General features: G+C 62.0%; 54 protein-coding genes (2 of these 54 running past the window's edge). 21 read left to right on the top strand and 33 right to left on the bottom strand.

Annotation, left to right across the window (positions count from 1 at the left end; translation table 11 throughout):
* A protein-coding gene (locus AC2444_RS02755; RefSeq protein WP_017993099.1) for a glycosyltransferase family 2 protein crosses the window boundary here: on the bottom strand, positions 1-480 show its 5' portion. Its footprint begins 39 nt before the window's first position; only the first 480 of its 519 coding nucleotides appear in the window; it begins with the start codon at positions 478-480; its stop codon lies off the left edge, out of view.
* Between the two features lie 139 nt (positions 481-619).
* On the opposite strand from AC2444_RS02755, the gene AC2444_RS02750 reads away from it, so the two are divergent.
* Positions 620-1,777 (top strand): PA0069 family radical SAM protein, encoded by a 1,158-nt coding sequence (locus tag AC2444_RS02750; protein WP_012756245.1) that lies wholly within the window; start codon positions 620-622, stop codon positions 1,775-1,777.
* 162 nt (positions 1,778-1,939) lie between these two features.
* Positions 1,940-2,629 carry a ribonuclease HII gene (gene rnhB / locus AC2444_RS02745; protein ID WP_012756244.1) on the top strand — a complete coding sequence of 230 codons (690 nt, stop codon included), beginning with the start codon at positions 1,940-1,942 and terminating at the stop codon, positions 2,627-2,629.
* Between the two features lie 353 nt (positions 2,630-2,982).
* Here the strand turns inward: rnhB and AC2444_RS02740 are convergent, their stop codons facing one another.
* The 9 genes from AC2444_RS02740 to AC2444_RS02700 form a co-directional block, all read right to left on the bottom strand.
* Positions 2,983-3,474 (bottom strand): F0F1 ATP synthase subunit B, encoded by a 492-nt coding sequence (locus tag AC2444_RS02740; RefSeq protein WP_012756242.1) that lies wholly within the window; start codon positions 3,472-3,474, stop codon positions 2,983-2,985.
* 3 nt (positions 3,475-3,477) lie between these two features.
* Positions 3,478-4,101, bottom strand: coding sequence for a F0F1 ATP synthase subunit B (locus AC2444_RS02735; protein ID WP_012756241.1), 624 nt, complete (start codon positions 4,099-4,101; stop codon positions 3,478-3,480).
* Positions 4,102-4,178: 77 nt separating this feature from the next.
* Positions 4,179-4,406, bottom strand: coding sequence for a F0F1 ATP synthase subunit C (locus tag AC2444_RS02730; protein ID WP_003545854.1), 228 nt, complete (start codon positions 4,404-4,406; stop codon positions 4,179-4,181).
* A gap of 67 nt (positions 4,407-4,473) precedes the next feature.
* Entirely contained in the window at positions 4,474-5,226 is a 753-nt protein-coding gene (locus AC2444_RS02725; protein ID WP_012756240.1) for a F0F1 ATP synthase subunit A, read from the bottom strand.
* A 62-nt stretch (positions 5,227-5,288) separates the two neighbouring features.
* The gene (locus AC2444_RS02720; RefSeq protein ID WP_012756239.1) at positions 5,289-5,627 is read right to left on the bottom strand and encodes an AtpZ/AtpI family protein; all 339 of its coding nucleotides are present in this window, start codon (positions 5,625-5,627) and stop codon (positions 5,289-5,291) included.
* Between the two features lie 271 nt (positions 5,628-5,898).
* On the bottom strand, positions 5,899-7,128 hold the full coding sequence (locus tag AC2444_RS02715; RefSeq protein ID WP_012756238.1) for a cell wall hydrolase: 1,230 nt from the start codon (positions 7,126-7,128) through the stop codon (positions 5,899-5,901).
* Positions 7,129-7,392: 264 nt separating this feature from the next.
* Entirely contained in the window at positions 7,393-9,291 is a 1,899-nt protein-coding gene (locus AC2444_RS02710; RefSeq protein ID WP_012756237.1) for a potassium transporter Kup, read from the bottom strand.
* 18 nt (positions 9,292-9,309) lie between these two features.
* Positions 9,310-10,287, bottom strand: coding sequence for a magnesium transporter CorA family protein (locus AC2444_RS02705; protein WP_012756236.1), 978 nt, complete (start codon positions 10,285-10,287; stop codon positions 9,310-9,312).
* 444 nt (positions 10,288-10,731) lie between these two features.
* Complete coding sequence (locus AC2444_RS02700; protein WP_012756235.1) at positions 10,732-11,898, bottom strand: Mrp/NBP35 family ATP-binding protein; 1,167 nt, start codon at positions 11,896-11,898, stop codon at positions 10,732-10,734.
* 229 nt (positions 11,899-12,127) lie between these two features.
* Here AC2444_RS02700 and AC2444_RS02695 point away from each other — a divergent pair, with 229 nt between their 5' ends.
* The gene (locus tag AC2444_RS02695) at positions 12,128-12,439 is read left to right on the top strand and encodes a hypothetical protein (protein WP_128449650.1); all 312 of its coding nucleotides are present in this window, start codon (positions 12,128-12,130) and stop codon (positions 12,437-12,439) included.
* Here AC2444_RS02695 and AC2444_RS02690 read toward each other — a convergent pair.
* On the bottom strand, positions 12,432-13,166 hold the full coding sequence (locus tag AC2444_RS02690) for a helix-turn-helix transcriptional regulator (protein WP_012756234.1): 735 nt from the start codon (positions 13,164-13,166) through the stop codon (positions 12,432-12,434). The genes AC2444_RS02695 and AC2444_RS02690 overlap by 8 nt on opposite strands.
* A gap of 257 nt (positions 13,167-13,423) precedes the next feature.
* Complete coding sequence (locus AC2444_RS02685) at positions 13,424-14,221, bottom strand: IclR family transcriptional regulator (RefSeq protein ID WP_012756233.1); 798 nt, start codon at positions 14,219-14,221, stop codon at positions 13,424-13,426.
* Positions 14,222-14,329: 108 nt separating this feature from the next.
* Between AC2444_RS02685 and AC2444_RS02680 the strand changes: the two genes are divergently transcribed.
* The 5 genes from AC2444_RS02680 (at position 14,330) to AC2444_RS02660 (ending at position 18,392) form a co-directional block, all read left to right on the top strand.
* Entirely contained in the window at positions 14,330-15,097 is a 768-nt protein-coding gene (locus AC2444_RS02680) for an SDR family NAD(P)-dependent oxidoreductase (protein WP_171815711.1), read from the top strand.
* Complete coding sequence (locus tag AC2444_RS02675; protein ID WP_012756231.1) at positions 15,097-16,014, top strand: 2-dehydro-3-deoxygalactonokinase; 918 nt, start codon at positions 15,097-15,099, stop codon at positions 16,012-16,014. The genes AC2444_RS02680 and AC2444_RS02675 overlap by 1 nt, the downstream gene beginning before the upstream one ends.
* A gap of 13 nt (positions 16,015-16,027) precedes the next feature.
* On the top strand, positions 16,028-16,669 hold the full coding sequence (locus AC2444_RS02670; RefSeq protein WP_012756230.1) for a 2-dehydro-3-deoxy-6-phosphogalactonate aldolase: 642 nt from the start codon (positions 16,028-16,030) through the stop codon (positions 16,667-16,669).
* Positions 16,666-17,553 carry an SMP-30/gluconolactonase/LRE family protein gene (locus AC2444_RS02665; RefSeq protein WP_012756229.1) on the top strand — a complete coding sequence of 296 codons (888 nt, stop codon included), beginning with the start codon at positions 16,666-16,668 and terminating at the stop codon, positions 17,551-17,553. The genes AC2444_RS02670 and AC2444_RS02665 overlap by 4 nt, the downstream gene beginning before the upstream one ends.
* A gap of 233 nt (positions 17,554-17,786) precedes the next feature.
* Positions 17,787-18,392 carry a PRC-barrel domain-containing protein gene (locus AC2444_RS02660; protein WP_012756228.1) on the top strand — a complete coding sequence of 202 codons (606 nt, stop codon included), beginning with the start codon at positions 17,787-17,789 and terminating at the stop codon, positions 18,390-18,392.
* 71 nt (positions 18,393-18,463) lie between these two features.
* Here the strand turns inward: AC2444_RS02660 and AC2444_RS02655 are convergent, their stop codons facing one another.
* Together AC2444_RS02655 and AC2444_RS02650 are read right to left on the bottom strand one after the other, a co-directional pair.
* Positions 18,464-19,828 (bottom strand): putative bifunctional diguanylate cyclase/phosphodiesterase, encoded by a 1,365-nt coding sequence (locus tag AC2444_RS02655; protein WP_012756227.1) that lies wholly within the window; start codon positions 19,826-19,828, stop codon positions 18,464-18,466.
* A gap of 153 nt (positions 19,829-19,981) precedes the next feature.
* Complete coding sequence (locus AC2444_RS02650) at positions 19,982-21,703, bottom strand: response regulator (RefSeq protein WP_012756226.1); 1,722 nt, start codon at positions 21,701-21,703, stop codon at positions 19,982-19,984.
* Between the two features lie 183 nt (positions 21,704-21,886).
* Here AC2444_RS02650 and mutL point away from each other — a divergent pair, with 183 nt between their 5' ends.
* Positions 21,887-23,689, top strand: a complete 1,803-nt coding sequence (mutL, locus tag AC2444_RS02645; protein ID WP_012756225.1) for a DNA mismatch repair endonuclease MutL — start codon at positions 21,887-21,889, stop codon at positions 23,687-23,689.
* A 118-nt stretch (positions 23,690-23,807) separates the two neighbouring features.
* On the top strand, positions 23,808-24,038 hold the full coding sequence (locus AC2444_RS02640) for a DUF2093 domain-containing protein (protein ID WP_003545832.1): 231 nt from the start codon (positions 23,808-23,810) through the stop codon (positions 24,036-24,038).
* A 211-nt stretch (positions 24,039-24,249) separates the two neighbouring features.
* Here AC2444_RS02640 and AC2444_RS02635 read toward each other — a convergent pair whose 3' ends face one another.
* Positions 24,250-25,104 (bottom strand): D-amino-acid transaminase, encoded by an 855-nt coding sequence (locus tag AC2444_RS02635; RefSeq protein ID WP_012756224.1) that lies wholly within the window; start codon positions 25,102-25,104, stop codon positions 24,250-24,252.
* A gap of 194 nt (positions 25,105-25,298) precedes the next feature.
* On the opposite strand from AC2444_RS02635, the gene AC2444_RS02630 reads away from it, so the two are divergent.
* Positions 25,299-26,048 (top strand): LysR family transcriptional regulator, encoded by a 750-nt coding sequence (locus AC2444_RS02630; protein ID WP_164902781.1) that lies wholly within the window; start codon positions 25,299-25,301, stop codon positions 26,046-26,048.
* A 211-nt stretch (positions 26,049-26,259) separates the two neighbouring features.
* Here the strand turns inward: AC2444_RS02630 and lpxK are convergent, their stop codons facing one another.
* From lpxK to AC2444_RS02600, 6 genes are all read right to left on the bottom strand, one after another.
* Entirely contained in the window at positions 26,260-27,303 is a 1,044-nt protein-coding gene (gene lpxK, locus AC2444_RS02625) for a tetraacyldisaccharide 4'-kinase (RefSeq protein WP_012756222.1), read from the bottom strand.
* Positions 27,304-27,486: 183 nt separating this feature from the next.
* Positions 27,487-28,209 carry an HAD family hydrolase gene (locus AC2444_RS02620; RefSeq protein ID WP_012756221.1) on the bottom strand — a complete coding sequence of 241 codons (723 nt, stop codon included), beginning with the start codon at positions 28,207-28,209 and terminating at the stop codon, positions 27,487-27,489.
* A 9-nt stretch (positions 28,210-28,218) separates the two neighbouring features.
* Complete coding sequence (gene waaA / locus AC2444_RS02615) at positions 28,219-29,538, bottom strand: lipid IV(A) 3-deoxy-D-manno-octulosonic acid transferase (protein ID WP_012756220.1); 1,320 nt, start codon at positions 29,536-29,538, stop codon at positions 28,219-28,221.
* A gap of 173 nt (positions 29,539-29,711) precedes the next feature.
* On the bottom strand, positions 29,712-29,957 hold the full coding sequence (locus AC2444_RS02610; RefSeq protein WP_003545820.1) for a DUF4170 domain-containing protein: 246 nt from the start codon (positions 29,955-29,957) through the stop codon (positions 29,712-29,714).
* A 61-nt stretch (positions 29,958-30,018) separates the two neighbouring features.
* Positions 30,019-30,828 carry a 3'(2'),5'-bisphosphate nucleotidase CysQ gene (locus AC2444_RS02605; RefSeq protein WP_012756219.1) on the bottom strand — a complete coding sequence of 270 codons (810 nt, stop codon included), beginning with the start codon at positions 30,826-30,828 and terminating at the stop codon, positions 30,019-30,021.
* A 182-nt stretch (positions 30,829-31,010) separates the two neighbouring features.
* Entirely contained in the window at positions 31,011-32,357 is a 1,347-nt protein-coding gene (locus AC2444_RS02600) for a TldD/PmbA family protein (RefSeq protein WP_012756218.1), read from the bottom strand.
* A 119-nt stretch (positions 32,358-32,476) separates the two neighbouring features.
* Between AC2444_RS02600 and AC2444_RS02595 the strand changes: the two genes are divergently transcribed.
* The 4 genes from AC2444_RS02595 (at position 32,477) to AC2444_RS02580 (ending at position 36,719) form a co-directional block, all read left to right on the top strand.
* Complete coding sequence (locus AC2444_RS02595; RefSeq protein ID WP_012756217.1) at positions 32,477-34,291, top strand: monovalent cation:proton antiporter-2 (CPA2) family protein; 1,815 nt, start codon at positions 32,477-32,479, stop codon at positions 34,289-34,291.
* 91 nt (positions 34,292-34,382) lie between these two features.
* Positions 34,383-34,790 (top strand): hypothetical protein, encoded by a 408-nt coding sequence (locus AC2444_RS02590; protein WP_012756216.1) that lies wholly within the window; start codon positions 34,383-34,385, stop codon positions 34,788-34,790.
* 89 nt (positions 34,791-34,879) lie between these two features.
* Positions 34,880-36,253: a PepSY-associated TM helix domain-containing protein gene (locus tag AC2444_RS02585; protein ID WP_012756215.1), complete on the top strand. Its 1,374-nt coding sequence runs from the start codon at positions 34,880-34,882 to the stop codon at positions 36,251-36,253.
* A gap of 13 nt (positions 36,254-36,266) precedes the next feature.
* Complete coding sequence (locus tag AC2444_RS02580; RefSeq protein ID WP_012756214.1) at positions 36,267-36,719, top strand: copper uptake system-associated protein; 453 nt, start codon at positions 36,267-36,269, stop codon at positions 36,717-36,719.
* Between the two features lie 12 nt (positions 36,720-36,731).
* Here the strand turns inward: AC2444_RS02580 and AC2444_RS02575 are convergent, their stop codons facing one another.
* Genes AC2444_RS02575 through AC2444_RS02565 form a run of 3 tightly spaced genes read right to left on the bottom strand, consistent with a single transcriptional unit; the run spans position 36,732 to position 40,263 of the window.
* Complete coding sequence (locus AC2444_RS02575) at positions 36,732-37,613, bottom strand: patatin-like phospholipase family protein (RefSeq protein WP_003556842.1); 882 nt, start codon at positions 37,611-37,613, stop codon at positions 36,732-36,734.
* A 12-nt stretch (positions 37,614-37,625) separates the two neighbouring features.
* The gene (rsmD, locus tag AC2444_RS02570; protein WP_012756213.1) at positions 37,626-38,186 is read right to left on the bottom strand and encodes a 16S rRNA (guanine(966)-N(2))-methyltransferase RsmD; all 561 of its coding nucleotides are present in this window, start codon (positions 38,184-38,186) and stop codon (positions 37,626-37,628) included.
* Complete coding sequence (locus AC2444_RS02565; protein ID WP_012756212.1) at positions 38,167-40,263, bottom strand: pseudouridine synthase; 2,097 nt, start codon at positions 40,261-40,263, stop codon at positions 38,167-38,169. The genes rsmD and AC2444_RS02565 overlap by 20 nt, the downstream gene beginning before the upstream one ends.
* Positions 40,264-40,353: 90 nt before the next feature.
* Between AC2444_RS02565 and AC2444_RS02560 the strand changes: the two genes are divergently transcribed.
* Entirely contained in the window at positions 40,354-40,791 is a 438-nt protein-coding gene (locus AC2444_RS02560) for a nucleoside deaminase (protein WP_012756211.1), read from the top strand.
* A 53-nt stretch (positions 40,792-40,844) separates the two neighbouring features.
* On the opposite strand, the gene AC2444_RS02555 is transcribed toward AC2444_RS02560, so the two are convergent.
* From AC2444_RS02555 to AC2444_RS02540, 4 genes are all read right to left on the bottom strand, one after another.
* A complete protein-coding gene (locus AC2444_RS02555) occupies positions 40,845-41,474 on the bottom strand; it encodes a hypothetical protein (protein ID WP_012756210.1) in 630 nt (209 codons plus the stop codon).
* Between the two features lie 133 nt (positions 41,475-41,607).
* Positions 41,608-44,499: an isoleucine--tRNA ligase gene (gene ileS / locus AC2444_RS02550; RefSeq protein ID WP_012756209.1), complete on the bottom strand. Its 2,892-nt coding sequence runs from the start codon at positions 44,497-44,499 to the stop codon at positions 41,608-41,610.
* A gap of 287 nt (positions 44,500-44,786) precedes the next feature.
* Complete coding sequence (locus AC2444_RS02545) at positions 44,787-45,770, bottom strand: bifunctional riboflavin kinase/FAD synthetase (protein ID WP_012756208.1); 984 nt, start codon at positions 45,768-45,770, stop codon at positions 44,787-44,789.
* Positions 45,771-45,801: 31 nt separating this feature from the next.
* On the bottom strand, positions 45,802-46,650 hold the full coding sequence (locus AC2444_RS02540) for a TIGR01459 family HAD-type hydrolase (RefSeq protein ID WP_012756207.1): 849 nt from the start codon (positions 46,648-46,650) through the stop codon (positions 45,802-45,804).
* A 394-nt stretch (positions 46,651-47,044) separates the two neighbouring features.
* On the opposite strand from AC2444_RS02540, the gene groES reads away from it, so the two are divergent.
* Positions 47,045-47,341: a co-chaperone GroES gene (gene groES / locus AC2444_RS02535; protein ID WP_003545797.1), complete on the top strand. Its 297-nt coding sequence runs from the start codon at positions 47,045-47,047 to the stop codon at positions 47,339-47,341.
* 72 nt (positions 47,342-47,413) lie between these two features.
* On the top strand, positions 47,414-49,057 hold the full coding sequence (gene groL / locus AC2444_RS02530; RefSeq protein ID WP_012756206.1) for a chaperonin GroEL: 1,644 nt from the start codon (positions 47,414-47,416) through the stop codon (positions 49,055-49,057).
* A gap of 243 nt (positions 49,058-49,300) precedes the next feature.
* Here the strand turns inward: groL and AC2444_RS02525 are convergent, their stop codons facing one another.
* Positions 49,301-49,633 carry a hypothetical protein gene (locus AC2444_RS02525; RefSeq protein ID WP_162770438.1) on the bottom strand — a complete coding sequence of 111 codons (333 nt, stop codon included), beginning with the start codon at positions 49,631-49,633 and terminating at the stop codon, positions 49,301-49,303.
* Positions 49,634-49,789: 156 nt separating this feature from the next.
* Here AC2444_RS02525 and AC2444_RS02520 point away from each other — a divergent pair, with 156 nt between their 5' ends.
* Positions 49,790-50,236 (top strand): hypothetical protein, encoded by a 447-nt coding sequence (locus AC2444_RS02520; RefSeq protein WP_012756205.1) that lies wholly within the window; start codon positions 49,790-49,792, stop codon positions 50,234-50,236.
* A gap of 63 nt (positions 50,237-50,299) precedes the next feature.
* Here the strand turns inward: AC2444_RS02520 and AC2444_RS02515 are convergent, their stop codons facing one another.
* The gene (locus AC2444_RS02515; RefSeq protein WP_012756204.1) at positions 50,300-51,010 is read right to left on the bottom strand and encodes a glutathione binding-like protein; all 711 of its coding nucleotides are present in this window, start codon (positions 51,008-51,010) and stop codon (positions 50,300-50,302) included.
* 314 nt (positions 51,011-51,324) lie between these two features.
* Here AC2444_RS02515 and AC2444_RS02510 point away from each other — a divergent pair, with 314 nt between their 5' ends.
* Positions 51,325-51,741 carry a DoxX family protein gene (locus AC2444_RS02510; protein ID WP_012756203.1) on the top strand — a complete coding sequence of 139 codons (417 nt, stop codon included), beginning with the start codon at positions 51,325-51,327 and terminating at the stop codon, positions 51,739-51,741.
* A 78-nt stretch (positions 51,742-51,819) separates the two neighbouring features.
* Here the strand turns inward: AC2444_RS02510 and hisG are convergent, their stop codons facing one another.
* Genes hisG through hisS form a run of 3 tightly spaced genes read right to left on the bottom strand, consistent with a single transcriptional unit; the run spans position 51,820 to position 55,196 of the window.
* On the bottom strand, positions 51,820-52,515 hold the full coding sequence (gene hisG, locus AC2444_RS02505) for an ATP phosphoribosyltransferase (RefSeq protein WP_012756202.1): 696 nt from the start codon (positions 52,513-52,515) through the stop codon (positions 51,820-51,822).
* Entirely contained in the window at positions 52,512-53,633 is a 1,122-nt protein-coding gene (locus tag AC2444_RS02500) for an ATP phosphoribosyltransferase regulatory subunit (protein WP_012756201.1), read from the bottom strand. The genes hisG and AC2444_RS02500 overlap by 4 nt, the downstream gene beginning before the upstream one ends.
* A gap of 42 nt (positions 53,634-53,675) precedes the next feature.
* On the bottom strand, positions 53,676-55,196 hold the full coding sequence (gene hisS / locus AC2444_RS02495; protein WP_012756200.1) for a histidine--tRNA ligase: 1,521 nt from the start codon (positions 55,194-55,196) through the stop codon (positions 53,676-53,678).
* A gap of 130 nt (positions 55,197-55,326) precedes the next feature.
* Here hisS and AC2444_RS02490 point away from each other — a divergent pair, with 130 nt between their 5' ends.
* Positions 55,327-55,646, top strand: partial view of a hypothetical protein gene (locus AC2444_RS02490; RefSeq protein WP_171815672.1) — the start only. The gene runs 442 nt beyond the window's last position; the window shows 320 of its 762 coding nt (coding positions 1-320); the start codon lies at positions 55,327-55,329; the stop codon falls past the right edge of the window.

Below are 55,646 nucleotides of genomic sequence, written 5' to 3'. Positions count from 1 at the left end.
GCTCGCGAGCTTGCGCGGCTTCTGGCCCTTGACGAATTCGGTAAGCCGCATCCCGCTTTTGGCGATAGCGAGCGCCTGCTTCTTCGGCAGGAGAAAGCCGAGTTCCAGCGGCGGCACGGCCCGGCCGACACGCTGGAAGAAAGGGCGCCTATAGGCACGCGATGCGGTGAAGCGCGCCGGCAATTTGTTCAGCGCGACATATTCAGCGATCTCATCGATCCAGCCGGCCTGGGGTCTGGCGCCCGGCTCGACGAAGAGCAGCCATTCGCCGCGCGCCGAGCGGACGATGTCCTTGATATCCCACTGCGAATGGAAGCGGCAGCCGGCGGCGTCGGCCACCCGCGAGGTGCCGTCGCGTGAGCCGTGATCGAGCACGACCACATCGCTCACCAGCCCCTCCACCGCGCCTGCCACCAATACCGATAAAGTCTGTGCCAGCTCAGATTCCTGATCCTGACATTCGAGAACAACCGTCAACATTGACCATTTATAATGCGCCGCACAAATTTTTGCCAGCACCGTTTTCCTCATTTTGTTCTTGCATTGTTCTCGTTTTGCGGATAGGAATTTAATCAGCAAAACGGGCGAAGGTGATGGCTTTTCGCCGCGGGAGAATCCGATGAGAGAGCAGTCCCTGGCAGGGCAGGCCGCATTCGCGCCTGCCAATACGGCAGATATTGCCGATGCGATGATCGTTTCCTCCGGTCTGAGAGTCGAGGTCGATCGGCGGCGTGGACGTGGAGCGGGACTGAACCCGACAGGTCGGTTCGAGGCGCAGCAACGCGAAACCGTCGACGATGGCTGGCAGACGTGGGAAGAGCTGCCGCCATTCAAGACCGAAGTGCAGGTCGAGAAGCCGCGCACGGCCATCACCCGCAACGAATCGCCGGACATTCCCTTCGACCGCTCGATCAATCCCTATCGCGGCTGCGAGCACGGCTGCATCTATTGTTTCGCCCGACCGACACACGCCTATATGGGGCTTTCTGCAGGGCTCGATTTCGAGACGAAGCTGTTTGCCAAGCCCGATGCGGCAAAACTCCTGGAGCGGGAACTCGCCAAGCCCGGCTACAAGGTGCGGGTGATCGCGATCGGCACCAATACCGATCCCTATCAGCCGATCGAGAAGGAATGGCGCATCATGCGTGGCATTCTCGAGGTGTTGAACAAGGCGAACCATCCGGTATCGATCGTCACCAAGTCGGCGATGATCCTGCGTGATCTCGACATTCTGCAGGAGATGGCAGCTAAGAACCTGGTGCGCGTCGGCATCTCGGTGACCACGCTGGATCGCAAGCTTGCCCGGACGATGGAGCCGCGAGCCGCCACGCCGCCGCGGCGGCTGGAGACGATCCACACGCTTGCCGAAGCAGGCATCCAGACGGCTGTGCTGGCCGCCCCGCTCATCCCGGCGTTGAACGACCACGAACTGGAGCGCATCCTCGAATCGGCTAAGGCTGCCGGAGCCGCCGAGGCGAGCTACGTCATCCTCAGGCTACCACTCGAGGTCAGCCCGCTGTTTCGCGACTGGCTGCTGCAGCATTACCCCGATCGTTACCGGCATGTGATGTCGCTGGTGCGCTCGATGCGCGGCGGTAAGGATTACGATGCCGAATTCGGCAAGCGCATGAAGGGCGCCGGCCCCTATGCCTGGCAGATTGCCCGGCGCTTTGAAATGGCCGCCCGACGTTTCCAGCTGACGCGCCGCAGCATGCCGCTGCGCGACGATCTGTTCGTGCCGCCCGATGGCAGCGGCGTGCAGCTGTCGCTTCTTTGATTTTTGAGCTTGCGCATCGGCTCTCGAGAAACCGCCTGTTTTCGAGCCCGAGCGCAATTCCCGCGGATGGCCCTGACCGCCACCATCCGCCGGAGCGTCCCCGGCCGCCGCCCTGATCCGGGGACTTGCGGGCAATCGGGTTGGCGTGCGAGGTTCAGCCGCATGAAACCTCGCACGTCACCCGATTCTCCCCTGCTTTTCGACACGGCTCCGCTCGTGCCGGATTTCCGACTGGAACTCAAAGCCCGCAAGGCTGGCCACTGGCCGGTCGCCGGCGCCGACGAGGCAGGCCGCGGGCCGCTGGCGGGACCCGTCGTGGCGGCCGCCGTTATTCTCGATCCGAGGCGCATCCCTGAGGGTCTCAACGATTCCAAGCAGCTTTCGGCGCAACGGCGCGAGGAACTGTTCGTGCAGATTCTGGCGACTGCGACCGTCTCCATCGCCTCCTCCAGCTCGACGCGCATCGACGAGACGGATATCCGCAAGGCAAGCCTCGACGCCATGCGCCGGGCCATCTGCAGCCTCGCCATTCCGGCAAGTTACGTGCTGACCGACGGGCTCGACGTGCCGCCCGGCCTCGATTGCCCCGGACAGGCGGTGGTCAAGGGCGATGCCCGCTCGGTCTCGATCGCCGCCGCCTCGATCGTCGCCAAGGTGACGCGTGACCGAATGATGGCGCGGGCCCACAGCGTGTTTCCGGATTACGGCTTTGCCGCGCATGTGGGCTACGGCACGGCGCAACACCGCGCCGGCATCGAGAGACACGGCCCCTGCTCGCTGCACCGGATGAGCTTCAGGCCATTGCGTAAGACCGAGGGCGCTCCTGAGACGGACGAGCTGCTTTCCGAGTAGGTTATTCAAAAGACCGGGATATGCCCGAGCTTGTCCCAATGCTGTCCGGTTCACGCCGAAGGCTGCCCCTCACCCTAACCCTCTCCCCGTAAACGGGGCGAGGGGACGTGCCCTGCGAGAGATAGGCGGGGGACGGAGAAGGCCGCGGCATATCCCTTCTCCCCGCCTGCGGGGAGAAGGTGGCGGCAGCCGGATGAGGGGCTGGCGCCGGGTGAGAGCAGCGGACCGCAGCGGGTTTGCCCGAACGTCTGCAGTCGGTTTATCTGCGGCAGATACCCGGCACGAGACCGAGTAATCGACAAGAGAAAAGGCCGGGACATGCCCGGCCTCCTCTCAAATCTTTTCGAAACCGCTCAGTTCAGCCGGGTCTTGACCTGGCCGACGGCATTGCCGAAGAGTTCGGACTGGATTTTGGTATCGGCCCGCTTGGCAAGCACGGTTTCAGCGGCCGCGATTGCGAGATCGACAGCAGCGGAACGCACCGCCTTCATCGCCTCAACCTCGGCCTGCTTGATCTTCTGCTCGGACAGCGCCGTGCGGTTGGCGACGAATTCTTCCGTCTTCTTCTTCGCTTCGGCGGTCAGCATTTCGGCTTCGCGCTCAGCGGCGGCAACGATGTGGGCCGCTTCGGCTTCCGCTTCCTTGCGCTTGCGCTGATATTCGGCAAGCAGGTGCTGGGCCTCTTCGCGCAGACGCTTGGCTTCGGCCAATTCGTTGCGGATCTGATCGGCGCGGTCATCGAGCGACCGTGCCATCATTCCCGGAACCTTCAGATAAACGACCAGCGCCAGGAAGAGGACGAGGCCGACAAAGGCGAAGAAAGTCGCGTCAAAGGCAAATTCCATCGATCAAGCCTCCTTCTTGGCAGCCGCGACGGCGGCGGCGACATCGGCCTTGGCGACGGTGCCGCCGATCAGCTGATCGACCACGGCAGCCGCCGTTTCCTCGGCAATGGTGCCGACGTCGGCGAAAGCCTTGGCCTTGATCTCGCCGATACGCAGCTCGGCAGCCTTGATCTTTTCCGAAAGGCTCGCCTCGACAGCGCGGCGTTCCTCTTCGGCCTTGGCCTTGGCGGCGTCGCGTGCGGCGGAGCCGATCGCGTTGGATTTAGCGCGGGCAGCGGCCAGTTCACCTTCATAGGTCCGGACGGCGGCGTCGGCTTCGGCCTTCAGGCGGCCTGCTTCTTCCAGATCCTGGGAAATGCGCGTGTGACGCTGATCGAGGATGGTCCCGATGCGCGGCGCGATGACCTTTTGCATGAGCAAATAGAAGACGCCGAACGTGATCACCAGCCAGAGCAGCTGGGACGCGAAGGTCGTCGAATCGAAAGGCGGGAAAGGGCCGCGGGCGTGTTCGCCTTCGGCGACACCAGTCTCGGTATGGACCTCGCCTGCGGCCGGAGCGGCGTGCGCATCCGTACCCGTCGCTGCCGCCGGTGCTTCCTCAGCGTAAGCCGGGGTCACAAAAAACATGCTCACCTCCAGGTGGACTGCAAATGCAAAGGATCACGGCTTGCGGTCGCAGGCCGTGATCCATCTATTCGCCGATATCAGACGGCGAAGAGGAGGAGGAGAGCGACGAGCAGCGAGAAGATGCCCAGAGCTTCCGTAACGGCGAAGCCGAATACCAGACGGCCGAACTGGCTGTCAGCGGCAGACGGATTGCGCAGTGCGCCGGAGAGGTAGCTGCCGAAAATATTGCCGAGGCCGAGAGCCGTACCGGCCATACCAAAGCAAGCCAGGCCTGCACCGATGTACTTTGCTGCTTCCGCTTCCATGTTGAACTCCTTTGAAATGGTTGTTGCGGCGAATGACTGACGCCCTTTGACGTCGATGTCGTTATCCTTAGTGCCCGCCCGGATGGATTGCGTCGTTGAGGTACATGCAAGTCAGCACCGCAAAGACGTAAGCCTGGAGGAAGGCGACGAGGAACTCGAGACCGGTCAGGGCGACGGTCATGATGAGGGGAAGAACGGCGCCACCGATACCGAGAGCACCCATGGTTCCGAGCGAGGCGACGAAACCTGCGAACACTTTGAGCGTGATGTGACCGGCGAGCATGTTGGCGAAAAGACGAACCGAGAGTGAAATCGGACGCGACAGGAAGGAGATGATTTCGATCGTGACGACCAGCGGCAGCAGAAGGCCCGGCACGCCGGAGGGCACGAAGACATTCAGGAAGTGGAAGCCGTGCTTATAGAAACCGTAGACGAGAACCGTACCGATAACCAGAATCGCCAGAGCGAAGGTGACGATGATCTGGCTGGTGACAGTGAAGAAATACGGGAACATGCCGAGCAGGTTCGCCGTCAGGACGAACATGAAGAGCGAGAAGACCAGCGGGAAGAACTTCATTCCCTGCTTGCCCGCGCCTTCCTTCAGCATGTTGGCGATGAATTCATAGGACATTTCCGCAACCGACTGCGAACGGCCCGGCACGATGGCCCGGTTCGAGGTCGCGAAATAGAGGAAGCCTGCGGCAGCGGCAGCCGAAACGGCCATGAAAAGCGATGCATTGGTAAACGAAAAATCAATTCCGCCGATTTCGATCGGCACAATCTTCTGGATCAGGAACTGATGAGTCGGATCGTTAGACACCGCTTGTTCTCTCTCTTTGGCCCGCAGGACGCGGGGTCATTGCACTGGACCGGAACCGGTCCTTATTTCTTGTCGTCCTTGTCGTCCAGGGGATGGGCAACCACCCCCGCAGAACGCAGCACGTTCAGAACGCCGGCACAAAATCCAAGAAGCAGAAGAACAATCAAACCCCAAGGCGCCGTGCCAACAAAACGGTCGAGGAGATAGCCAAGCAGAGCACCGACGACGATTGCGGAAATGAACTCGCTGGAAAGCTTCATCGCCTGGGCATAACCTTTGCGGCTTACCTCGGCGCGGGCTTCCCTAGCCTCGTCTTCTCCCGTCTCGACGCCCTTGGTCGCGAGTTTCGCTCCCAATTGCGCACGGCGCTTTTCTAGACTTTCCTCGCGGTCGTCCGCCATGGATCTCTCCTCGCCTGCCCGTCGCCCGCACTCCCGCTACCCCGGTCATTCGGACCCCGGACGCGAAGGTTGAGACCCTTCCGGCCCGTTCTGAAGTCGCGCGCAACATAGTTTTAGGGATTAGCATAGTCAAGGCGTAGACAGCTTCTGTCCAGCGAGAAAATAATTCTATCAAATCAAAGAGATAAATCGACTCTGGGTCGATCGCGCAAATTCGACGGAAAGAATCCGCTTTTCCGGGCCGAAAATCGGCTTGCCCTGGGGATTTATCTCAGCTCCAGCCGCCACCATAGGTGCGATAGAAGACGTGAAGACCGATGCGGCCGACCTTTTCCATGGTCTTTGCCCATTTCGGTCTGACATAGACGGCATGATAATGCGTCGCCGAACCCACCTGCAGCAGCCAGATCTTGCCTGATGTCACCGCCATCGCCACGTCGCGGGCGACTCGCCAGTGATATTCCGAATTCACCCTGTCCTTGATGCTGTCGCAGGCGAAGGAAAACTGGCAGCGGTTGCGCCAATCCTCGTTCTGGTAGACGACGCCGCAGATGGTCTTCGGATAGGAAGGGTTGCGGACGCGGTTGAGGATGACCTGGGCGACGGCCGCCTGGCCCTTCACCGATTCCCCCCGCGCCTCGAAATAGATACCGGAGGCAAGGCACTGCTGTTCGCGAGCGGAAAAGACGCTGGGCGCCAGCACGCTTGCGGCCCAGGCATGGTCGCGCGGGCCGATCTCCGGAACGAAGCGGCCGCTGTCCGGCTCGGCCAGGATCGAATCGAAGGGCGATTGGCGGGCATAGTCAGGTGCTGCCGGTGCATAGGCGGTGGCCAGCACATCGGCCTTGTTGTTGGTGACGAGGCTTGCAAGCATTGCCGGCACGCCATTATCGGTCACAACGGGCTGCTTCTTATAGAAAGATGTGGCGATCTCGATTTCCTTGCCCTGGATCTTCGGCTTGACGAAGGCCGACCGGTCCTTGAGATCGAAGCTCGGGGTGAAGAGCATCTTGGTGCGCTCGAGGATCGAGCCGGCGGAAAAATCCTTCGGCGGCTGCATCTTCTCGACTGCGACGACGCGGCCCTTCTTGGCGCTGCGATTGACGCGATCCTCGTCCGGGGTGTCCTCATGGCCCCTATCCTTGGCAGTGCCCTTGTCCTTGGCATTGAAGGCGACCTTGCGGCCATCGGGCAGCACCATGCCGGCATCGGCTGCGATCGAACCCGTCACCATCGGCTCGGCAAAGGCGAGTTCGGCCTGGTGGATGGAGCCGGCCGGAGAATTGGTCAGTACCATACGCCAGTTCCCACCCTCATGATCGAGGCCGGCGAGCATGGCGGCGAGATCGGCATGGGATGCGACGCTCGGGAAAATCAGCCAGCCGGCAAGACCGAAGATTACGGGGGACACCCAATTCTCGGGAAAAAGACGCAGCTTGCTACGGGAAGGGCTCTTTCGACGCAACACGGACTCCGGGCATGGAACGCTGGAACATTCCATTGAAAATCCCGCATTAACCTTGATGTCCGGTTAACAGGCCGTGCCGAAATGTGTCCATGAGAACTTTTGGATGTTCTAATGTGATGGATAGTTCGAGGGATGAGATGTGTCGTAGCCTCGCGAAAGGACCCTCCCCACAAGCGGGAGGGACTTATTGCGGCACCGCCTCGCTTATCTGAAATGTCGAAAAGTTGGCAGACGGCCCAACAGGTTAAACCCCTCCCCCTTGTGGGGAGGGATTTGGGGCGGGGTCTTTGCCCACCCTCAAATAATAACGTGCGAGCCCAGTTCCACCACCCGGTTCGCCGGCAGGCGGAAGTAGTCCGAAGGGTTGGCGGCGGCGTTGGCGAGCGCGATGTAAAGCCGGTCCTGCCAGTAAGGCATGCCCGACTTGGCGTCCGGCACCAGTTTGCGGCGGCCGAGATAGAAGGAGGTCGACATGATGTCGAACTTCAATCCTGTCTTGCGCAGCGTCGCCAAAGCCTGCGAGACGTTCTGCGATTCCATGAAGCCGAAGAGCAGTTCGACGCGGGAGAAACGCTCGGAAATCTGCTCTATCTTGTAACGGTCGTGGCTCGGTACACGCGGTTTGTTGATCGTGCGGATCGTCAGGATGACGTTGCGGTCGTGAAGCACATGGTTGTGCTTGAGATTATGCAGCAAGGCGGCGGGGGCCGATTCCGGATCGCTGGTCAGGAAGATCGCGGTGCCCGGAACCTGGGCCGGCGAATGTTCGCTCTTGCGCTCGATCGAGCTGACGAAGGAGGCGAGCGGAATATCGGTATGACGGGTCTTCTCCATCAGGATCGCCGTGCCGCGACGCCAAGTCCACATGACGACGGTAAAGGCGGTGGCGATCATGATCGGGATATAGCCGCCGTCGTGGATCTTCAAAAGATTGGCACCGAGGAAGATCATTTCCAGCACCACCAGCGGCGCGAGCGCGATCACCGCGACGGGAAGCGACCAGTTCCAGCGGGCGCGGACGAATTCGAAGGCCATGATCGAAGTGACGACCATGGCGCCGGTGACGGAGATGCCATAGGCGGTCGCCAGCGCATCCGAAGTCTTGAAACTCAAGACCAGGAAGATGACGCCAATGAACAGCACTGCGTTGACCGAAGGCACGAAGATCTGCCCGGTATTGGTTTCCGAGGTGAAGAGGATTTCCATGCGCGGCAGGAAGCCGAGGTTGATGCCCTGGCGCACCATCGAGAAGGCGCCGGTGATGACCGCCTGGCTGGCGATGATCGTCGCGGCGGTCGCCAGGATGACGACCGGCAGCAACGCCCATTTCGGAAACATCAGATAGAAGGGATCGGACATCGTCGCCGGATTGCCGAGAACGAGGGCCCCCTGCCCGAGATAATTCAGCGTCAGCGCCGGGAAAACCAGCATGAACCAGGCCCACTGGATGGGACGACGGCCGAAATGGCCGAGATCGGCATAGAGCGCCTCCGCACCCGTCACCGTCAGGAAGACGGCGCCGAGCACGACGACGCCGTAGAAGCCCTCATGCAGCAGGAAGCTGACGGCATAATAGGGATTGAAGGCGGCCAGAATGCCGTAATCGTCAGAGATATGGGAAATGCCGGCGGCGGCCATGACGAGGAACCAGACAGCGGTGATCGGGCCGAAGAACCTCGCGACGGCGCCAGTGCCGCGCGATTGCACGACGAAGAGCAGCGCCAGGATCACCACCGAGATCGGCACGATATAGTCCGCGAGTCTGGGTGTGACGAGTTTCAGGCCCTCGACGGCCGACAGCACGGACAGAGCCGGGGTGATCATCGCATCGCCGAGGAAGAGGGCAGCGCCCATCAGGCCAAGCAGCATCAGGATGGCGGTATGGCCGTTGGCGGTCTTCATCAGAAGGGCCAGCAGCGACAGCGTGCCGCCCTCGCCGTCGTTGTCGGCGCGTAGCAGGAAGAGCACATATTTGATGGTGACGATGATCGTCAGCGCCCAGATCATCAGCGAGATCAGGCTGATGACTTCAAAACGGGTAACGCCGTCATGGGCCACCGGCTTCAGCGCTTCGCGAAAGGCATAGAGCGGGCTGGTACCGATATCGCCGTAGACGACGCCGACGGAACCCAGCGCGAGATAGAACAGCTTTCGCGGCGTCATATGGCGTTCGTTCGGATGGCTCTCTTCGGACATGAAGTTGCAACAGGCTCCTTAGAGCCAGCCTTTCCAGCGGAAAAAGAAAAAGGGGATGACGGCGGATATCACCATCAAGGCCAGCGAATAGGGATAACCCGCGGCCCAGGTCAGCTCCGGCATGACCTGAAAATTCATACCATAGACGGAGGCGACCAATGTCGGCGGCAAGAACACCACCGAGGCAATCGAGAAAATCTTGATGATCGAGTTCTGCTCGATGTTGATCAGCCCGAGCGAAGCATCGAGCAGGAAGGTGATGTTGGCGGCGACGAAGGAAGCATGCTCCGACAGCGACTGGATATCGCGCGAGACGGTGCGGCAAAGCTCCTTCGCCTCGCGGTCCTGCTGGATCGCCGGAATCGTGTGAAAGAACGTCAGCAAGCGGGCAAGCGAACCGAGACTGTCGCGCACCTTGCTGATCATCCGGTGATGGCCGGCAATATCGCGCAGCTTCTCCTCGAGATAGTTCGAGGGCTTACGCACCTTCCTTGCCCGCTCGCCGAAGACATGCATCGACAGGATGTCGAGGCGCGAGACGGCGATCTCGAGGATCTCGGCGGTGCGGTCGACGATCGTCTCCAAGAGCTTGGCAAGAAGGGCAGCGCCGCTGCGCCAGTTTTCCGGCAGCCGGTGGAGGGCGGCGATGAACAGCGCAAAGGATTTGGGATGGGCGTAGCGAATGGTGACCAGGCGGTTTCCAGCCAGGATGAAGGCAACATCGGTCAGCGTCGGTACGTCGGTGTCAGCCTTCCAGAGCAGCGAGGCGGTCATGAAGACGGCGTCGTTTTCGACATAGAGACGGGCGGAAGGCTCGATATCCTTGAGATCGTCGCGGGTCGGGACCTCGATGCCAAGAACCTTCTCAACATAGAGTTCCTCATCGCGGGTCGGCTCGATCATGTCGATCCAGACGACATCCTCGGGAAAGGACGCAGCATGCGACAGATCGCCGATCTCGACCGACTTGCAATTGGAACAGTAGGCGGTAATCACCGGTCGTCTCTCCGGCTGCATCCAACCTTAAAGGCCGGCATGCGCGTTGTGCTCAACCGCATCGCAGTTCCCAATCCTTCGATCGACAAGACAACTCCGAACTTGCAGGCGGGCCGGCATCTTCGATACGAAGACGACCGTCATTGAGCATCTGCAGCAAAATGCCATCATGGCGCCGCGGCATATGAAGCAAAGCCGTGAAATAATCAAGACATCTTCCGTGAAGCGCGGCTTTTCACCACGTTTCCCCCACAATTTGGGGTATCCGCTGCGGCGATTCGGGCCGCTAAAGCGCCGCGCTTTAGCGGCTGCACACGTCCCGGTGACATGCATTTTGTTTTATGCATGCCGTTATCCCGGAACCGCTGCACTTCCGGGCGACATGCATTTGTTGTGATGCGTGCCTTTATCCCGGAACCGCTGCACACTTCCGGGCGGCATGCATTATTCGAAGACGATCGTCGGTGCCGGACGCTGGGGCTGGCCGGCGACCTGCTCCCAGACCTTGGCGGCGATGCCGCGATAGATGCCGGCGACGACGCCGTTCGGCTCGGAGGCGACAAGCGGCGTGCCGGCGTCGGAGGTTTCGCGGATGTTCATCGTCAGCGGCACTTCGCCGAGGAAGGGCACGCCAATGCGCTCGGCCTCCTTGCGGGCGCCGCCATGGCCGAAGATGTCGTAGCGGGTGCCGGTATCCGGGGCGATGAAATAGCTCATATTCTCGACGATTCCGAGCACCGGCACCTCAACCTTGCGGAACATGTTGAGGCCCTTGCGGGCATCGATCAGCGCGAGATCCTGCGGCGTCGAGACGATGACGGCGCCGGCAAGCGGCACTTGCTGGGCCATGGTCAATTGGACGTCGCCGGTGCCGGGCGGCATGTCGACGACGAGGACATCCAGTTCGCCCCAGGCGACTTCGCGCAGCATTTGCAGCAGCGCCGACTGGACCATCGGCCCGCGCCAGATCATCGCCGTCTCCTCGTCGACAAGAAAACCCATCGACATGACCTTGAGGCCATAATTCTCCATCGGATTGATGATGCGGCCGTCGATCTGCGTCGGGCGGCCGGATATCTTCAGCAGCCGCGGCATCGAGGGACCATAGATATCGGCATCGAGAATGCCGACACGAAGGCCGTTGGCGAGCAGGCCGAGTGCGAGATTGACGGCGGTGGTCGACTTGCCAACCCCACCCTTGCCCGAGGCGACGGCGATGATCGCGCCGATGCCGGGCACACCGATCTTGCCGGCGCGCGGCGGTTGTTGAGGAGCGTGAGCATGACTCCCATGATCGTGCCCGGCATGACCGTGAGGCGGGTTCGCCGCAGGGCGGGCAGCCGGAGCGGCGGCGGCGGCCTTCTTGTCCGCCGTCAGTGTGACGAGGGCACCCTTGACGCCTGGCATTTCCTTGATGACGCGTTCGGCGGCGAGCCGCATCGGCTCCAGCTCCTTGGCGCGATCGGCCGGGACGGTGATGGAGAAATAAACCTTGCCGTCGGAGATGAAGACGTCGGAAACCATGCCGAGCTCGACGATATCGTGCTCGAGATCCGGTCCACGCACTGTCTTCAGCGTTTCGAGAACTTGTTCCTTGGTGACGTCGGCCATTCCACCCTCACTGCTTCTTGCAGATCACAGATAGTGGAGACGGAAGCCTTCGCCAAACAAAATCATCGGGAGGAAAATCCGGTGCGCCAAAAGAGCGCCGGGGAGAATTGGCAATCCGTTGCGGCCATCAAGTCCGCCGGGCTTTCGCCCTGATGGCCGCAACGGTCTCCCCGAGAACCGGCGCAATCCGGGGCGAACTAGAGCAAGCCGAAGAAAAGACCAGCGAAAAGTGAACGCGGAAGATGAAATCGCCAACAGCCGGGAAAGAAGCGGTGCCAAAACGCAACAACCGCCGCCGACACCGAAGGGCCGGAAGAAAAGCGGCATCGGCGTCGGGCAGCGGTGTGTCGGCCGCGCCATTTTCTGGCGCTGGTCTCAAAGTCCCCTCTGGACCTCTCGCAGAAGAGATGCAGAAAGCGTGCCAGATGGAAAATCAGGAAAAACAGGGCAAAAGCGCTCGGGACAGGCTTCCAACGGGAAGGACTTGCCTATGCGCTGGGCGGCTTCGAAAGCACTCGGTTGTTTTTTGCAACTTATTTGATCAGGCCGATGCGCAACGCCTTGGCGACCGCCTGGGTACGGTTGACCGTGTCGAGCTTCTTGGTGGCACGGTTGAGGTAGTGATTGACCGTATGCTCGGACAGGGTGAGGATTTCGGCGATTTCAGCACTGGTCTTGCCGGCCGCCGTCCAGTTGAGGCAATCGATCTCGCGGTCGGTCAGCGTATCCGTCATGCGCGTATCGAGGTTGCGGATCTCGGCAAGCCTGTCAAAGATATGGATGGAAATGTAGCAGAGCTCACGCATCTCGGCCGGACTGAAGGGCTCGCGGTCGCCGGCGAAAGAGATGGCGCCGCGCAGGCCGGAGGGCTCATGCGTCGGGAAATAGGCGCAGCGCATCATCTTGAAACGTTCGAACAGGGAGGCGACGAGAATGGACTTACCGTCGTCCCGCGACAAGTTCTGCCGTGACATGTCGTAGAAGAAGGGCCGCGCCGATGTTCTGAGGCGTCTGAGGACCGGGCTGTTCACCATCAGGCCTTCCTGGTCGTAGAGCGCCAGAAGCTCGGCCGGCCAGCTGGTGATGACGGTGCTGCCCTGAAGATCGAAGGAGGTGATCGGCGGCAGGTTGAGAACCATGAAGGCACGGCTGCGATAGGCTTCCGTCACCCGTTTCATGAAACGGAAAATATCGAACTGGGTCTTCAGGCCCGCTATTTCCTGAACGTAGTCGTCTTCTTCCGTGGATGTTTGCGACAAGGGTGCCATCACATTTCTTCATCTTCGGCACAGCGGCCGGCAAACCGTTTGCGAAACCTGCCCGCCGTGGCCGGCTCGATTGCATCGGGAAACGACGATCGCTGGTTGGAATCGGCTTCAGCGTCGAGCGTTCGGCCGGTGAATGGTTGTAGATTTCGCGGACCGTTCTAGTTGTGGTGATTCGCCGGAAAATCTCAATATCGCGCTTATCATAAGCATGCTCTGCGATTACGTCCAGCAGCAGCAGCCGACGGCGATTTTTTCTGTCAGCGGCGCGGACCGAGCCGGACGCGCATGCCTTCCATGATCCTGACAGCCGCCAGTTGAACGGGAACGGTCCATTGATGCAGAAGTTCCATCGACAACCGATAGGCCGGGCCGGTAATCGAAATGCCCCCCATAAAGGTCCGATCCTCCGACCAAACGGGTGCGGCAACGCAGCGGATGCCGGCCTCATGCTCCTCGCGGTCGAAGGCATAACCCTGATCGGCAATCTCGCGGATTTCGGCAAGCAACGTTTCGGCCGAGACATGGGTCGAGGCGGTAAAGCTGGTGAAGCTCAGGCCGGCGATGAGATCGACGAGGCTTTCGGCCGGCAGCAGCGACAGGGCGGCCTTGCCGACGCCAGTGCAATAACAGGGCGAGGCATTGCCGATCTGCGAATACATGCGCACTGGCTGACGGCCCTCGACCTTATCGAGATAGATGATCGACTGGCCCCTGAGGACGCCGAGATGGACCGTCTCGCCGGTCGCCTGCTGCAGATCTCTAAGGTGTGGTTCGGCAATCAGACGAAATTCGTTGCGCGCCCAGCTGCGCGCGGCGAAATCGAGCAAGCGCAGGCCGGGCGCATAACGGCCGTCGCCATCGAGCTCGAGCAGCCCCTCCTCCACCAAGTGGCTCAGCTGGCGATGCAGCGTGCCGCGCGGCTGGCCGGCAAGGGCCAGGATGTCGGTGAAACGCAGGGGCGCATCGGCATGGGTGACGAGATCGAGCAGAACCATCAGTTTGCCGAGCGTGCCGGTTTCGCGTGCCTGTGCTGCGCCGTCGCCGTTTGAATTCATCGCGTCACTCACCCTTGACAGAAAGGGCACTGTAATTCGATAATTCCATATAGTCAAATTAAGTTCCATATAATGGAACAACGATAAGGTCGGGAGGCGACGGTGACCATGATGCCAGCAGCACAATTTCCCGAGTTCAAAAACCGAGCCGTGCTGGTGACCGGCGGCGGATCGGGCATCGGTGCTGCGATCGTCGAAGGTTTCGCGCGCCAAGGCGCCAAGGTTTCGTTCATCGATATCGCCGAGGCCGCCGGCCGCGAGCTCGCCGAAAGGCTGTCGCGGGAGACCACGCATCCGGTCTCCTTTCACCATGCCGACCTGCGCGACATCGCGGCGATCCGGCGCACGGTCGATAGCGTCATTGCCAGCTCAGGGCCGATCCGCGTGCTGGTCAACAATGCCGCCTGGGACGACCGCCATGAATTCGACGCGGTGACCGAGGCCTATTGGGACAACAACCAGGCGGTCAACCTCAAACATGTGTTCTTCACCTCGCAGGCAGTCGTGCCGTCGATGCGAGCGGCCGGCGGCGGGGCGATCATCAATATGTCGTCAATCGCCTTCAAGCTGAACATGGGCGGCTTTCCCGCCTATGCGGCAGCCAAGGCGGCGGTCGTCGGGCTGACGAAGAGCATGGCGGGCAGGCTCGGGCCGGAGAACATTCGGGTCAACTGCATCCTGCCCGGCATGGTCGTCACCGAGCGGCAGATGCAGCACTGGCTCACCGAAGAGAGCATTGCGCGCTCAGTCGAGGACCAGTGCCTGAAAGTCGCGCTCAAACCCGATGCGATCGTCGGTCCCTGCCTGTTTCTTGCATCCGACTGCGCGGCGGCGATGACCGCCCAGTCTCTGATTGTCGATGGAGGTGTTCTGTAATGGCAAATCCCGCTTATGTCGCGGTGGACTGGGGCACCAGCAGCTTTCGGCTCTGGCTGATCAGCAGAGACGGCACCGTCCTTGCCGAACGCCGCAGCGGCGAAGGCATGACGAGCGCGGCAAAGATCGGCTTTTCCGCGGTGCTTGCCGGCCATCTCGCCGCCATCGAGGCACCCGAAAACCTGCCGGTGATCGTCTGTGGCATGGCCGGCGCCAGGCAGGGCTGGGTCGAGGCCGGTTATATCGACGTGCCGGCGCCGCTTGCCTCGATCCTGACCGGAGCGGTCTCCGTGCCCGGCGAAAGCCGCGACATCCGCATTCTGCCGGGCCTTGCCCAGCGGGACATCGCGAGGCCCGACGTCATGCGCGGCGAGGAAACCCAGCTTCTCGGCGCGCTCGGCCGCGCAAGCGCGGGCGCGCAGGCGGTCTGCATGCCCGGCACCCATTCGAAATGGGTGCATGTGACGGATAGCAAGGTGACCGGCTTTTCGACCTTCATGACCGGCGAGCTTTTCGACGTCATCAGCAAACACACGATCCTTTCGCATGCCGTTGCCGGTGCGGAAGAGCAGCCGGCGGATGCGGCGGCCTTCGAGGCCGCGGTCTCGGCCGCTTTCGCACGTCCGGCCCTTGCCTCCAACCTGCTCTTTGCCGCCCGCTCCGGTCAGCTCCTGCACGGGATTTCTGCGGCTGCCGCGCAAGCCCGGCTTTCCGGTACGCTGATCGGCCTTGAAATCGCCGGGGCGCTGCAGGATGCGGCAAACGGCACCACCATCACCCTCGTCGCCTCCGGGCGCCTGCAGGCGCTCTACGAACAGGCCGTCAAAACCCTCTCCCTTGCCTTCACCGCCATTGACGCCGACGCCGCCGTGCGCCGCGGGCTTTCGGCTGCCGCCGAAGCCATCTGGCCGAATTGAGAAAGCTGACACGATGAACCGTATCCCCTTCCCCGACATGAAGCGCCCGCTGATCGCCATCCTTCGCGGCATCAGGCCCGACGAGACCGAAAGCGTCGTCGGTGCTCTGATCGACAATGGCCTGACGGCGATCGAGATCCCGCTCAACTCGCCGGAACCGTTCAAATCCATCGAGATCGCCGCGAAGATGGCGCCGGCCGAAGTGCTGATCGGCGCCGGCACGGTGCTGACCGTCGAGGCGGTCGACAGCCTACATGCGGCCGGCGGCAAGCTGCTGGTCACGCCAAATGTCGAGCCCGAGGTGATCATCCGGGCGCGCGACTACGGCATGGTGACGATGCCGGGCGTCTTTACACCGACCGAGGCGTTGGCGGCAGCGCGCGCCGGGGCCACCGGTCTCAAATTCTTTCCGGCCAGCGTGCTCGGCCCTTCCGGCATCACGGCGATCCGGGCGATCCTACCGCCGGAACTGACGATTGCCGCCGTCGGCGGTGTCTCGGACAAGAATTTCGGCGATTATACCAAGGCCGGCATCTTCGCCTTCGGTCTCGGCACCAGCATCTACAAGCCAGGAATGACTGCATCAGAGGTTGCCGAGCGCGCCAAGGCGACCATTTACGCCTATGATGCAGCCATTGGGAGCGTGAACGTATGACCGATATTTATGAGTTCGAGGGCAAAACACTTTGCAATACCAATTCCGTTCTCGGTGAAGGTCCGACCTATGATCCGGACAGCAATACCGTTTGGTGGTTCAACATCCTCGGCAAGGAACTGCACGAGCTCAATCTCTCGACGGCCGCGAAAAAGGTGCATCCGCTGCCTGTGATGGCGAGCGTGCTTGCCCGCATCGATGCCGGGCGGCAGCTGATCGCGACGGAGGAAGGGCTTTTCGTGCGCGATGTGGCAAGCGGCAACCTCACCTTCTACGCCGCCCTCGAAAACGACAGGCCGGAAAACCGTTCGAACGACGGCCGCACCCACCCGTCCGGCGCGCTCTGGATCGGCACGATGAGCAAGCGGGCGGAAAACCAGGCCGGCGCCATCTATCATGTCGCGAGCGGCAAGGTGACGAAGATCTTCAACGGCATCAGCATCCCGAATTCGATCTGCTTCTCGCCTGACGGCACGGTTGGCTATTATACGGATTCCCGCATCAACCGGCTGATGCGCGTTATGGTCGATCCGTTGACCGGCCTGCCCTCGGGCGAGCCGATCGTGCTCGTCGACAGCATGGACGACCCCGGCAGCATCGACGGCTCGGTCGTCGATGCCGACGGCTATCTGTGGAATGCGCGCTGGGGCGCCGGCGTCGTCGACCGCTATAGTCCGGACGGTCTGCGCATCTCGCGCTATATGGTTCCTGCCGTCCAGCCGTCCTGCCCTGCCTTCATCGGCGTCAATGCCGACCGGCTGGCGGTGACGACTGCCTGGGAAGGGCTCGACGAGGATGCGCGGTCGGCGCAGCCGAGCGCCGGCGCGCTGCTGGAACTCGGCATCGACGTCAAAGGCGTGTTCGATCCCGTCTATGTAATCTGATTTTTGCTTGCCAGCGGCGATCAGAGGCGCTCCCCATCGGGGCGCCTTTTTCTCGTTTTGGCCGCAGCTCTTCGATAAATGTTCCGTGAAAATCGAGAAATTTTCCGTGTTTTCAACCGGAACCAATCGCGCCACCAGCCATTTTCCTTTCGAACCGGCGCGGCAAAGAGACCTGGGAAACAGGTGTTGCCGGGTCAGCGATCACTCTAGGGAAAAACGAAGGTAGGTTCGAAATGACACGCAAACTCTTGACGACCGTTGCCGCTGGCGCACTGTTTGCCACGGCTTTCGCACCGGCGGCATTCTCGCAGGCGGCACCGCAGCCTGCGGATCCGGCCGCGCCGACCCAGGCGGCTCCCGCCGATCCGGCAGCACCGAAGCCGATGACGCCCGACGTCACCAAACCCGCAGGCGATGCCGCACAGGCTCCGGCCGCAGCACCGACAGCAGACACGGCACAGGCCGGCTATCTGACCGAGCAGTCTCCCGACCAGGTCAGCGCCAACACCTATATCGGCCAGTCGGTCTATAACGGCAACAATGAAAGCATCGGCAGCGTCAACGACCTTATCCTGAAGAAGGACGGCGGCTTTGTTGCTGCAATCGTTGGTGTCGGCGGCTTCCTCGGCATCGGCGAGAAGAACGTCGCCGTGCCAATGGAAAAGATTACCGTCGCCCAAAACACCCAGGACGGCAGCGTCAAGCTGACGACCAGTGAAACGGCTGAATCGCTGAAGGCCGCACCTGAGTTCAAGACGCTGGCAATGCAGTCGGCCGAAAAGGCTCCGGCTGCGACCGGTACAGATACCACGGCGACAGGCTCGACCACGCCTAAGTAATCCGTGCGCGGTAGTATAGCGTAGGCGATGGCGCTCCTAGGGGCGCCATCGCTTTATGCTGCGCCATGGCTTTATGCGCTGACACGCTCCACCATAGTCGGATCGTAATAATTCTCGTGCAGGAAGCGCAACGTGGCGATACCGTCGGCCGGACGGCCGAAATGATAACCCTGGCCCATGCCGCAGCCAAGCGTGCGCAACTTCACCGCCTCGGCATAATCCTCGATGCCTTCCGCCACGACCTCCAGCTCCAGGCCTTCGCACATGGTGAGGATCGCCTTGATGATATGTTCGGAGGCGCGATCGGAATTGATGCGTGAGACGAAGGCGCGGTCGATCTTGATCTTGTCGAAGATGAAGTCGCGCAGGCGCCCGAGGCTCGACTGGCCGGTGCCGAAATCGTCGAGCGAGATGCGCACACCGGCGGCACGCAGATCGGCGATGATGCGGTGAGCGGTATCGGCCGAACTCATCACCGCGGTCTCGGTGATTTCCAGCTCCAGGCGATGCGGATCGAAGCCGACGCGGCCGAGGATCGACAGGACGCTGCTGCTCGTACCCGGATCCATCAGCTGGGCCGAGGAGAGATTGAACGACAGGAAGAGTTCGCGCGGCCAGGAAAGTGCGGCTTCGGCGGCTTTGCGCAGCAGCGCCTCCGACAGCGCATCGATGAAGCCGCGCTCTTCGGCCAGCGGCACGAAGACGCCGGGCGACACGAAGCCGAGATCGGGATCGTTCCAGCGGGCGAGCGCCTCGAAGCCGACGACCTGATTGTTGGACAGCGAGACGATCGGCTGGAAATGCACATCGATAGCATCCGAGATGATGGCGTTTCTGAGCGCCTGCTCCAGCTGCGTGGCGCGCTTCATCTCCTGGGCGATCTCGCGCGAATAGACGGTGATCTGGCCGCGGCCGCGGCGCTTGGAACGGTAGAGCGCGGTTTCGGCGCTCTTCAGCAGTTCCTCGCAATCCTCTCCGGCGAAGGGATAGATGGAAAAGCCGAGGGAGGCGGAGAGACGGACATTGCGGTCCCCGAGGTCATACGGCGCCGACAGCACCTCGCGGATCATCTGGCCGAATTTCTCGGCACTCGCCCGCTCGAAGATCAACGGCAGCACGAAGGCGAATTCGTCGCCATCGTGGCGGGTAACCAGCGCGCCATCCGGAATACAGGCCCTGAGACGATGGGCGACCTGGCAGAGGATTTCATCGCCGGCTGTCGAGCCGAATAGATCGTTGATCGGCTTGAAACTGTCGAGGTTGACGATACCGATGGTGAAGGGGGCCGGATCGCTGGCGCGCTCAGCGGAGATCTGCAAGACCTTGTCCCGCATGCGATTGCGATTGCCCAATCCGGTCAGCGGATCGGTATAGGCCATCGCCTGAAGCTCATTCTGACCGACGGTCAAGAAAGCTATGTCCGCCGATTTCATCATCCAAACCCGAGCTTTCCTCCGGAGCCATGCAGAAGAATGACCGGCAGGTCTTAACAATTCGATAGTAAATCAGCGGCATAGCCGCCTGAACCTCCCCAAAATCTAGGGAGTTGACGGGTATTTTGGCGCCTGCACACTTTTCCGCGACATGCTTCAGTTTTGCGCCCGCATGGCCTCATTCATTAGGTATTTCTGAAATATGGTCTCCAGCATGTCGGGGCTGACGGGTTTCATGATGACGTCGTCCATGCCTGACTTGACGCATTCGGCGCGGTCGCGCTCGAAGGCCTGGGTGAGCACGCCGATGATCGGGGTGCGGATGCTGCCGCCGGTTTCCTCCATCTGCCGGATGAGGCGCGCGGCCTCGAAGCCGTTAAAGCCCGGCAGGGAAATATCCATCAGCACGATCTGCGGCCGGTGCTCGGCCCAGAGGCGCACGGCCTCGTCGCCGGTCGCCGCCAGCATATGGCGATAGCCGAGACCTTCGAGGATCTGCGAAAAGACGATCTGGTTGATATCGTTGTCTTCGGCGACGAGAACTTGCAGGCCAATCGCGTCGTCGGAAGTGCTGATTTCCCAATCCGCATCCGAACCGGCGGCGTTGCGGCTGTTGCGATTGAAATGGCGGGCGATCTGGAAGGTGAGCTCGTTGGCGATCTGGAAACCGTCCATGACGAGCGCCGGAATACCGTATTGTTCGGCAAGTTCGAGGCAACGCATGCCCATCTGGTTGTCGATGATCAAGAGATCGAGCGAAATGCCGGAGGAGGTGGCGATTTCCAGGAACCGCTCCTCTTCGTCCTCACCGCGGACCGAGCAGGATTCGAAGCCGTATTTCGTCAGCGTCCGCAGCGCGGCGGTCTCGGCGGCGAGGTCGGCAGTGACGACGAGGACCTTGCGGCCGGAGAAATTCTCCGGAACGATCGCTTCCATCGCCGCCGGCTCGCGCCGTTCGATGCCGCTTGGCACCGGCACATAGGCCCGGCGATAGCTTTGATTGCTGGAGGCGGTGATCGCGGACGCTTGGCCGAATTCGTCGAGATCGGCGCCGTCGCGCGGCAGATCCTGCATGGTCGACACCAGGAAATAGCGGCCGGGCTTGCCGATGCGGTGCTTGCGGCTGACGATGTCGCGCTCGATGCCGTCGCGGGAGATCTGCCGCTGGCGGGAGACGGACATCTCGCCGGTCTCCAGCACATGGCGGTCGCTTTCTTCGAAGCGCTTGGCGATCTCTTCTGAAAAAAGATCACCGCTCTTGCGCCCGAGCACCTCGTCGGCGCTCGTCTGATATTTCTCGCAGAAGGCAAGGTTCACCGCGACATAGGTGAGGTTGCGATCCTTGACGAATAGCGGGAACGGCAGATTGTCGAGAATGTCCTCGGTGAGCTGCACCCGCTCCAGATCGGAGCGCCATTGCTCTTCGCGCTTCTTGCTCTCGGAAATGTCGGAGATGATGCTGACGCCGTAACCGCCCGGCAGCCTGCGCTTGACGAAGCGGACCCAGCGGTCGGCGCCGTGGCGCTCGACGGCATCGAAGCGCTCGCGCCAATGCGAGGCGATTTTCTGTGACAGCCAGTCTTCGCGGCTCAGCGAGCCGCCCTGCCTGACATCATACTGCTGGCGAATGCCGGTGTCGTACATCGCGCCGAGGAAATCGCGAAGCCGCGTGCCGGGCTTCAGCATTTCGGACGGCAGCGGAAAGAATTCAAGTATCTGGCGGCTTGCGAAGACCAGATGATCATTCTTGTCGTAGATGATGAAAGCTGCGGAAAGGCTGTCGCACACCACATCGAAAAGCGCCGTCTGCAGATCGGCCTCGGCGGGAGCTCCATCGATTTCTGATGATGTGTCCGCCTTTTCGAAGCCGGCACTCATTCTGTTGCGTCCCACATCTGTTCGATTTCGCAGCTTCCGGAGGTATGTGATTAGAAATGCCATTTTTATGTTAAAACCGGCTTAACATTACCTATTCCCAAATTTGGGGGAGCTCCGGATCACGTTTCGGGAAAGCCTGTCGAAACCCCTTCCCTCCGGCCCGCGAATCCCCGAAAATAGCCCATGGCCATCAGACAGCTTTCCGAAACGCTCATCAACCAGATCGCCGCCGGCGAAGTCATCGAACGGCCGGCGAGCGCTGCCAAGGAACTGATCGAAAACGCGCTCGACGCGGGTGCGACGCGCATCGAGATCGCCACATCAGGCGGCGGCAAGGCGCTGCTGCGCGTCAGCGACAACGGCTCGGGCATGGACGCGGCCGATCTGGAACTGGCGGTCAGGCGCCACTGCACCTCGAAGATCTCAGAGACGCTTGAGGATATCCGCACGCTCGGCTTCCGCGGCGAGGCGCTGCCCTCGATCGGCTCGGTCGCAAGGCTCAGCATTGCAAGCCGCAGGCGCGACAGCACAGGCGGCCACGAGATTGCCGTTGCCGGCGGCAAGATCGCGCATATGCGCCCGGCTGCCGCCAATCCCGGGACGATCGTCGAAGTGCGCGACCTGTTCTTCGCGACACCCGCCCGGCTCAAATTCCTGAAGACGGAGAAAGCCGAGGCCGGCGCCATTACCGAGATCGTCAAGCGCATGGCGATCGCCTTTCCGGCGGTACGCTTCGTGCTGTCGGGTTCGGACCGCACGACACTGGAATTTCCGGCGACCGGCGACGACCATCTGGCGCGCATGGCGCAGGTGCTCGGCAAGGAGTTCCGCGACAACGCCATTGCGCTCGACGCGGTGCGCGAGGAGATCGCGCTTACCGGCTTTGCCGGCGTGCCGACCTTCAATCGCGGCAACTCCGCCCACCAATACGCTTTCGTCAACGGCCGGCCGGTGCAGGACAAGCTGATCCTCTCGGCGATCCGCGGCGCCTATGCCGAGACGATCCCATCCGGACGCTATCCGGTGGCGGTGCTGGCGATCACGCTCGATCCCGCTCTGGTCGACGTCAACGTGCATCCGGCAAAATCCGACGTGCGGTTCCGCGATCCTAGCCTGGTGCGCGGCCTGATCGTCGGCGCCATCCGCGAGGCCCTGGCGCGCGACGGCAGCCGGGCGGCAACCACCGGCGCGAGCGACATGCTGCGCTCCTTCCGCCCCGGTTTCCAGCCGAATAACCAGCGGCCGCAAACGGCATGGTCGGCCGAAACCTCGCCCTCCCAGCCCTATCAGCCGGCAACGGGATTCGGCGAGCGGCCACAGGCGTCCTTCGACGGACTTTCGATGCCGACGGCGCGGGCCGAGCCGCAGTTTTCGCCGCAGCCGGCAGTCGCCGAACCAAACACGCGGTATCCGCTCGGCGCGGCGCGGGCGCAGATCCACGCAAACTACATCGTCGCCCAGACCGAGGATGGGCTCGTCATCGTCGACCAGCATGCCGCGCATGAGCGGCTGGTTTTCGAGGCGATGCGCAAGGCGCTGCATTCGAAGCGGCTGGCCTCGCAGGTGCTGCTCATCCCCGAGATCGTCGATATTCCGGAAGAGGACTGCGACCGGCTGATGCAGCATGCGGCCGAGCTTTCCGAACTCGGCCTGGCGATCGAGCGTTTCGGCCCAGGCGCGATCGCCGTGCGCGAGACGCCGGCGATGCTCGGCGAGGTCGATGCGCATGGGCTGATCCGCCAGCTTGCCGACGAGATCGCCGAATGGGACACGGCGTCGGGCCTATCGGCCAAGCTCGAATATGTGGCAGCGACCATGGCCTGCCACGGGTCGGTGCGCTCGGGACGGCGGCTGCGGCCGGAGGAAATGAACGCGCTGCTGCGGGAGATGGAAGTGACCCCCGGCTCCGGCCAGTGCAATCACGGCCGGCCGACCTATATCGAATTGAAGCTCAGCGATATCGAGCGGCTTTTCGGCAGAAGCTAAAAAAGCTGGAAAAGCGGCCCTTGCGGGAGTATGGCAAACTAAAGCGTGTCGTGATCGCAAAACCGCGGCACACTTCTGTGAGACATGCTCTAATGACAGTCGGCAGGGAACGGAGCGCATGAATTTGTTCGAAGGGCACGGAAACCGCGAGGCGAAGATCCGGTATCTCGATGGCGATTTCCAGATTCTCTCGCCCGGCTCCTATGTCGTCTGCGCGATGACGGGGAAACAGATCCCGCTCGACGAATTGCGCTACTGGAGCGTCGCCCGGCAGGAGCCCTATGCCGACGTGATCTCGGCCATCGATGCCGACAAACGCGCCGGCGTGCTGCCGAACCAGCGGCGCTAGAGCAATTCCAGCAAAAGTGCGCAGCGGTTTTGCGTCCGGATTTGCGTGAAAACAAAAAGATAGAGCATTTCCGTGATTCGGAGAAAAACGGAAATGCTCTAACTGTGAGCTTGTCCATCGGAGCTTATTTAGAAGACTGGAATTCCCACCTCAGTTTTCCAGGAGAGGTCCGAATGGACGCAAACCGCTGCGGACTTTTGCTGGAACTACCCTAGATAGCCGAGGCTCGGCTTCGCTCAAGGTAGAGCTGCCGAAGTCGGGCTGCCATTGGTCCCGGCGTTCCCTTTCCGACCACCCGCTCGTTGATCCTGACGACTGGACTGACCAGGCCGGATGAGGAGGTCGAAAACGCCTCGGCGGCGTTCTCGACCTCCTCGACGGTAAACGGACGCTCCTCGATTCTCAGCTGAAGATCCTGTGCGCATTGCAAAACAGCCTCACGCGTGATCCCGCGCAGGATATCGGTTGAGAGATCCCTTGTCACAACCGTGCCCTCCAGGGTCACCATATAGGCATTGTTCGATGAGCCTTCGGTCACAAAGCCATCTCTGACCATCCACGCGTCGTCGGCGCCGCGCGACTTGGCTTCCATCTTTGCCATGGAGGGGTAGAGGAGTTGCACCGTCTTGATATCGCAACGTCGCCACCGCAAATCTTCCACCGTGATGACATGGAGCCCGCGCTCCGCCAATGGGCTATCAACGAGCGATTTTTTCTGCGTGAAAACCACGACCGTTCTGGGCGTCGCATCGGCGGGAAAGAGAAAGTCGCGATCGGCGGCCCCCCGGGTCACTTGCAGATAGACCAGCCCTTCCTCGATATCGTTCCGCCGGATCAGTTCCCGATGGATATCCAGCAGTTTCTCGTTGGTCAGTGCGAAAGCCATGTCGAGTTCGCCGAGCGAGTGGCGCAGGCGGCGCATATGGCCCGCAAAATCAACAAGCTTACGGTCGAGTACGAGCGTTACCTCATAGACCCCGTCGGCAAACAGAAAGCCCCGATCAAAGACAGAAATCCGGGCCTCGGTTTCAGGCAGATAGTCCCCATTAACATAGACTTGGCGCATGAGATCAATCCCAAAGAAATACAGGTGGCGGCTGCATCAACGAGCCATCTTAAGAGGCATTTTGCGGACAATGTTTCTCGTCCTTTGAGAGCGAGGCTGACAGGCAGGCTCCGTTGCGGCAAATGCCGTTTTCCGATAACTTATGCAAAATTTGCATAAGGTTTGTGATGGAACTCGGTTGGCTAGAAGACTTCATGGAACTCGCGGCCGTGCGGAACTTTTCTACCGCCGCAGCGGCCCGACATGTGACGCAGCCCGCCTTCAGCCGCAGAATAAGGGCGCTGGAAAACTGGATCGGCGCCGCGCTGATCGATCGCAGCTCCTATCCGGTCAGGCTAACGAACGCCGGGGAGACGTTTCTCGAGTCGAGCCGTGAGTTGATGCGCGAAATCTACCGCGTCCGCGATGAATGCCGGCAACAGGCACGCGCCGGCATCGAGGTGCTCACCTTCAGCGCGCTGCACACCATCGCTCTTAGTATCTTTCCCGATCTTCTTACGAGCGTCGAACAACGCACCGGTCCCTTCATAACCCGGATGCATGCGACGGACTTCTACGACTGCGTAGAATCGCTTGCGCTCGGCCGCTGCGACATCGCCTTTTGCTATTCCCACGAGTTCGGGCCACCGGTCCTGCAGACCGGGCAGTTCTCCTCGAAGGTTATCAGAATCGATCCTTTCCACCTCGTCAGCAAGGCAGATCAACGAGGAAACCCGGTCATCGACTTGGCAACTTGGCCCGGAAACGAAGATATGCCTCTCGTCGCCTATTCATCCGACTGCTTTCTCGGAAAAGTGCAAACTCAGCTCATGCTCGACATGCAGAAGACAGGGCGGAGCTTTCGAGTAACCTATGAAAACTCGATGTCGGAGTCGGTCAAGCGCATGATTCTCGCGGGGAAAGGCATCGGCTGCCGCCGGAAAGCTCTGCGACCCGCGAGATAGAGCGGAACGAACTCTGTATCGTCGACGCGCGACAGGCTGAGGTCACCCTGAACGTCCTCGCTATCCGCAAGCAGGGCAGCGGCTCAGCCGCCCTCGAACGCTTCTGGTCAAATCTGCAGGGTTTGTGACGATGCGTATTACGCGCTGATATCGTGATGCGATGACGACAGCAGCAAGTTCCGATGAATTCCGACATACCGGCTATGGAGCTCTAAGCCCCAGCCTTCATTTCCCGCAGCCGCCGCTCGCGGCAGGCGACGATCGCCCGGTCGATGATCAGGCTGGGGGCGAGGTGATCCTCGAAGACCATGTCGACCTCGATCACCCGGCTCTTTTCGACGAGCCGTGCCGCCTTGCCCTGATGGCCGGACAGGCGGACGAAATCCTTGGAGGTGGTGACGATCAAGAGACCTTGACGCTCGGCGGTTGTCAGGATGTCGTCGATCTCCTCCTCGGTCAGGTGCTCGTGATCGCCGAAGGACTTGGCGACGACGATCTCGGCGCCGCGGGATTCGACCGTGCGGAAGAATTTGGCGGGATCGGCGATGCCGGCAAAGGCGAGCACCTTGGTGCCGGCCAGCGTGTTGTCGCCCCGGACTTTCAGCGATGCGGTGAAATAGGGCTTTGCCGCGCGCGCCGCCATGCGGACGATCCTGTCGGCGGCATTGCCGCCGCCAACCTTCAGCAGAGCGGTCGCGGACCGCAGCTGCTGGCGGATCGGCGCGCGGACCGGGCCACCCGGCACGATATGGCCGTTGCCGAGGCCGCGCGTCGCGTCGATGACGAGCAGGGCATAGTCGATCGCCAGCCGGGCACTCTGGAAACCGTCATCCATGATGATGAGATCGGCGCCCTCCGCCACCAGCCGTGCAGCTCCTTCGACGCGCCGGCGCGAAATCACCGTCAGCGCTTCCTGGGCAAGCAACAACGGCTCGTCGCCGACGGCAATCGCCCGGTGATGATCGGGATCGACCACGGTGGTCACATCGAGCGAGCCGCCGTAACCCCTGCTGAGAAAGCCGGGCTTCAGCCCCTTCGCCTTGGCGGCGCGAGCGATCGTCAGCGCCGTCGGCGTCTTGCCGGCGCCGCCGACGGTGAAATTGCCGACGCAGATGACCGGGATGGGAACGGAAGCGCGGCGCGCATGGGCCATGCGGTGGCTGGCGATACGGCCATAGAGAAAAGAAAGCGGCAGCAGCAGCCAGGCCCGCCAATCGGCTTTCCTCCACCAGAACGGTGGCGCTTCGGATATCATCTTGCCGTCCCGCTCCCCTGTCCGGCTTGTTCTCACGCAATCCCTTGGGAAAGTCGCTGCGCGCTTTTCCCGGCAAAACCGCCGTGCACTTTTGCTGGAATTGCTTTAGCGACAGCCAGTCCCCTGCTTTTCGACCGGTCGGATTGAGAAGCCAAAACCTGAAAAAATGCAAGCCCTTACCGGTCAGGCCGGCTGCAAGTCGGGCAGCAGCGTCTCGATGGCGGTGATATCGTCGAGCACATGATCGGCCGCGGCGGCAAGCGTCTCCCGCGAACCGGTGCCGGTCAGCACCGCGATCCTGAGACCCGTGCCGGCATTCAGACCCATGTGCAGATCGTGATTGTTATCGCCGACCATGGCGACCTCTTCAGGCAAAAGACCGGTCGCAGCGCAGAAGCCGAGCACCATGCCGGGCTCCGGCTTGACGCCGAAACCGCTGTCGTAGCCGGCGATGTAATCGATATAGCGGGCAAAACCGAAACGTTCCGCCGTCTGGCGGATCGACCGCTCATTGTCGCTGGAGGCGACACCGAGCTTGAAGCCGCGCCGATGCAGCCGCTCGAAGAAGCCGGCGAGGTCGGTCACCGGCACGGAAAATTCGGCGGCACTGGAAAACAGGTCGTCGAGGCGGACCGTCAGTTCGTCGACATCCACCATCGAACCCGCGGCAACAAGGCCTGAGGCGATCTGACGGGTATTGCCGGCGGCAAGCAGGCTGTCGGGAACGATATGGCCGGTCACCGGATCCATGCCGCAGGCCGACAGCAGCCGGTTGGCGAGAAGCTCATCCCCTCTGGCGGCGATGCGGGCAAGCTCGCGGTTGACCGGCAGCCAGCTCTCGTCATAGTCGAGCAGCGTGCCGTCCTTGTCGAAGAGAATGCCTTTGATAGAGGCCACTGCCGACATCTTCGCTCCTCAGACCTGGGCCACGGCCTTGGGCAGCAGCCGCGCCTTCACCGTCAGCGGATTGATATAGGGTTCCAGCCCCTTTACCGTTGCCGTCAGCGCGCCGCGCATCTCGTGCACGGCGGTGATGCCGGCCTCGATCATGTTGCGGCGGGCGTCGTCGTTGATCAGCAGATAATGCACACCCTTGGCCAGCATTTCAGTATCGCGCACCATGCGGGCGCTGCCGCTGCGGGCAAGCTTCTGATAGGCATCGCGGAAATTCTGCACATGGCCGCCGGAGAGAATGGCGCAGCCGAGCATGGCTGGCTCCAGCGGGTTCTGGCCGCCTTCGGCAAAGAGCGAGCGGCCGACGAAGGCGATTTCCGTCAGACGGAGATAAAGACCCATTTCGCCGATCGTATCGCCGAGGAAAATATCGACATCGGCGGACAAGACATCGTCGCGGGTGCGGCGGGCGACCTTCAGCCCCTGCTTGACGAGGGCCGCCTCGATCTCGTCGCTGCGCTCGGGATGGCGCGGCACAATAATCGTCAACTGGCGGTCGCGCTCCCTGAGCGCCCGGTGAACGATGGCGGCAGCGTTCTCCTCTCCGTCGAAGGTCGAGATCGCCGCCCAGGTCTTGCGCTCGCCGATCTGCTTCTTGTAGCGGGCGAAGACAGCGCTGTCATAGGGCGGTGCGTCGGTATCGACCTTCAGATTGCCCGAGGTGATGACGGGCACAGCGCCGAGATCGCGGAAACGTTCGGCATCGACATCCGACTGGGCGATGACGAGGGCAAGATTCTCGAACAAGGCTTCGGCGATCGCCGGGCGGCGGCGCCAGCGGGCAAAGGAGCGGTCCGACATGCGGGCATTGATCAGGATCTGCGGAATGCGGCGGCGGCCGAGTTCCAGCACCGTTGCCGGCCAGATCTCGGATTCGGCGATGATGGCGCAATCGGGCTGCCAATAATCGAGGAAGCGGCTGACGGAGGGCTTCAGGTCGAGCGGCACATATTGATGGATCGCTTCCAGGCCGAGGCGCTCGGCGGCGAGCTTGGCCGAGGTGATGGTGCCGGTCGTCAGGATGACATGGATGTCGCGGCGGCGGATTTCGCGGATCAGCGGGATGACGGCGTTGGTTTCACCGACGCTTGCGGCGTGAAACCAGATGAGCGGGCCCTGCGGCCGGTTGGCGCTCGGATAGCCGAAGCGCTCCAGGCGGCGGGCCCGGTCTTCCTTGCCCTTGGCCGTGCGGTAGGTGATATAGAGGCCGACGACTGGAGAGGCCACGGTTCCCGCCAGACGGTATGCGTTCAGACCGAACCGCGCCATCCGGGAACTCATCGCGCCAGCCTCCGATCAAAACCGATCGACATCAAACCCATTCCCTAATTATCGTTGCGGCCGCAATGGCCGATTAATTTGTTCAGAATGCGTCCAACAATCCGGATCGACGGGCGCGCCCGGTGCACCAAAGCTCCGCTCGACGAGCGGCCGGCCGGCGGAACTTGCTAAGCTCAGCCCTTGGGCTTTTCCTGCGGATCGAGCAAACGATGCATGTGGACGATGAAGTAGCGCATATGCGCATTGTCGACCGTCTGCTGCGCCTTCGACTTCCAGGCCGTCAGCGCCGTGGCATAATCCGGGAAAATGCCGACGATATCGAGACCCTGCAGATCACGGAACTGGACGTCATCGAGGCTTTCCAGTTCGCCGCCAAAAACGAGATGCAGAAGCTGCTTCTTGTCACCGGAGTCAGTCATTTTTTCTTCTCTTTCTGCCTATTCTCCTCCGCCACCCATCTGCGGGATTTTGACGGAAACGTCAACTGTCTCGTCGCCCCGCAAAGGCCGCGAGGAACTCACTGATGCGGGGCGTTGGGGCCGCGCAGAGGACATTGTGGGTGACTTCGGCGCGATTGTAGACAATCGGCCGGCCTTCGATGTCGACGAGGCCGCCGCCGGCACAGACGAGGATCAGATCGGCAGCGGCAAGGTCCCAATCATGTGAATTGCCCTTGACGAAGGTGCCGTCGAGACGACCGTCCGCCACCATGGCGATGCGATAGGCCAGCGAGGGAATGTATTTCTCGCGCGTCACCCGATCGCGGAATTCCGTCGGAAAGGTCTTCAGCAGGTCTTCGCCGATTGCAAGGCGGCTCATCTCTTCCGGTCCGGCCGCCGAGACGGTGAAGGGGACGCCGTTCTTCAGCGCCACGCCGCCCTCGACCGCCTCATAGAACTCCTCGAGCGCCGGGGCATAGAGCACGCCAGCGACCGGCCGGCCACGATGAACCACCGCGACGCTGACGCACCAGACCTTCTGCCCGCCGAGGAAGGCGCGCGTGCCGTCGATCGGATCGATGATGAACAGCGTTTCGCGTGAAAGGCGGTCGGCATCGTCGTCGGTTTCTTCCGACAGCCAGCCATAATCCGGCCGGGCCTTGCGCAGGATGGTCTCGAGCGTCTTGTTGGCGGCGAAATCGGCGGCGCTGACGGGCGAACGGTCCTCGTTCTTCCACCAGACCTCAGGCGACTGGTTGAAGAAGCCGAAAGCGACGGCGCCCGCCTCTTTCGCAGCATCGGCGATCAGCGTGAGATCGCTCTGCCAGCGGGCTTTCTCCATGTCGCTCATCAGATCAATCCATTTCTCAATTCAATAGTGAGAGCATGATTTCGCCCGAAAACCGCTCACACTTTTCGGCATCATGCTCTAAAGCGCGTCGCGATCTTTCAGATTCGCTTGCCACGCTTTAGGTCTTTGCTTTTCCGCATGTCTTTATCGCAAAACCGCTGCACACTTTTGCGAGACATGCTCTAGCGCCCCGCGAGCGTCATGCCTTCGATGGCAAACGTGGGAGCCGCGACGCCGAATTTGCGATCGATGTCGTTTGCCAGCGTCAGGCGCATGAACATCTCCTTGAGGTTCGAGGCGATCGTCACCTCGGAGACCGGGAAGGTGAGTTCGCCGTTCTCGATCCAGAAGCCGGTGGCGCCGCGGCTGTATTCGCCGGTGATCATGTTGACGCCGTGGCCGATCAATTCGGTCACATAAAAACCGTTGCCAACGCTGCGGATCAGATCCTCCGGCGAGATGTCGCCGGGTTCCAGCGCAAGATTGGTGGAAGAAGGCGAGACGGCGGTGCCGCCGCGCACGCCGCGGCCGTTGGTTTCGAGGTCGAGCTCGCGCGCGGTCGAGGTCGAGAGGAACCAGTGCTTCAAAACACCATCCTCGATCATCACCAGCCGCTCGCCGGACACTCCCTCGCCGTCGAAGGGCCGCGAGGAAGGGCCGCGCACGATCAGCGGATCGTCGGTGATCGACAGGCCTGACTTCAGGATCTGCTGACCCATCTTGTCGCGCAGGAAGCTGGACTTGCGGGCGACGGCGGCACCATTGATCGCACCGGCGATATGGCCGACGAAGCCGCGGGCGACACGCGGATCGAAGATGACGGTGATGTCCTTGCCGGTCGGCACCTGGCGCGGATTGATCCGTTTGATCACCCGTTCGCCGGCGCGACGGCCGATTTCAGCGGGATCGTCGAGCTCGGCATAATAGAGACGGCTGTCATAATCATAGTCGCGCTCCATGCCGGTGCCTTCACCTGCGATGACGCTGACGGAATGGCCGAAACGCGAGGCCATGTAACTGCCTTCGAAACCGTGCGAGGTGGCAAGAACGAGGCCGCCCATGCCGGCCGACGCGCCGGCGCCGGAGGAATTGGTAACCCCCTTGACCGCAAGGGCTGCTGCTTCAGCGGCAAGACCCGCCTCGCGCAGCATCTCGGAGGAGACCTCGGTGGTATCGAGCAATTGCAGGTCGGGATAGGATCTCGAAAGACTCGCCTCATCCGCCAGGCAGGCGAAGGGGTCTTCCGGAGAAACCTTGGCCATGGCGACGGCGCGTTCGGCCAGCGCCTGAAGATCGAAGCCCGGATTGGCCGAGACGCTGGCGACACGCTTGCCGATGAAGACACGCAGCGAGAAATCGTCGCTTTCGGAGGATTCCGTGCCCTCGACCTTGCCGAGGCGGACGCTCACCGATTGCGAGCGCGACCGGACGACGACGGCGTCGGCGGCATCGGCCCCTGCCTTCCTTGCCAGATCGATCAATTGACTTGCGCGGGAAAGAAGTGTCGAGGAATCAATTTCAGAGGACATGATTTGGCCTTTCCTTCGGCTTCCATTTATTGTGCACTCTCCCAAGCATCAAGGCCGCCGTCACCGATTCTTTATCGGGGCTGCCTGCTTGCTCCCCGCCGTCGAGAGAAATTGCCAGCATGTCAGCGTCCAATGCCTTTTTTTCCGAAACGATCCTGCTGCTTGGCGGGGCGGTGGTCGCCGCGCCGATCTTCAAGAAACTCGGGCTCGGCACGGTGCTCGGCTATCTCGCCGCCGGCATCGTCATCGGCCCGGTCTTCCACGGCATCACCGATGGCGAACAGATCCTCGCCGTCGCCGAACTCGGCGTCGTCTTCCTGCTCTTCATCATCGGACTGGAGTTGAAACCCACCCGCCTCTGGCAGATGCGGCGCGACATCTTCGGCCTCGGCGCGGCGCAGGTGGTGCTGACGGGGCTAGCGCTGACCGCGCTTGCCTGGTTTTCCCAGGTTCTCGACTGGCGCGGCAGCATCGTTGCCGGATTTGGCCTGGCGCTGTCTTCAACCGCCTTCGCCATGCAGATCCTCGAGGGCGACGGCGACGTCAATACCAGATACGGGCAACGCTCCTTTTCGATGCTGCTGTTCCAGGACCTGGCGATCGTGCCGCTGCTGGCGCTGATCACCATCCTCGACGGCGGCGATAAGGGCAGCAACGCGCCACTGTTCGATTTCGCTATCGCCGTCGGCGCGGTTGCGGCGATGATCGTCATGGGACGTTACCTGCTGACGCCGCTCTTCCAGATCATCGCCCGGACCGGCGCGCGCGAAGCAATGATCGCGGCTGCCCTCTTCGTCGTCATGGGATCGGCGAGCTTGATGCAGCTGGCCGGGCTTTCGATGGCGATGGGCGCCTTCCTATCCGGCGTGATGCTGGCCGAATCCTCCTACCGGCACGAGTTGGAGGCAGATATCGAGCCGTTCCGCGGCGTGCTGCTCGCTATCTTCTTTATCGCCGTCGGCCTGTCGCTGGAGCTCGACGTTCTCGCCGACAACGCGCTTTTCGTCATCGTCGCCGTGCCGATCGTCATGGCCGTCAAGGCGATCGTCATCTACGGGATCTGCCGGATCTCCGGCTCTTCGCACGACGATGCGATCCGCATCGCTTTCCTGCTGCCGCAGGGCGGCGAATTCGGCTTCGTGCTGTTTACCACGGCGGGTGCGGCCGGGCTGATGTCGACGAGCACAGCCTCGCTGCTGGTCGCGATCGTCACGCTGTCCATGGCGCTGACGCCGATCGGCTCGGCCCTTTCGAAGCGGCTGCTCAACGGCGACGAACAGGAGGAACTGGACGAGGATTTCGAGGGCGCGGGCGCCGACGTGCTGATGGTCGGCTTCTCGCGTTTCGGCCAGATCGCCGCCCAGATCCTGCTTGCCGGCGGGCGTAGCGTCACCGTCATCGATTTTTCCGCCGACCGCATCCGCCAGGCCTCCTCCTTCGGCTTCCGCATCTATTTCGGCGACGGCGCCCGCAAGGACGTGCTGCGCTCGGCCGGCATCGACCGGGCGAAGATCGTGCTGGTCTGCACGCAGAAGAAGGAAATCACCGACAAGGTGGTGGAGCTGGTGCAGGCCGACTATCCGCACACCCGGCTCTACGTGCGCTCCTACGACCGCATCCATTCGATCGAACTGCGCAACAAGGGTATCGACTACGAGCTGCGCGAAACGCTGGAATCGGGCCTACTCTTCGGACGGCGAACATTGGAGGCGCTCGGCGTTTCCGAGGTCGACGCCTACGAAATCGGCGAGGATATCCGCAAGCGCGACGAGGCACGCCTGGTGCTGCAGGTGTCCGAAGGACTGCAGGCCGGGCGCGACATGCTGTTTTCCCACCCTGTCCGCCCCGAACCGCTGGTCAAGCCGAAACGCGCCGCCGATCCCTTCGAGCACGATCCGCTGGCCGGAACCGCCGATGCGACGGCGGATGCCTGATCGCCCCTGACCGGCTTGCGAAATTGACGCATTGAATATCGAGGGGGCGGCGTTTATCAAACGTCCGATCGGAGCGATCCAAGAGGGAATCTTGATCAGACGGACGAGACAGATCGAACAATGGGCGCTGCGCATCCTGTGCGCGGTCGCACTGGTGTTCGTCGGCTTCGCCCATCAGGTTCCCCTCGCAGCAGCCGGCGAATTCGATCCGGCTGAACTCGCGCAATATGTGCTTCCGGACGGGACGCTGCCGACGCTTTGCGTCACCACGACAGACACATCCGGTCAGGAGCAGCACGACAAGGCGCATTCGCATGGTTGCGAAGCCTGCCGGATCAGCGCTTCCATCCTCCTGCCGGCGCCGACGGACATCGCCGGTTCCGCCATACACTTTGCGGCTACGGTTGAACTGCCGATTCGGGCCGAGGCCTTCCATCGCCAGCTTTTCCCGCCCAATACCGGCCCTCGGGCGCCTCCTTCCGATCCGATCCCTGCCTGAACTTCGCGTTGCGGCAGGCGCCGTAGCGCGCCTTTAAACGCCGGTCGACCTGCATGCGTGCCGTCGGCCGTGGATACGGATCCATTCTCATGTCGACCATTACTGCTGCCGAACCGGCGGAGCATGCCGCAGACGGCGTTTCGCTCTACCGTGCCATCTGGCGCTGGCATTTCTTCGCCGGGCTTCTCGTCATACCCTTCCTGCTCAATCTGGCCGTTACCGGATCGCTCTATCTCTTCAAGGACGAGATCAACAGCACCTTCTTCGGCTACCGCTACAGTGTCCAGCCGGCTGGCGAAGCGCTGTCGCCGGAGCGGATCGCAGAGATAGCCGCCTCCGCCGTGCCGGGCTCAACCGCGACATCCTACAAAGACCCGGTCCTGCCCGAGCGATCGGCCATCGTCACCCTCTCCAGCGATGCCGGCTCGATGCTGGTCTTTGTCAACCCCTATGACGGCAAGGTGCTCGATGTGGTCGGATCGACCGACGAGTTCAATTATGTCGTCAAGCGCATCCACAGCCTCGCCTATTTCGGCACCATAACGAACCGGCTGATCGAAATTGCCGGCGGCTTTGCCATGGTGCTCGTCGTCACCGGCATCTATCTCTGGTGGCCGCGACGCCAGACGGGCGGCGTTATCAGCGTGCGGGGAACGCCCGGCCGCCGCGTTTTCTGGCGCGACCTGCATGCGGTGACCGGTGCCTTCGCCGGCATCCTGATCTTCTTCCTTGCGATGTCAGGCATGCCATGGTCGGGCTATTGGGGGGCGAACGCCAATGCCTGGCTGACCGAACATGGCCTCGGCTATCCGGTCCAGCTCTGGGGCGACGTGCCGAAGTCGCGGAAAGTCACCGAGGATATCCTTCCGAACAGCGGCTGGATCGTCGAGAAGGCGCCCGTTCCGCTTTCCGATATCGCCGCAGCGCAATCAGCCAGGCCAATCGGCCTCGAAAAAGCCGTGGAGACCGCCAAACGGCTGGGCATGGCGCCGGGCTTCGACCTAGCGATCCCCTCCGACGAGACGGGCGTCTATACCGCCTCGCTCTTTCCCGACGATCTTGCCGACGAACGCACGCTCCATATCGACCAGTATTCCGGCAAACCACTGATCGATATCGGCTTCGATCAATATCCGTTCCTCGGCAAAGCGATCGAATGGGGCATCAATGTCCACCAAGGACAGGAATGGGGGCGTTTCAACCAGTTGCTGATGCTCGCAACATGCCTCGCAATTGTGCTCAGTTGCGTGACCGCTATCGTCATGTGGTGGAAACGGCGCCCGATCGGCCGCCTCGGCGTGCCACCCATGCCGCCGAAGCCTTCGATCTATTACGGCCTGTGGGTGATCGTCGGGATCTTCGCCGTCACCTTCCCGATGAGCGGGCTCGCGATTGTCGCCATGATCGCCTTCGACCAGATCGTCGTGCGGTTCGTACCGTTGCTGAAACGTGTTCTCGCTTGAGGAAGGCCATCAGATGAAGAAGATCATCGCTATTGTTGCCGGCGTGCTGCTTGCATCCATGGCATCTGCGGACGATGATCCGCAACAGGCGATCCCGGCGAGGCTGAAGGTGATGTTCGAACGGCCAGACAAGCCGCTCGATATCGCGCCGGTCGTCGTTCAGGGCGATTGGGCGATCGTCGGCTGGCGGCAGGACGGACGCGGCGGACGGGCCCTGATGAAAAAGACGCATCACGGCTGGAGCATCTATCTCTGCAGCGGCGACAGCCTGAAGGATACCGCGACGCTGGAGACGATCGGGCTCTCCGCAGTTGACGCCGCCGGGCTGGCTGCGAAACTGAAGAATGCCGAGGCCGGCCTCGATTCTTCCGCGCTTGCGCTGTTCTCAAGCTTCGAGGGCACGATGATGATGAATGAGGCTTCAAACGGCGCGGGTCATGCCGGCCATGAGGGCCATGCCCAGTGAAGCAAAGAAAAGCTAGCGCTTCAGCCGAGCCTCGATTTCCCGGTCAAGGGCGAATTTCAGGTCGTCCTTGACGCCGACGGACATGGCAAGGACTTCACGGGCCTTGAGGAAATCCATGACGCCGGTGCGGCCGACGGTCGGGCGCAGGAAGATATGCGGCGGGCGAAGCTTCAGCTTCAGCGAGATCGCCGTCTGCATCATCAGCTGACCGGAACCGAAGATGCTCTCCATGCGGTTCGGAATATGCGTGCCGTCACCTTCCGGCGCGCCGACGACATCGATGCCGACGACGATGTCGGCAAGATCCATCAGGCATTCATAGGGCACCGGATTGCTGATGCCGCCGTCGATCATCACGCGGTCGCGCAGGCGCACCGGCATGAAGACGGCGGGGATGGCGGAAGAGGCCGCGAGCGCCGGGAACAGCTCACCCTGTTCGATGATGACTTCGCACTGCCCGTAATAATCCGTGGTGATCACCTTCATCGGGACCAGCAGATCCTCGAAGCGGGCCGGCAGCTCGGACGGCAGGAAGGCTTTCAGGATCCGCTCCAGATTGAACTGGCCGATGCGGATACCCTTGGCCACCGCATCGCGCACCGTCGCCGGCCTCAGGCCCCAGATGCGGGCGACGACGGCCGTCTTGTTGCCGACGGTCGTCAGCGCATGTTCGCGGATTTCGGCGCCGGACATGCCGGCCGCCATGCCGGCCGCCATGATCGCGCCGATCGACGAGCCTGATACCGCCACCGGGCGGATGCCGAGTTCATCGAGCGTCTCGATGACATGGATATGGGCAAGTCCGCGCGCACCGCCGCCGCCAAAAGCGACGGCGACCGTCGGCACATCGCTGATCGCAGGCAATTTCGGGCTGATGATCTCTGCCTGCTGCACGCCCGCCCCCGCTTATTGCGGCTGATATCGGAAGAAATGCACCCTCGTATCGCCAAAGATGCGGCTTTCGAGGAAGACATAGGAAGGATGGACGGAAACGACAATATCGGCCCGTTCTTCGAGCACGGCGATTGCGCCTGGCCGCAGCCAGCCGCCCTCGACCGCTGCCGCCATCGCCTTTTCGCCGAGACCCTTGCCATAGGGTGGGTCGGCAAAGAGCACGTCGAAGGGGTCGAGATTGCCGACGCTGCCGAGATCGGTCGCATCCCGGCGCAGGATGCGCGTGCGGCCATGCAGGCCGAGCGCATCGATGTTCTCCCAGAGCAGCGCCCTGCCCTCGACACTGTTTTCGACGAAGAGCGCATGGCGACAGCCGCGTGAAACCGCTTCGAGGCCGACGGCGCCGGTGCCGGCAAAAAGGTCGAGAATCCGGGTGCCATCGACGCATTCCGGATAGGCATGGCTCAATATATTGAACAGACTCTCGCGCGTCCGGTCGGCAGTCGGCCGGATCTCGTTGGATTTTGGCACGGCGAGAGGCCGTCCGCGAAACTCACCGCCGACGATCCGCACCGCGCGTCATTCCTTTTCCTTTAGCACCACCTCTGGACGGCCCGCCCGCAGGCCTGTCGCCGCCCGGTCTGTCCCCGCCCGGCTTGGTGCCTTTCGGCTTGCCGGAAAAACTCTTGGCCCCACCAGGTTTCGCCCCGCTGGGCTTGGCCGCAAAGCCCTTGCCGCGCGGCCTGTCTCCAGAAGGCCTGTCACCCGAAGGCTTGTCACCGCGCGGACGCTCGGAGCGGCCCTCGCCGGCAAAGCTTCTGGCTGCCCGCGGACGCTCATCACCGTCCTCGCGCGGCCTGCGATCGCCACGCGGCTTATCACCGAAGGGCCGGTCTCCACGTGAAGGACGATCACCGGAGGGGCGGTCGCTGCGCGGACGCTCAGAACGGCCCTCACCGGGGGAGGTTCTGGCGGCACGAGGACGCTCGTCGCCATCCGCACGCGGCTTGCGATCACCGCGCGGCTTGTCGCCGAAGGGGCGGTCTCCACGCGAAGGACGGTCGCCGAAGGGGCGGTCGCCGCGCGGACGCTCAGAACGGCCCTCACCGGCAGGGCTTCTCGCGGCACGAGGACGCTCGTCGCCATCCGCACGCGGCTTGCGATCGCCGCGCGGCTTGTCGCCGAAGGGCCGATCACCACGCGGGGGACGATCACCGAACGGCCGGTCGCCGCGCGCCGGGCGGTCGCCAGAACCGCGGTCTTCGCGGGCGGGGCGATCACCAAAGCCGCGCTTGCGGCCGAAGCCTTCGCCCTCATCCTTGCCGCGGGGCTGCTCGCTCGAGCGGATCCATTCGCCATCCTCTTCGCGCACGCGGTTCACCTGCGTGCGCGGGCGATCCTCGATGCGATCATTCTTTGCCGGCGCCTGCTCGCCGCGCCGGCGCGCAGTCTGCGCATTCTTGGCGGCTTTCGCCGCTGCCTTTTCGCCGAGCGGCCGGGCGCCCGGCGCCATCCAGACATTGGCGCTGCGGCGCTGGCCGAGCGGCTGGGGACGCTTCGGCTTCTCGTCGTCCCTGCGGCCGCCGTCGCGGCGATCGTCCTCTTTGCGCGCCCCACCGTGGCGGTCGTCGCGCTTCGTATCGAGACGGCTCAGCGCCCGTTCGCGCTTGTCCTCGTCGCGACGCGGACGCTCGCGCTTTTCCGGTGCTGCCGGCTCTGCCTCTTCCTCGGCAGCGACCGCCGTCGTATTGTAGATCGGCGCGTCGAAATTCGCCTTGGCTTCCTCGATGAGGCGCGGGCCGAGCTGGTCGCGCAGTGTGCGGCCGCGCACTTCGACGACATGGCTTTCCGGCAGGTCGCCAAGCTGGAACGGGCCATAGGAAATGCGGATCAGGCGATTGACGTCGAGGCCGAGCGCACCGAGAACGTTCTTGATTTCGCGGTTCTTGCCTTCGCGAAGACCCATGGTGATCCAGACGTTCGAGCCCTGCGTGCGGTCGAGCGTCGCCTCGATCGAGCCGTAGAGCACGCCGTCGACGGCAATGCCGTCCTTCAGCTTGTCGAGCGCGTCCTGATCGATCTCGCCATGGGCGCGGACACGGTAACGCCGCAGCCAGCCGGTCGCCGGCAGCTCGAGCGCGCGGGCGAGACCGCCGTCATTGGTCAAGAGCAGCAGGCCCTCGGTGTTGATATCGAGGCGGCCGATCGACATGACGCGCGGCAATTCTTCCGGCAGGTTGTCGAAGACGGTCGAGCGGCCTTCCGGATCGGCATTGGTGGTCACCAGGCCGGTGGGCTTATGATAGAGCCACAGTCTGGTGCGCTCGATGCCGCGGATCGGCACGCCGTCGACTTCGATGCGATCGGCGAGCGTGACGTTGACGACGGGGGTGTCGAGCACCCTGCCGTTCAGCGTCACACGGCCTTCCATGATCATGCGTTCGATGTCACGGCGGGAGGCGACGCCGGCACGCGCCATCACCTTGGAAATGCGTTCGGCCTTGGCGTCACTATCGGTTTCGGCGGCGATTGCGCGTGCGACCGCAGGCTTTGCCGGCTTGTCGCCGTCCGCCTTCGGGCCGGCTTTCGACCTGATATCCCGTGAAAGGGGCTTTGCGCCCGGGCGTTTTGGCTTGTCTTTGGGTGTCATTTGTTGTTTGCCTGCCTTTTGGGCCTGTCTATCAGGTCACGCATCTGCGGTTAAGTGGAAATTCTTGCGATCGTGAAGACAAATCGTTTCATGGAGATGGCGCTCGAAGAAGCGCGTGCCGCCGGAGAACGCGGAGAGGTGCCGATCGGCGCCGTCGTCGTTATCGACGATATTGCCGTTTCACGCTCTGGAAACCGCACGCGCGAGCTCAAAGACGTCACCGCACACGCCGAAATCGCCGCGATTCGGCTCGCCTGCGAAGCGCTCGGACAGGAACGTCTTGCCGGCGCCGATCTCTACGTGACGCTGGAGCCTTGCACCATGTGCGCGGCAGCCATCTCGTTTGCGCGCATCCGCAGGCTCTACTACGGCGCCGAGGACCCGAAGGGCGGCGGCGTCGACAATGGCGTGCGATTCTATGGGCAGCCGACCTGCCACCACGCCCCGGAGGTCTATTCCGGCTTCAACGAGGTCCAATCGGCCAATCTGCTGCGAAGGTTCTTTTCGCAAAGGAGAGAGGCACCGTAATCCCAGCGCCTCTGCGCGGCGCCGTCATCCTTGCCGGCGCGCCGAAAAAGCCGCTATTGCAGGAGGTTCCACCACTGCTTGCCGGTGTTGGCGACGGCTGCATCCTTCTTGCGCTTCTTCTGCTTCTTGAGTTCGGGCTCGCCGACATCATCGAGTTTTGCCGGATCGTCGACAGTGCGGTAGCCGGGCGGCGGATCGGATATATAGCGGCGCTGATCGACATAGGAGCCCTTCTGCAGGGCGCGGGCTTCACGGTAGGCCTTGGTCTGAGCTTCCGTCGTGCGCCGGCCGCCTTCGATCGCAGAGCTTGCGAGCGGCGAGCGGTAATTCGGATTGTCCTCGTTCGCGTCGGCTTCCGAAACGAGACGAGCACGGGTCTCCTCCGGCGATTCAAGCCACTGCGGATTGTCCTTGTTGGCGACCGTCTGCTGCGGCGCAACGAGGGTCTCTTTCTGCGCCTGAGCCGGCAGCACCAGCGTTGGACGCGGCGTGTACTTGACGCCTTTGTTCTTCGGGTCTGGACCGGTCAAAGACACCGACTGGCCGAGATCGTCGGTCAGCTGCTCCATGGCGGTCTTGTCGGTGCCGTAGGTCGGGCTGCTGGCGCAACCGGACACCAGGGAGCATCCCGCCACTACAACAGACAGGCAGGCGCCCATACGGAACCAATGCGTTGCTAACATGAAAACCCTTCCAGCCCTGCCGGTGCAATCATCGCCCAACCGGACAACCGTCCCCCTGACGCAAAAATCCGGCCATTTTCAGGCAGCTTTTACCGGATGAACCGCGAAAACGCAATTCATCCGGCAATATTCTTCACGTAAGTGCGGCAAGCTCACGAAGGGCAGCAGCGTCGCGGGCCGAAACATCGGGATATTCGGGATCGGAACCGACATCCCTGGTGATGCGCCAGGAGCGGGCACATTTCTCACCCTCTGCAAGCTTCGGCACGACGCTGACCTGAGGCACCTCCGCCAGGCGGAAAGCATCCCCTGGTCCTTCGCCGACCTTGATCTCGATTGCCGAGGTGATGCAGACCTCGGTGAAGTCCTGGCCTTCCAACGCCTTCAGCAGTTCCGGATCGGCGATATGAACGACGGGAGCCGCTTCCAGCGAGGAGCCGATGCGCTTGTCCTTGCGCTCGATCTCCAGAGCGCCTGTCACAACCGAGCGGACGGTGCGGATCTTCTTCCACTTCTCGGCCAGGGCATCGTTGCGCCATTCCTTTGCGACCGGGGCAAACTGCTCCAGATGCACCGAAACGGCGGACGGGTTGCGCGACAGCCAGGCCTCCTCGGTGGTGAAGGGCAGCATCGGGGCAAGCCACGTCACCATGCAATCGAAGATCTGGCGGATGACGTGCAAGCTGGCGCGCCGGCGCAGGCTCGACGGCGCGTCGCAATAGAGCGCATCCTTGCGGACATCGAAATAGAAGGCCGAAAGCTCGACATTGGCGAAATCGATCAGCGCGCGGGCGATCTTCTTGAAGTCGAAGGCATCGTAGTTCTCGCGCACCAGCTCGTCGAGCTCGGCCAGCCGGTGCAGCATCAGCTGCTCCAGCTCCGGCAGGTCGGCAAGCGCGATCTCCTCGCCCTTGTCGTGGGCGAGCGTGCCGAGCATCCAGCGGATGGTGTTGCGCAGCTTGCGATAGGCATCGACATTGGTCTGGATGATCGTCTTGCCGACGCGCAGGTCGTCGGCATAATCCGAGGTCATCACCCAGAGGCGCAGGATATCGGCACCGGCGTCCTTCATCACTTCCTGAGGTGCTGTGACGTTGCCCTTCGACTTCGACATCTTCTCGCCCTTCTCGTCCATGGTGAAGCCATGGGTGAGGACGGCGTTATAAGGCGCGCGGCCGCGAGTGGCCGCCGATTCCAGCAGCGACGAATGGAACCAGCCGCGATGCTGGTCGGATCCCTCGAGATAAAGATCGGCCGGCCACTTCAGGTCCGGGCGGTCTTCGAGCGTGAAGGTGTGCGTCGAGCCAGAGTCGAACCAGACGTCGAGGATATCCATGACCTGGGTCCAGCGGGAATGGTCGTGGTCATTGCCGAGGAAACGCTCCTTGGCGCCTTCGGCAAACCAGGCGTCGGCGCCCTCATGTTCGAAGGCTTCGAGGATGCGGGCGTTGACGGCTTCGTCGACCAGGACATCGCCATCATCGTCTGCAAAGACGGCGATCGGCACGCCCCAGGCGCGCTGGCGCGAGAGCACCCAGTCAGGACGGCCTTCGATCATGGCGCGCAGGCGGTTCTGGCCGGCGGCGGGCACGAAGCGCGTATCATCGATCGCACCCAGCGCGCGCGAACGCAGCGTCGTGCCGTCGGCAAGGGTCTTGTCCATATAGACGAACCATTGCGGCGTGTTGCGGAAGATGACCGGCTTCTTCGAGCGCCAGGAATGCGGATACTGGTGCTTCAGCCGGCCGCGGGCAAAGAGCGCGCCGCGGGCGATCAGTTCCCTGATGACACGGTCGTTGGCATCGCCCTTCTTGCCGTTGTCGTCGATGACGCGGGCGCCCTCGAAGCCGGGGGCGTCTGATGTGTAGAAGCCGCCGTCGTCGACCGGAAACGGGATCTTGGTGTCGATGCCGCGGGCCTCAAGCGCGCGGACAGCCGACATCCAGGCATCGAAGTCTTCCCGACCGTGGCTGGGTGCGGTGTGCACGAAGCCGGTGCCGGCGTCATCGGTGACGTGATCGCCATCGAGCAGCGGCACGCGGAATTCATAGCCACCGCCGAGACCCTTGAAGGGATGGGCACAGGTCATCGCTGCGAAGTCGGCTGCAGAGACATCGCTCAAGCGCTTATACTGCAGCTTGGCCTTGGCGAAGGATTCCTCGGCCAGCTTGTCGGCAAAGATCAGCTTTTCGCCGGGACGCGGACCAAAATCGTTCTCGGCGGCCGTCACTTCATAGAGGCCGTAGGAGATGCGCGGCGAAAAGGAGACCGCGCGGTTGCCGGGGATCGTCCAGGGCGTGGTCGTCCAGATGACCACGAACGCATCCTTGAGCGCGACCGGACCTTCGACGACTGGGAATTTCACCCAGATCGTGTCGCTCTCATAGTCCTGGTATTCGACCTCGGCCTCTGCCAGCGCCGTGCGCTCGACGACCGACCACATGATCGGCTTGGAGCCGCGATAAAGCTGACCGCTTGCGGCGATCTTCAAGAGTTCGCCGGCGATGCGCGATTCCGCGTGAAAATTCATCGTCGTATAGGGATTGTCGAAGTCGCCCTCGATGCCGAGGCGCTTGAACTCTTCCGCCTGGACTTTGATCCAGCCGGCGGCGAATTCACGGCATTCCCGGCGGAATTCGTTGACCGGGACCTCGTCCTTGTTCTTGCCCTTCTCGCGGTACTTCTCTTCGATCTTCCATTCGATCGGCAGGCCGTGGCAATCCCAGCCGGGCACGTAATTGGCGTCGTAGCCGCGCATCTGGAACGAACGGTTGATGACGTCCTTGAGGATCTTGTTCAGCGCATGGCCGATATGGATGTTGCCGTTGGCATAGGGAGGGCCATCGTGAAGGACGAATTTCTCGCGGCCGGCGGCGGAAGCGCGCAGTTTCTTGTAGAGACCCATCTCCTGCCAGCGCTTGACGAGTTCCGGTTCCTTCTGCGGCAGGCCGGCGCGCATGGGAAAATCGGTCTCGGGCAAATAGAGGGTCTTCGAATAGTCGATCTTTTCGGCTGTATCGGTCATGTCTGACAATCGTTTTCTGGCGGCCCAGGAAGGGGCGCAACGGGCGTGAAATAGCTGGTGACGGAAGCGCTCTTACCAAGCGCCAAAAACCCGGACCTTCCGGCCGCTTAGCGCGCGCGGAAGGCCGGGCCGATAATTCGCATCATCATTGCCAGCCGATATTTCGTCATCGCGCCGGTTCATAGGCGTTTTTGCCGGGAAAAGGAAGAGAAGAATTCGCGGTTGGCAATCCGCTTCAACGGCTGGAATCGCCGGTGGCCGCAGCGACAGCCGCACTCAAGGCGACCTCAGGAAAAGCACAGTTTCCGATCAAGCGCGCCGAGTGGCTTGACACCCGCAAGCAGCGCCCTCGCCTCTTCCTCATCGCGCTTGATCTGGGCGACGAGCGGATCGAGGCCGTCGAATTTCAGCTCGGGGCGGAGATAACCAAAGAAGGAGACGGAGCAGAGCTGGCCGTAGAGATCGCCGCTGAAATCGAAAAGATAGGTTTCCAGCAGCGGCGCGCCGTTTTCCGTGACCGTCGGGCGGCGGCCATAGCTTGCAACGGCATCGTGGAGCGTGCCGTCCTGGCGGCGGAAGCGGACGGCGTAGATCCCGGCGGCAAGATCGACCTCCGGCGGCAGGCGCATGTTGGCCGTCGGAAAACCGAGTTGGCGGCCGAGCTTTTCGCCATCGATCACCTCGGCTTCCACCGTATAGCGGTAACCGAGCATGCCGGCGACTTCACTGACATTGCCCTCCTTCAGGAGCGCGCGGATATGGCTCGAAGAGACGACATCGGCGTTTTCGTCACGGAAGGCATCGATCAGGGTGACGCCGAAGCCGTAGGTATGGCCGGCATTCATCAGGAAGGCCGGACCGCCCTCGCGGCCACGGCCGAAATGGAAATCGAAGCCGGTGACCACTTCGGAAGCGCCGAGCCAATCCTTCAGGATCGAATGGATGAAATCATCGGCCGAGCGCTGCGAGAATTCGTAGTCGAAGGGATATTCGATGACGGCGCTGAAGCCCAGCGTTTCCAGGATACGGGCTTTCAGCGGCGCCGGCGTCAGGCGGAAGACCGGTGTCTGCGGCCGGAAGACCGTGCGCGGATGCGGCTCGAATGTCAGCACCAAAGCGGGGATACCGCGCGCCTTGGAGATCTCGAGCGCCCGGCTCAGCACCGATTGATGGCCGCGGTGCACGCCATCGAAATTGCCGATGGCAATGACGCCGCCCTTTAGATGGGCGGGTAGGGGTTCCCGGGTTTCATTGCGGTGGAAGACGGTCATCGGCTGGCTTCTCTTCATGCAAGGCGTGTCTTCATGCAAGGCGGGGCATCCACCACTTCGGCGCGGCGTTTTCCCGTTCGAGATAGGCGTTGAGGATCGCCTCGTCGGTCTCGCCGTTGAGAGTATATTCCTTAGCGTGGATACCGCCGCTGATGTAGAGGAGGTCGAGGCCGTAATTCAAGGCGCCGCGCACGTCGGTCGGCATGCCGTCGCCGATCGCCAGCACGCGATCGACCGGGAAATCGCCGCGAAGCTCGCGGGCAGCCGCAAGCGTCGCCTCGTAGATCGGCCGGTGCGGCTTGCCGGCGATGCGGGTTTTGCCGCCGAGCTGCTCGTAATAGGCGGCCATGGCGCCGGCGCAAGGGATGATGCGATGGCCGCGCTCGACGATGAGGTCGGGATTGGCGCAGATCATCGGCACGTCGCGGGCTTTGAAATCGAGAAGCATGTCGGTGTAATCCTCCGGCTTCTCGGTCTCGTCGTCGAAAAAGCCGGTGCAGACCAGCGATTGCGCTTCGCCCGCCGGCCGGCGCTCGACGCCAATGCCTTCGAGCAGCGCCTTGTCGCGCTCGGGGCCGAGCAGAAAGACGGTCTTCGGCCCTTCGGCGATCAGCCCGCGCGTGACGTCGCCAGAGGTGACGATCCTGTCATAGGCACTGTCGGGAACGCCGATCTGGCGCAACTGATCGACCACCTGCCAGGAAAGGCGCGGCGAATTGGTGATGAGGACAACGGCGAGGCCGTTTTCGCGTGCCGCTTCAAGGGCTGCGGCCGCCTTCGGGAACGGATCGACGCCGTTGTGAACGACGCCCCAGACATCGCAGAGCACCACATCATAGCGACCTGATATCTCCGAGAAGTTTTCTATCCGCTTAGCCATTCCGATTTCCCGATTTGCTTCAGTCACCGGTGACATTGCAAAGGCGCAAGACGATGGCAAGGCATTTTCTTCGCCGCCGGGCCAATGCGTAGAGCTCGAACGGCGATCCGGAGGAGCGGAAGGGCAAAGGGTTTTGACGATTATCGCGAAGCGGCAGATCGCCGAGCGCGGACGAGTTCGGCAAAGTTCAGCTGCGCCGAGGTTTTGGCCGCAATCTCCGACTATTCTCCGGCATCTTCACAATTCCGGCACAAAAATTCGTGATTGCTCTCATTGACTCCTCTCGGAGCCATCCCTAAATGCTCGTCGCTAGCACTCACCGCAAGGGAGTGCTAACATCTATCCATGTGGGCCAATCCGGCCCGCGAATGTCATTCGATCGAGGGATTAGACAATGGCAAGCACCAACTTCCGCCCCCTTCACGACCGCGTCGTTGTTCGCCGCGTTGAGTCCGAAGCCAAGACCAAGGGCGGCATCATCATTCCCGATACCGCCAAGGAAAAGCCGCAGGAAGGCGAAATCGTCGCCGTCGGCTCCGGCGCGCGCGATGAGTCCGGCAAGGTCGTCGCACTCGACGTCAAGGCTGGCGACCGCATCCTGTTCGGCAAGTGGTCCGGCACCGAAGTCAAGATCGACGGCGAAGACCTTCTGATCATGAAGGAAGCCGACATTATGGGCATCATCGGCTGATCGGCCGACCTGCTTTCCCGAAATGGCTGACGGGCTCTTTGCCCGAACAACTCGAATTCAGGAGTTAAGAATATGGCATCTAAAGAAATCAAGTTTGGCCGCACCGCGCGCGAAAAGATGCTGCGCGGCGTCGACATTCTCGCCGATGCAGTGAAGGTCACGCTCGGCCCGAAGGGCCGTAACGTCATCATCGACAAGTCCTTCGGCGCGCCGCGCATCACCAAGGACGGCGTTTCCGTCGCCAAGGAAATCGAACTCGAAGACAAGTTCGAAAACATGGGCGCCCAGATGGTCCGCGAAGTTGCTTCGAAGACCAACGACATCGCCGGCGACGGCACCACGACGGCTACCGTTCTTGCCCAGGCGATCGTTCGCGAAGGCAACAAGGCCGTTGCAGCCGGCATGAACCCGATGGACCTGAAGCGCGGCATCGACCTTGCTGTTGCCGACGTCGTGAAGGATCTCCAGGCCAAGGCCAAGAAGATCTCGACTTCGGAAGAAGTTGCACAGGTCGGCACGATTTCGGCCAATGGCGACAAGCAGGTCGGTCTCGACATTGCTGAAGCCATGCAGAAGGTCGGCAACGAAGGCGTCATCACGGTTGAAGAAGCCAAGACCGCCGAAACCGAACTCGAAGTCGTCGAAGGCATGCAGTTCGACCGCGGCTACCTCAGCCCCTACTTCGTGACCAATCCGGAAAAGATGATCGCCGACCTCGAAGACGTCTTCATTCTCCTTCACGAGAAGAAGCTCTCGAACCTGCAGTCGATGCTCCCGGTTCTCGAAGCCGTCGTTCAGACCGGCAAGCCGCTCCTCATCGTCGCTGAAGACGTCGAAGGCGAAGCCCTCGCTACGCTCGTCGTCAACAAGCTGCGCGGCGGCCTGAAGATTGCTGCCGTCAAGGCACCTGGCTTCGGCGATCGCCGCAAGGCCATGCTCGAAGACATCGCCATCCTGACGGGCGGCACTGTCATCTCCGAAGATCTCGGCATCAAGCTCGAATCCGTCACGCTCGACATGCTCGGCCGTGCCAAGAAGGTTTCGATCTCCAAGGAAAACACCACGATCGTCGACGGTTCGGGCGCTAAGACCGACATCGAAGGCCGTGTTGCCCAGATCAAGGCCCAGATCGAAGAAACCACCTCCGACTACGACCGCGAGAAGCTGCAGGAACGTCTTGCCAAGCTCGCTGGCGGCGTTGCCGTCATCCGCGTCGGCGGCTCGACGGAAGTCGAAGTGAAGGAAAAGAAGGACCGCATCGACGACGCGCTCAACGCGACCCGCGCTGCCGTTCAGGAAGGTATCGTCCCCGGCGGCGGTATCGCTCTGCTCCGCTCCTCCACGAAGATCACCGTCAAGGGTGCAAACGACGACCAGGAAGCCGGCATCAACATCGTTCGCCGCGCCCTGCAGTCGCTCGTTCGTCAGATCGCTGAAAACGCAGGCGACGAAGCCTCGATCGTTGTCGGCAAGGTCCTCGACAAGAACGAAGACAACTACGGCTACAACGCCCAGACGTCCGAATATGGCGACATGATCGCCATGGGTATCGTCGACCCGCTCAAGGTCGTTCGCACGGCGCTGCAGAACGCTGCTTCTGTCGCATCGCTGCTGATCACCACCGAAGCCATGATTGCCGAACTGCCGAAGAAAGAATCGGCTGGCGGCGGCATGCCGGGCGGAATGGGCGGAATGGGCGGAATGGACATGATGTGATAGGCCAACGGCCTTTCACAGCATCGTTCATGAAACCGCCCATCATCTAAGATGGTTCAGCGCGTCAAGCGCGCTGAACTGGCGGAATGGATATGATGTGATAGGCGAAAGCCATCACTGACCACCATTCCGGCATCCGGAACAGGAAGGGCGGCCCTCGGGTCGCCCTTTTCTTTTGCCCAAAGCGATTCGACGTGCGGCACAGTGATTTGCATAGCCGACGAACGCCCGCCCGGCTCCCTCTTACAGGCCCCGGGCACGAAGCTTGCGCGAGGCTTGCGCTGCCTGCGTCTTTCTCAGCCCACCGACATGCGAGAGATCATTGAGTTGCGGCACGATTTCCGGCCTGACGCAGAGTGAAAACGTTTGCAACGCTCGCAAAGATGATCTTCCCATGCCAATTCTGGCGAAATAGGCCGAAGATGCGGGCACCCCCAGAATGAAGCCGATCCGAATACCCCTTAAAAAGCCGTTGCCGTTTGTCCAAAAGCCCCTATAAATCCGCGCTGCAATTAAAGTGCGCCCGGCGATAATTTTTCGCCAATAGACGAGGCCGGGGCGCGGAAGGCGATGCATGAACGTTCGGCTTCGAAGGGCCCCGGTTACGGAGGCCAGATGGCCGTGGCAATCATCGCCGGATGAAGCGCGGGCATCATGCCCGCTGCTGCGTGATCCTGTTTCTTTGTGTTTGCCGAGCGTGCGGCGGGAGCCGCATCCGAACGGGGGAACGCCTTGTTTAAGATCGCCAGAGCCAATGCAGCCGTACCTTTGACACCCGGCTCGTTTGATGACGCCAATCAAAATCACGAGATGTTGGCGCAGTTTTCCGTTTCCGAAGCTTGGACTGGAGATTTTTCGAGCGGCATGCTCCGTCTCGGCGAATGGAGCGCGATGCTGCACGGCCTTGCCGCACGGGAATGCGGACTGCTCAGCCTGATCCGCTGCTATGATGCCAAGGACCGCAGCCACATATTGGAGCTGTTCGAGCAGGCGGCGACGCTCTGCTCCTCCTTCTGTTTTTCGACGACGATCATCATGCCGAACGGCTTGCGCCAGCCGCTGTTCTGCATGGGCGAGTCCAACGGTCTCGAGCAGAAATACAGCGGCAGCATGGTCGGCGTCTTCGTCTTTCCGCGCTTCAAGCTGGAAGGCACAAAGCAGATCACAAGCCGGCGATAGGCCGGACATCAAGATAAAAGGCCGCCTCGAGGGCGGCCTTTCTACTTTGCAGCGATCCGTCCGTTACTCCGGCTTGACCGGTATGTTGAGTCCCCTGGCACTTGCCGGGCGGGCGATGCAGCGCTCCAGCCAATCCGAGACGGCGGGGAATTTTGCGTATTCGAGCACCTCGCGGCCGCCATAGAAAATATCGGCGCCGCGAACCCAGGTGAAGGTGGTGATGTCGGCGATCGTGTATTGATCGCCCATGATCCATTGACGACCCTTCAGCCGGTCATCGAGCACGCCGAGCAGCCGTTTGGATTCATCGCGATAACGCTCGACCGGATAGGAATTGTTGGCGACCTTGTCGGCGGCGAATTTATGGAAATGCCCGAACTGGCCGAACATCGGGCCGATACCCGCCATCTGGAAAAACACCCACTGGATGGTTTCGTAGCGACCGGCGGCATCAGCAGGGATGAGCTTGCCGGTTTTTTCGGCGAGATAAAGCAGGATCGCGCCGGACTCGAAAAGGCCGATCGGCTTCCCGTCCGGACCGTTCGGATCGATGATCGCCGGAATGCGGCCGTTCGGGTTGAGAGATTCGAATTCCGGCGACTTCTGATCGTTGGCGGCGAAGGAAATGTAATGCGGCTCATAGGCGAGGCCGAGCTCTTCGAGGGCGACCGAGACCTTCACCCCATTCGGCGTCTGCAGGGAATAGAGCTGGATGATGTCGGGATTTTTTGCCGGCCAGCGCGTCGTGATCGGAAATGCGGAAAGATCTGCCATCGGAGTCTCCATGTTGGGCGTCGACCATAAGAGACCCGGCTTGGCAAAGGCAAGCGGGGGCAGCTAATGCATGTCGCCCAAAAGTGTGCTGCGGTTTTGGGCCAACGACACGCATGACCACAAAAGATCCAACCGCGTCGCATGAATCCGGTCGAACGCGACGCGCTTTGGAGATCGTTCCATATTAGTGAACGAAGTGTCCCCTTTCGTTTATCTTTCCACAACGCAAGAAAAGAGCGACATAGAGGCATCCGAGGTCGAACCGGTGCTGGGGCACCAAGATCTCCAAAGTCCTTGAAACGGAGACAACGTCCATGTCGAACAACGTCATCATCCTGATTGCCCGTATTCTTCTTTCCTTCATGTTCATCCTTTCCGGCTTCATGAAGCTCACCGATCCTGCCGGTACTGCGGGCATGATCGCCGGTGCCGGCCTGCCGGCAGCAACCCTGCTGGCCTATGTCGCAGGCCTTTTCGAACTGCTGGCCGGCCTTGCGGTTCTCACAGGCCTCCAGGTCCGCATTGCCGGCTGGCTGCTCGCCGCCTTCTGTGTCTTCACGGGCATTGCCTTCCACCTGCCCTACGCGAGTGGCACGGAACTCGTGAACATTCTCAACCAGATCATGGTCATGAAGAATATCACGCTGGCCGGCGCGTACATACTGCTCGCCACCGTCGGTGCCGGCGCCTACTCGCTCGACGCCCGGCGCGGCGCCTACGCAACCGCCTGACACCAGAGACATCCTCCCGGACATACAAAACCCGCCGTCATCCGACGGCGGGTTTTTCTTTTGCCTTCATGACTGAGATCAGAGGGCGGCACGCACCGCATCGATGATCGCCTGCACAGCGGGTTCGCCGGCGTGGCTTTCCTTGCGGGCGCGCACGAGGCAGGCCTGCGAATGCAGGATGACGCCGTCCTGGAGCACCTTCAGATGGTTGGCGCGCAGCGTCGAGCCGGTGGAGGTGATATCGACGATGATATCGGCCGAGCCGGAGGCGGGAGCGCCCTCGGTGGCGCCCAGGCTTTCGACGATGCGATACAGCTGGATGCCGTGCTGGCTCGAAAAGAACTGCTGGGTCAGCCGCCAGTATTTGGTGGCGATGGCAAGGCGCCTGGAGTGGCGGGCGCGAAAATCGGCCGCGACGTCGACGAGATCGGCCATGGTGTCGACATCGAGCCAGATCTCCGGCACGGCGACGACGACATCGGCGTGGCCGAAGCCGAGGCGGGCGCAGAATTCGACGCGCTTGTCGACCTCGGCAAAACCTTCCCGCATCAGATCCTCGCCGGTAACGCCGAAATCGACCGTGCCGTTGCCGATTTCGCGGGAGATTTCGGACGCCGAAAGGAAGGCGATTTCCACATCGTCCCAGCCTTCGACGCGGCCGCGATAGGAGCGATCGTTGCCAACAGCCGAGATCGTCATGCCGGCACGTTCGAAGATCGCCGAAGCGTCCTCCTTCATCCGGCCCTTGGAGGGAAGCGCGATGGTGATGGTCATGCGGCTGCCCTTTCGGTTTCGATGCGGTCGAGCCAGAAGGAGAAGCCGACGGCCGGAATACGGTCCGTCGCACCCAGGAAGGTCAGGAGCCGGTCGAAGCGGCCGCCGCCGGCGAGCACCGCGGTCGAGCCTTCCACCGTCACCTCGAAGACGAGGCCGGTGTAATAGTCGAGCGGCCGTCCGAAGGCGGCGCGGTAGTCGAGGCAGGAAAGATCGACGCCGGCATTGGAAAGTGCTGCAACGCGGCCATTGAAGCGGGCGAGCGCGTTGCCGAGTTTCAGGCCGGCAGCATCGGCAAAACCGGAAAGGGCTGCGGAAGCATTGATAAGCGGCACGTCGAGCGACAGGAACTCTTCCAAAACACGGAAGGCCGCATCGTCGAGGCGCGTTTCGGACAGGATGAGCTTTTCCTTGAGCCTTCGGGCGATCTCCAGGGCCGAGCGGCCGGCATTCGTCGAATAGCCGGTCTTCTGCATCTCCCGCTCGAGATAGGCGACCAGCGCCTGCTCGTCGTCTGATGCGACAAGCCTGGCGATATCGTCGTCCAGCCCGGTGACGAATTGCGGGCTGACGAGGCTGGCAAGCAGGGCTTCCAGCTGCGTCATATTGCCGAAGGCGTGGATCAGGCGCTTCTGCCAGCCGAGCGGCAGGCCGAGCGCCTGGACGACAGCCTCGAACACTGCCTGGTCGCCCAATGTCACGGCTAAGCGGCGGCCCGGCAGCAGGCGGGCGAGAATGCCGGTGGCATCGCCGATGGCGCGGGCGTCGGCGTTTGACAGGTCGATATCGCCAAGATCCTCGATGCCGGCCTGATAGAATTCATTGGCGCCGTCGCGGCGCTGGCGGAAAACCTCGCCGAGATAGGCATAACGCTTCGGCGTGCCGGTCGCCGTCTCGATGTGGCGCAGACAGACGGGGATGGTGAATTCGGGACGTAGGCAGAGGCTGGCGCCGGTTTCGCTCTCCGTCATGAAGATGCGGCGGCGCAGATCCTCGCCGGCGATATCAAGGAAAGGTTCGGCCGGCTGGATGACAGGCGTATCGATGCGCTCGGCGTTGCGCGCGTCGAATTCGGCGATGAGGTCGTTGGCAAATTCGGGGAGATTGATCAGGGGCATGCTGCGCTCCGTATAATAGGCGACGGGCGTGCCGGAAATGCCTCAGACATTCGCCGCTCGCTTCCGATCCTCGGCCTGCGCAGCAAGGATCTCCCTGACCTTGGCGACGAGGTCGGCTTCCGGGACCGTCTCCTGCGCCACGCGCGCCTCGCGCCAGCTGGCATTGTCTTCAATCTCGCCGGAGAGCCGCTTGCCTTCGATCAAATCCTTGATCTGCACGACGCTTGTCGCGCGCTCGTCGCCGCCCTGGATGATGGCGACTGGGCAGCCGCGGCGATCGGCATATTTCAGCTGATTGCCGAACTTCTTCCAGTTGCCCTGGAACATCTCGGCGCGGATGCCGGCGGCGCGCAGTTCCTGCGTCATCTTCTGATAGCGGCCCATCGCCTCGACATCGCCGTCCATGACGGTCACCAGCACCGGCTCGATGACCTCACTGGCGCCGAGCTTGCCGAGGTTCTTCAGGGCTGTCATCAGCCTGGAGACGCCGATCGAAAAGCCGGTCGCCGGAACCGGCTGGCCCATGAAGCGGGAGACGAGGCCATCATAACGGCCGCCGCCGCCGACCGAACCGAAGACGACTTTTTCGCCCTTTTCATTGGTGACGTCGAAGGTCAGTTCGGCCTCATAGACCGGGCCGGTATAATACTCGAGGCCACGGACAACCGAGGGATCGATCTTGATGCGGTCAGGGCCATAACCGGCGCTGGTAACCAGCGCACCGATGAAATTCAGCTCGTCGACGCCCTCGCCACCCCTGGCGGTTCCCGCAACCAGCTCGGCGAGGCGGGCAACGCTTTCGGCATAGTCCGTGATGCCGACGAAGAACAGCACCTTGTCGATCTGCTCCTTGTCGAGACCAGCACCCTTGGTGAAGTCGCCGGATTCATCCTTGCGGCCGGGACCGAGCAGCAGGGCCACGCCCTCCGGGCCGAACTTGTCGAGCTTGTCGATGGCGCGCAGCACGTTGAGCCGCTGGCCGGCCTTGTCGTCGCCGCCGAGACCGATCGCTTCGAGCACGCCATCCAGAACCTTGCGGTTATTGACGCGAATGAGGTAATCGCCGCGCTTGATACCGAGGGCTTCCAGCGTATCGGCCATCATCATGCACATTTCGGCATCGGCCTGCACGCCCGGCGCACCGACGGTATCGGCATCGAACTGCATGAACTGGCGGAAGCGGCCGGGGCCAGGCTTCTCGTTGCGGAAGACGTAACCGGCGCGATAGGTGCGATAGGGCAGCTGGATTTCGTTGAAATTCTCGGCGACATGACGGGCGAGCGGCGCGGTCAGGTCGTAACGCAGCGACATCCACTGCTCGTCATCGTCCTGCAGCGAGAAGACGCCCTCGTTCGGCCGGTCGCTGTCAGGCAGGAACTTGCCGAGCGCATCGGTATATTCGAACAGCGGCGTTTCGAGCGGATCGAAACCATAATGCTCATAGACTTCCCGGATCTTTGCCGTCATCTCGTTGACGGCGCGGATATCGCCGGCCGTCCGGTCGACGAAGCCGCGCGGCAGGCGGGCCTTGAGCTTTTGCGGTTTCTTCTGCTTGTCGTTCATTTCCGGGGATTCCACTGACTGTGACAGTGGCGGTTTCCTAGCGGATTGGGCGGGGAGCGGCAAGGGCGAAGGGCCTTGATCTCAAGACCGGAATCGATTGAACGAAGAGGCATCCATCAGAAATGCGGATATGTTCATGATCACTGAGGCGCTTCTCTATGCCGCAACCTTGCCGCTGACCGGCAAGCCGCATCGAAAGTTCATCCGCTATTCCGTCAATCTCTGGTCGCGGGCCGGGCGCTGCGCGGCGGATTGGGCCGAACATGAGGAGATGAGCCGGAAGGCGATCCTGGCGGCGACGGCCGATCTCAGACAGAAGCGGACCGCCGTCGTCCTCGGCTCCGGCCTGTTGCGCGATGTACCGATCGAAGTGCTGGCGCGAGATTTCGACACCGTCGTCCTGGTCGATCTCGTTCATCTCGCCTCGGTGCGCCTGTGGCTGTCGGCCAA

The organism is Rhizobium sp. WSM1328, from assembly GCF_057653715.1.
The sequence above is the reverse complement of the archived record's forward strand: the minus strand, read 5'-3'. Positions and strand labels throughout refer to the sequence as shown.

Excerpts from the sequence above, each read along its gene's own strand:
- AC2444_RS02545 (WP_012756208.1), bottom strand. The coding sequence starts at position 45,770 with ATGACCGTCTTCCACCGCAATGAAACCCGGGAACCCCTACCCGCCCAT.
- groES (WP_003545797.1), top strand. The coding sequence starts at position 47,045 with ATGGCAAGCACCAACTTCCGCCCCCTTCACGACCGCGTCGTTGTTCGC.
- AC2444_RS02560 (WP_012756211.1), top strand. The coding sequence starts at position 40,354 with ATGGAGATGGCGCTCGAAGAAGCGCGTGCCGCCGGAGAACGCGGAGAG.
- AC2444_RS02630 (WP_164902781.1), top strand. The coding sequence starts at position 25,299 with ATGGAACTCGCGGCCGTGCGGAACTTTTCTACCGCCGCAGCGGCCCGA.
- AC2444_RS02660 (WP_012756228.1), top strand. The coding sequence starts at position 17,787 with ATGACACGCAAACTCTTGACGACCGTTGCCGCTGGCGCACTGTTTGCC.
- hisG (WP_012756202.1), bottom strand. The coding sequence starts at position 52,515 with ATGACCATCACCATCGCGCTTCCCTCCAAGGGCCGGATGAAGGAGGAC.
- AC2444_RS02540 (WP_012756207.1), bottom strand. The coding sequence starts at position 46,650 with ATGGCTAAGCGGATAGAAAACTTCTCGGAGATATCAGGTCGCTATGAT.
- AC2444_RS02730 (WP_003545854.1), bottom strand. The coding sequence starts at position 4,406 with ATGGAAGCGGAAGCAGCAAAGTACATCGGTGCAGGCCTGGCTTGCTTT.
- AC2444_RS02635 (WP_012756224.1), bottom strand. The coding sequence starts at position 25,104 with ATGCGCCAAGTCTATGTTAATGGGGACTATCTGCCTGAAACCGAGGCC.
- AC2444_RS02690 (WP_012756234.1), bottom strand. The coding sequence starts at position 13,166 with ATGGCACCCTTGTCGCAAACATCCACGGAAGAAGACGACTACGTTCAG.
- rnhB (WP_012756244.1), top strand. The coding sequence starts at position 1,940 with ATGAAACCTCGCACGTCACCCGATTCTCCCCTGCTTTTCGACACGGCT.
- AC2444_RS02585 (WP_012756215.1), top strand. The coding sequence starts at position 34,880 with ATGTCGACCATTACTGCTGCCGAACCGGCGGAGCATGCCGCAGACGGC.
- lpxK (WP_012756222.1), bottom strand. The coding sequence starts at position 27,303 with ATGATATCCGAAGCGCCACCGTTCTGGTGGAGGAAAGCCGATTGGCGG.
- AC2444_RS02610 (WP_003545820.1), bottom strand. The coding sequence starts at position 29,957 with ATGACTGACTCCGGTGACAAGAAGCAGCTTCTGCATCTCGTTTTTGGC.
- AC2444_RS02735 (WP_012756241.1), bottom strand. The coding sequence starts at position 4,101 with ATGTTTTTTGTGACCCCGGCTTACGCTGAGGAAGCACCGGCGGCAGCG.
- AC2444_RS02525 (WP_162770438.1), bottom strand. The coding sequence starts at position 49,633 with ATGCATCGCCTTCCGCGCCCCGGCCTCGTCTATTGGCGAAAAATTATC.
- AC2444_RS02620 (WP_012756221.1), bottom strand. The coding sequence starts at position 28,209 with ATGTCGGCAGTGGCCTCTATCAAAGGCATTCTCTTCGACAAGGACGGC.
- AC2444_RS02515 (WP_012756204.1), bottom strand. The coding sequence starts at position 51,010 with ATGGCAGATCTTTCCGCATTTCCGATCACGACGCGCTGGCCGGCAAAA.
- hisS (WP_012756200.1), bottom strand. The coding sequence starts at position 55,196 with ATGAACGACAAGCAGAAGAAACCGCAAAAGCTCAAGGCCCGCCTGCCG.
- AC2444_RS02605 (WP_012756219.1), bottom strand. The coding sequence starts at position 30,828 with ATGAGCGACATGGAGAAAGCCCGCTGGCAGAGCGATCTCACGCTGATC.
- AC2444_RS02750 (WP_012756245.1), top strand. The coding sequence starts at position 620 with ATGAGAGAGCAGTCCCTGGCAGGGCAGGCCGCATTCGCGCCTGCCAAT.
- AC2444_RS02670 (WP_012756230.1), top strand. The coding sequence starts at position 16,028 with ATGAACCGTATCCCCTTCCCCGACATGAAGCGCCCGCTGATCGCCATC.
- AC2444_RS02675 (WP_012756231.1), top strand. The coding sequence starts at position 15,097 with ATGGCAAATCCCGCTTATGTCGCGGTGGACTGGGGCACCAGCAGCTTT.
- AC2444_RS02715 (WP_012756238.1), bottom strand. The coding sequence starts at position 7,128 with ATGGAATGTTCCAGCGTTCCATGCCCGGAGTCCGTGTTGCGTCGAAAG.
- AC2444_RS02650 (WP_012756226.1), bottom strand. The coding sequence starts at position 21,703 with ATGAGTGCCGGCTTCGAAAAGGCGGACACATCATCAGAAATCGATGGA.
- AC2444_RS02680 (WP_171815711.1), top strand. The coding sequence starts at position 14,330 with ATGATGCCAGCAGCACAATTTCCCGAGTTCAAAAACCGAGCCGTGCTG.
- AC2444_RS02580 (WP_012756214.1), top strand. The coding sequence starts at position 36,267 with ATGAAGAAGATCATCGCTATTGTTGCCGGCGTGCTGCTTGCATCCATG.
- AC2444_RS02685 (WP_012756233.1), bottom strand. The coding sequence starts at position 14,221 with ATGAATTCAAACGGCGACGGCGCAGCACAGGCACGCGAAACCGGCACG.
- AC2444_RS02655 (WP_012756227.1), bottom strand. The coding sequence starts at position 19,828 with ATGATGAAATCGGCGGACATAGCTTTCTTGACCGTCGGTCAGAATGAG.
- AC2444_RS02595 (WP_012756217.1), top strand. The coding sequence starts at position 32,477 with ATGTCAGCGTCCAATGCCTTTTTTTCCGAAACGATCCTGCTGCTTGGC.
- AC2444_RS02565 (WP_012756212.1), bottom strand. The coding sequence starts at position 40,263 with ATGACACCCAAAGACAAGCCAAAACGCCCGGGCGCAAAGCCCCTTTCA.
- waaA (WP_012756220.1), bottom strand. The coding sequence starts at position 29,538 with ATGAGTTCCCGGATGGCGCGGTTCGGTCTGAACGCATACCGTCTGGCG.
- groL (WP_012756206.1), top strand. The coding sequence starts at position 47,414 with ATGGCATCTAAAGAAATCAAGTTTGGCCGCACCGCGCGCGAAAAGATG.
- AC2444_RS02500 (WP_012756201.1), bottom strand. The coding sequence starts at position 53,633 with ATGCCCCTGATCAATCTCCCCGAATTTGCCAACGACCTCATCGCCGAA.
- AC2444_RS02710 (WP_012756237.1), bottom strand. The coding sequence starts at position 9,291 with ATGTCCGAAGAGAGCCATCCGAACGAACGCCATATGACGCCGCGAAAG.
- AC2444_RS02640 (WP_003545832.1), top strand. The coding sequence starts at position 23,808 with ATGAATTTGTTCGAAGGGCACGGAAACCGCGAGGCGAAGATCCGGTAT.
- AC2444_RS02740 (WP_012756242.1), bottom strand. The coding sequence starts at position 3,474 with ATGGAATTTGCCTTTGACGCGACTTTCTTCGCCTTTGTCGGCCTCGTC.
- AC2444_RS02510 (WP_012756203.1), top strand. The coding sequence starts at position 51,325 with ATGTCGAACAACGTCATCATCCTGATTGCCCGTATTCTTCTTTCCTTC.
- AC2444_RS02555 (WP_012756210.1), bottom strand. The coding sequence starts at position 41,474 with ATGTTAGCAACGCATTGGTTCCGTATGGGCGCCTGCCTGTCTGTTGTA.
- ileS (WP_012756209.1), bottom strand. The coding sequence starts at position 44,499 with ATGACCGATACAGCCGAAAAGATCGACTATTCGAAGACCCTCTATTTG.
- AC2444_RS02720 (WP_012756239.1), bottom strand. The coding sequence starts at position 5,627 with ATGGCGGACGACCGCGAGGAAAGTCTAGAAAAGCGCCGTGCGCAATTG.
- mutL (WP_012756225.1), top strand. The coding sequence starts at position 21,887 with ATGGCCATCAGACAGCTTTCCGAAACGCTCATCAACCAGATCGCCGCC.
- AC2444_RS02665 (WP_012756229.1), top strand. The coding sequence starts at position 16,666 with ATGACCGATATTTATGAGTTCGAGGGCAAAACACTTTGCAATACCAAT.
- AC2444_RS02700 (WP_012756235.1), bottom strand. The coding sequence starts at position 11,898 with ATGGCCGACGTCACCAAGGAACAAGTTCTCGAAACGCTGAAGACAGTG.
- AC2444_RS02600 (WP_012756218.1), bottom strand. The coding sequence starts at position 32,357 with ATGTCCTCTGAAATTGATTCCTCGACACTTCTTTCCCGCGCAAGTCAA.